46 protein-coding genes (2 of these 46 only partly in view) are annotated in these 57,671 nt (G+C 59.8%); 28 read left to right on the top strand and 18 right to left on the bottom strand.

The genetic code is table 11. The features are described from left to right. The 3 genes from Thiofri_RS23385 to Thiofri_RS23375 form a co-directional block, all read right to left on the bottom strand. Positions 1-2,080, bottom strand: the 5' portion of a protein-coding gene (locus Thiofri_RS23385) for a PAS domain-containing hybrid sensor histidine kinase/response regulator (protein ID WP_323705737.1). 1,682 nt of this gene lie to the left of the window's left edge; only the first 2,080 of its 3,762 coding nucleotides appear in the window; the start codon lies at positions 2,078-2,080; the stop codon falls past the left edge of the window. Then, complete coding sequence (locus tag Thiofri_RS23380) at positions 2,061-5,321, bottom strand: chemotaxis protein CheB (protein ID WP_323705736.1); 3,261 nt, start codon at positions 5,319-5,321, stop codon at positions 2,061-2,063. Before Thiofri_RS23380 ends, Thiofri_RS23385 begins: the two co-directional genes overlap by 20 nt. 65 nt (positions 5,322-5,386) lie before the next feature. After that, a complete protein-coding gene (locus tag Thiofri_RS23375; protein ID WP_255324721.1) occupies positions 5,387-6,013 on the bottom strand; it encodes a response regulator in 627 nt (208 codons plus the stop codon). Between the two features lie 701 nt (positions 6,014-6,714). On the opposite strand from Thiofri_RS23375, the gene Thiofri_RS23370 reads away from it, so the two are divergent. Both Thiofri_RS23370 and Thiofri_RS23365 read left to right on the top strand, forming a co-directional pair. Continuing rightward, on the top strand, positions 6,715-7,206 hold the full coding sequence (locus Thiofri_RS23370) for an STAS domain-containing protein (protein ID WP_009148963.1): 492 nt from the start codon (positions 6,715-6,717) through the stop codon (positions 7,204-7,206). 50 nt (positions 7,207-7,256) lie between these two features. Beyond that, entirely contained in the window at positions 7,257-8,324 is a 1,068-nt protein-coding gene (locus tag Thiofri_RS23365; protein ID WP_009148961.1) for a diguanylate cyclase domain-containing protein, read from the top strand. 71 nt (positions 8,325-8,395) lie between these two features. Here the strand turns inward: Thiofri_RS23365 and Thiofri_RS23360 are convergent, their stop codons facing one another. The 3 genes from Thiofri_RS23360 to Thiofri_RS23350 are packed head-to-tail and all read right to left on the bottom strand — an operon-like array spanning position 8,396 to position 11,302. Further along, on the bottom strand, positions 8,396-9,115 hold the full coding sequence (locus tag Thiofri_RS23360; protein WP_009148960.1) for a LutC/YkgG family protein: 720 nt from the start codon (positions 9,113-9,115) through the stop codon (positions 8,396-8,398). After that, positions 9,108-10,502: a lactate utilization protein B gene (locus tag Thiofri_RS23355; RefSeq protein WP_009148959.1), complete on the bottom strand. Its 1,395-nt coding sequence runs from the start codon at positions 10,500-10,502 to the stop codon at positions 9,108-9,110. Before Thiofri_RS23355 ends, Thiofri_RS23360 begins: the two co-directional genes overlap by 8 nt. Further along, on the bottom strand, positions 10,499-11,302 hold the full coding sequence (locus Thiofri_RS23350) for a (Fe-S)-binding protein (RefSeq protein WP_009148958.1): 804 nt from the start codon (positions 11,300-11,302) through the stop codon (positions 10,499-10,501). Before Thiofri_RS23350 ends, Thiofri_RS23355 begins: the two co-directional genes overlap by 4 nt. A 160-nt stretch (positions 11,303-11,462) precedes the next feature. On the opposite strand from Thiofri_RS23350, the gene hslV reads away from it, so the two are divergent. Together hslV and hslU are read left to right on the top strand one after the other, a co-directional pair. Beyond that, on the top strand, positions 11,463-12,017 hold the full coding sequence (gene hslV / locus Thiofri_RS23345; protein ID WP_009148957.1) for an ATP-dependent protease subunit HslV: 555 nt from the start codon (positions 11,463-11,465) through the stop codon (positions 12,015-12,017). Between the two features lie 21 nt (positions 12,018-12,038). After that, entirely contained in the window at positions 12,039-13,370 is a 1,332-nt protein-coding gene (gene hslU / locus Thiofri_RS23340; protein ID WP_009148956.1) for an ATP-dependent protease ATPase subunit HslU, read from the top strand. A 162-nt stretch (positions 13,371-13,532) separates the two neighbouring features. On the opposite strand, the gene ispG is transcribed toward hslU, so the two are convergent. From ispG to Thiofri_RS23320, 4 genes are all read right to left on the bottom strand, one after another. Continuing rightward, positions 13,533-14,756: a flavodoxin-dependent (E)-4-hydroxy-3-methylbut-2-enyl-diphosphate synthase gene (gene ispG / locus Thiofri_RS23335; protein ID WP_009148955.1), complete on the bottom strand. Its 1,224-nt coding sequence runs from the start codon at positions 14,754-14,756 to the stop codon at positions 13,533-13,535. A 57-nt stretch (positions 14,757-14,813) separates the two neighbouring features. After that, complete coding sequence (locus tag Thiofri_RS23330) at positions 14,814-15,707, bottom strand: DUF4743 domain-containing protein (protein WP_009148954.1); 894 nt, start codon at positions 15,705-15,707, stop codon at positions 14,814-14,816. Between the two features lie 91 nt (positions 15,708-15,798). Next, the gene (gene mazG / locus Thiofri_RS23325) at positions 15,799-16,638 is read right to left on the bottom strand and encodes a nucleoside triphosphate pyrophosphohydrolase (RefSeq protein ID WP_009148953.1); all 840 of its coding nucleotides are present in this window, start codon (positions 16,636-16,638) and stop codon (positions 15,799-15,801) included. A gap of 68 nt (positions 16,639-16,706) precedes the next feature. Then, positions 16,707-17,063, bottom strand: a complete 357-nt coding sequence (locus Thiofri_RS23320) for a hypothetical protein (protein WP_009148952.1) — start codon at positions 17,061-17,063, stop codon at positions 16,707-16,709. Between the two features lie 57 nt (positions 17,064-17,120). On the opposite strand from Thiofri_RS23320, the gene Thiofri_RS23315 reads away from it, so the two are divergent. The 5 genes from Thiofri_RS23315 to Thiofri_RS23295 all read left to right on the top strand — a co-directional run bounded on the left by Thiofri_RS23315 (position 17,121) and on the right by Thiofri_RS23295 (position 21,957). Further along, positions 17,121-18,338, top strand: coding sequence for an endonuclease/exonuclease/phosphatase family protein (locus Thiofri_RS23315; protein ID WP_009148950.1), 1,218 nt, complete (start codon positions 17,121-17,123; stop codon positions 18,336-18,338). A 93-nt stretch (positions 18,339-18,431) separates the two neighbouring features. Beyond that, positions 18,432-19,949, top strand: coding sequence for a circularly permuted type 2 ATP-grasp protein (locus tag Thiofri_RS23310; protein ID WP_009148949.1), 1,518 nt, complete (start codon positions 18,432-18,434; stop codon positions 19,947-19,949). A 125-nt stretch (positions 19,950-20,074) separates the two neighbouring features. Continuing rightward, positions 20,075-21,028, top strand: a complete 954-nt coding sequence (locus Thiofri_RS23305; protein ID WP_009148947.1) for an alpha-E domain-containing protein — start codon at positions 20,075-20,077, stop codon at positions 21,026-21,028. Positions 21,029-21,037: 9 nt separating this feature from the next. Beyond that, entirely contained in the window at positions 21,038-21,268 is a 231-nt protein-coding gene (locus Thiofri_RS23300; protein ID WP_009148946.1) for a DUF350 domain-containing protein, read from the top strand. Next, on the top strand, positions 21,268-21,957 hold the full coding sequence (locus Thiofri_RS23295; RefSeq protein ID WP_009148944.1) for a transglycosylase SLT domain-containing protein: 690 nt from the start codon (positions 21,268-21,270) through the stop codon (positions 21,955-21,957). The genes Thiofri_RS23300 and Thiofri_RS23295 overlap by 1 nt, the downstream gene beginning before the upstream one ends. On the opposite strand, the gene argA is transcribed toward Thiofri_RS23295, so the two are convergent. The 3 genes from argA to Thiofri_RS23280 all read right to left on the bottom strand — a co-directional run bounded on the left by argA (position 21,938) and on the right by Thiofri_RS23280 (position 26,439). Continuing rightward, positions 21,938-23,320: an amino-acid N-acetyltransferase gene (gene argA / locus Thiofri_RS23290; protein WP_009148943.1), complete on the bottom strand. Its 1,383-nt coding sequence runs from the start codon at positions 23,318-23,320 to the stop codon at positions 21,938-21,940. The two genes, Thiofri_RS23295 and argA, sit on opposite strands and share 20 nt — an antisense overlap. 39 nt (positions 23,321-23,359) lie before the next feature. Next, positions 23,360-24,775 carry a sigma-54-dependent transcriptional regulator gene (locus tag Thiofri_RS23285; RefSeq protein WP_009148941.1) on the bottom strand — a complete coding sequence of 472 codons (1,416 nt, stop codon included), beginning with the start codon at positions 24,773-24,775 and terminating at the stop codon, positions 23,360-23,362. A gap of 62 nt (positions 24,776-24,837) precedes the next feature. Beyond that, a complete protein-coding gene (locus Thiofri_RS23280) occupies positions 24,838-26,439 on the bottom strand; it encodes a sensor histidine kinase (RefSeq protein ID WP_009148940.1) in 1,602 nt (533 codons plus the stop codon). 118 nt (positions 26,440-26,557) lie between these two features. Between Thiofri_RS23280 and sucC the strand changes: the two genes are divergently transcribed. From sucC to glnB, 3 genes are all read left to right on the top strand, one after another. Beyond that, complete coding sequence (gene sucC / locus Thiofri_RS23275) at positions 26,558-27,739, top strand: ADP-forming succinate--CoA ligase subunit beta (protein WP_009148939.1); 1,182 nt, start codon at positions 26,558-26,560, stop codon at positions 27,737-27,739. A 9-nt stretch (positions 27,740-27,748) separates the two neighbouring features. Continuing rightward, positions 27,749-28,642, top strand: coding sequence for a succinate--CoA ligase subunit alpha (gene sucD, locus Thiofri_RS23270; protein ID WP_009148937.1), 894 nt, complete (start codon positions 27,749-27,751; stop codon positions 28,640-28,642). A 144-nt stretch (positions 28,643-28,786) separates the two neighbouring features. Further along, a complete protein-coding gene (gene glnB / locus Thiofri_RS23265) occupies positions 28,787-29,125 on the top strand; it encodes a nitrogen regulatory protein P-II (protein WP_009148935.1) in 339 nt (112 codons plus the stop codon). Between the two features lie 184 nt (positions 29,126-29,309). Here glnB and Thiofri_RS23260 read toward each other — a convergent pair whose 3' ends face one another. From Thiofri_RS23260 to Thiofri_RS23250, 3 genes are all read right to left on the bottom strand, one after another. Then, positions 29,310-30,143, bottom strand: a complete 834-nt coding sequence (locus Thiofri_RS23260; RefSeq protein WP_009148934.1) for an outer membrane protein assembly factor BamD — start codon at positions 30,141-30,143, stop codon at positions 29,310-29,312. A 145-nt stretch (positions 30,144-30,288) separates the two neighbouring features. Further along, a complete protein-coding gene (locus Thiofri_RS23255) occupies positions 30,289-31,407 on the bottom strand; it encodes a WD40 repeat domain-containing protein (RefSeq protein WP_009148932.1) in 1,119 nt (372 codons plus the stop codon). 55 nt (positions 31,408-31,462) lie between these two features. Further along, positions 31,463-33,265, bottom strand: a complete 1,803-nt coding sequence (locus tag Thiofri_RS23250) for an ABC transporter transmembrane domain-containing protein (protein WP_009148931.1) — start codon at positions 33,263-33,265, stop codon at positions 31,463-31,465. 170 nt (positions 33,266-33,435) lie between these two features. On the opposite strand from Thiofri_RS23250, the gene Thiofri_RS23245 reads away from it, so the two are divergent. The 6 genes from Thiofri_RS23245 (at position 33,436) to Thiofri_RS23220 (ending at position 40,590) form a co-directional block, all read left to right on the top strand. Beyond that, complete coding sequence (locus Thiofri_RS23245; RefSeq protein WP_009148929.1) at positions 33,436-34,998, top strand: bifunctional GNAT family N-acetyltransferase/carbon-nitrogen hydrolase family protein; 1,563 nt, start codon at positions 33,436-33,438, stop codon at positions 34,996-34,998. 54 nt (positions 34,999-35,052) lie between these two features. Then, a complete protein-coding gene (fcl, locus tag Thiofri_RS23240) occupies positions 35,053-36,009 on the top strand; it encodes a GDP-L-fucose synthase (RefSeq protein WP_009148928.1) in 957 nt (318 codons plus the stop codon). Between the two features lie 211 nt (positions 36,010-36,220). Further along, positions 36,221-36,928, top strand: coding sequence for a GntR family transcriptional regulator (locus Thiofri_RS23235; protein ID WP_009148926.1), 708 nt, complete (start codon positions 36,221-36,223; stop codon positions 36,926-36,928). Then, complete coding sequence (gene prpB / locus Thiofri_RS23230) at positions 36,925-37,866, top strand: methylisocitrate lyase (RefSeq protein ID WP_009148924.1); 942 nt, start codon at positions 36,925-36,927, stop codon at positions 37,864-37,866. The genes Thiofri_RS23235 and prpB overlap by 4 nt, the downstream gene beginning before the upstream one ends. Positions 37,867-37,941: 75 nt before the next feature. Then, positions 37,942-39,108, top strand: a complete 1,167-nt coding sequence (gene prpC, locus Thiofri_RS23225) for a bifunctional 2-methylcitrate synthase/citrate synthase (protein ID WP_009148923.1) — start codon at positions 37,942-37,944, stop codon at positions 39,106-39,108. 33 nt (positions 39,109-39,141) lie between these two features. After that, positions 39,142-40,590 carry a bifunctional 2-methylcitrate dehydratase/aconitate hydratase gene (locus Thiofri_RS23220; protein ID WP_009148921.1) on the top strand — a complete coding sequence of 483 codons (1,449 nt, stop codon included), beginning with the start codon at positions 39,142-39,144 and terminating at the stop codon, positions 40,588-40,590. 571 nt (positions 40,591-41,161) lie between these two features. On the opposite strand, the gene Thiofri_RS23215 is transcribed toward Thiofri_RS23220, so the two are convergent. Continuing rightward, entirely contained in the window at positions 41,162-41,350 is a 189-nt protein-coding gene (locus tag Thiofri_RS23215; protein WP_040855843.1) for a hypothetical protein, read from the bottom strand. A 539-nt stretch (positions 41,351-41,889) separates the two neighbouring features. Here Thiofri_RS23215 and Thiofri_RS23210 point away from each other — a divergent pair. The 7 genes from Thiofri_RS23210 to Thiofri_RS23180 all read left to right on the top strand — a co-directional run bounded on the left by Thiofri_RS23210 (position 41,890) and on the right by Thiofri_RS23180 (position 51,300). Next, positions 41,890-43,404 carry an ISKra4-like element ISThio1 family transposase gene (locus Thiofri_RS23210; RefSeq protein WP_009146704.1) on the top strand — a complete coding sequence of 505 codons (1,515 nt, stop codon included), beginning with the start codon at positions 41,890-41,892 and terminating at the stop codon, positions 43,402-43,404. Positions 43,405-43,904: 500 nt separating this feature from the next. Further along, positions 43,905-44,438, top strand: a complete 534-nt coding sequence (locus tag Thiofri_RS23205; protein WP_009148919.1) for a hypothetical protein — start codon at positions 43,905-43,907, stop codon at positions 44,436-44,438. 60 nt (positions 44,439-44,498) lie between these two features. Continuing rightward, a complete protein-coding gene (locus tag Thiofri_RS23200) occupies positions 44,499-45,458 on the top strand; it encodes a sulfotransferase family protein (RefSeq protein WP_009148917.1) in 960 nt (319 codons plus the stop codon). 30 nt (positions 45,459-45,488) lie between these two features. Further along, the gene (locus tag Thiofri_RS23195; RefSeq protein WP_009148915.1) at positions 45,489-46,784 is read left to right on the top strand and encodes a hypothetical protein; all 1,296 of its coding nucleotides are present in this window, start codon (positions 45,489-45,491) and stop codon (positions 46,782-46,784) included. Positions 46,785-46,850: 66 nt separating this feature from the next. Beyond that, positions 46,851-47,813, top strand: coding sequence for a BPSS1187 family protein (locus tag Thiofri_RS23190; RefSeq protein WP_009148914.1), 963 nt, complete (start codon positions 46,851-46,853; stop codon positions 47,811-47,813). Continuing rightward, positions 47,806-48,774: a sulfotransferase family protein gene (locus Thiofri_RS23185; RefSeq protein WP_143741887.1), complete on the top strand. Its 969-nt coding sequence runs from the start codon at positions 47,806-47,808 to the stop codon at positions 48,772-48,774. Before Thiofri_RS23190 ends, Thiofri_RS23185 begins: the two co-directional genes overlap by 8 nt. Before the next feature lie 48 nt (positions 48,775-48,822). Then, the gene (locus tag Thiofri_RS23180) at positions 48,823-51,300 is read left to right on the top strand and encodes an HlyD family secretion protein (protein WP_009148910.1); all 2,478 of its coding nucleotides are present in this window, start codon (positions 48,823-48,825) and stop codon (positions 51,298-51,300) included. A 35-nt stretch (positions 51,301-51,335) separates the two neighbouring features. Here Thiofri_RS23180 and Thiofri_RS23175 read toward each other — a convergent pair whose 3' ends face one another. Then, positions 51,336-52,259 (bottom strand): sulfotransferase, encoded by a 924-nt coding sequence (locus Thiofri_RS23175; protein WP_009148908.1) that lies wholly within the window; start codon positions 52,257-52,259, stop codon positions 51,336-51,338. 314 nt (positions 52,260-52,573) lie between these two features. On the opposite strand from Thiofri_RS23175, the gene Thiofri_RS23170 reads away from it, so the two are divergent. From Thiofri_RS23170 to Thiofri_RS23160, 3 genes are all read left to right on the top strand, one after another. Next, positions 52,574-53,917 (top strand): sulfotransferase family protein, encoded by a 1,344-nt coding sequence (locus tag Thiofri_RS23170; RefSeq protein ID WP_083848467.1) that lies wholly within the window; start codon positions 52,574-52,576, stop codon positions 53,915-53,917. Between the two features lie 16 nt (positions 53,918-53,933). Further along, positions 53,934-55,469 carry a hypothetical protein gene (locus tag Thiofri_RS23165; protein ID WP_009148904.1) on the top strand — a complete coding sequence of 512 codons (1,536 nt, stop codon included), beginning with the start codon at positions 53,934-53,936 and terminating at the stop codon, positions 55,467-55,469. Between the two features lie 285 nt (positions 55,470-55,754). Next, positions 55,755-57,671: the start of a type I polyketide synthase gene (locus tag Thiofri_RS23160; protein ID WP_051023857.1), read on the top strand. It continues 6,402 nt past the right edge of the window; 1,917 of the gene's 8,319 nt are visible here — the first part of the coding sequence; its start codon is at positions 55,755-55,757; the stop codon falls past the right edge of the window.

The following is a 57,671-nucleotide window of genomic DNA, read 5'->3' as shown; positions in this document are numbered from 1 at the left end:
CCTGGCGCACCAAGTGGAGTTGCTCGGAATCGAGATGGGTTCGTTCCAGGACTTCTGTCATGCCCAGCGCCGCGTTCAGCGGTGTACGGATCTCATGGCTCATGTGCGAGAGGAAGTTCGACTTGGCGCGCGCGGCCTGCTGGGCGGCTTCGCGGGCTTGGGACAGTTCGGTAATGTCGTAGAGGGTGTGGATTCGTTGATTGTCGCCAAGTGCTGTGATCCGAATGACCACCGTGGCCTCGCGGCCATCCTGGCAGCGAACTGTGATTTCGAAGGGGCTGCAGGGTTTGCCCGACTGCGCGCTGGTTGCTGTGCGTTTGCGAAGCTTGGCCAGAATTCGCGCGCGTTTGGCCGGTTCGGGGGCAGCCCGATTCCACCAGTGGCTCCAGGTGGGAATTTCGTCAAGGGCGTAGCCGAAGGTCGCGACGAACGCGGGATTGAGGTGATCGACGCAGCCGCTCTTTTGGGTGATGGCCAGCGGTACAGGTGATGCGTTAATGACCGCGCGCGCTTTTGCTTCGCTCGCGCGCAAGGCGGCGGTGTTGCGCTGCTCTGCAGTGACATCCCAGATGGCGCCGAGCAATAATCGCTCACCTGCGGTTGCCAGCGGCATAAGGCGGCCGCGAGCCGCGAGATAACGCTCCTGGCCGTCGTCGGCGTGAATGCGGAACACCTCAGCCAAGAGCGGAAGTTTGCCGTTCAGTACCCGGCGGACCTTTACCCTGATGCGTGGGATATCTTCCGCTCGCATCCTGCGCTTCCAGTCCTCAACCGAGAGCGCCGCGCCTTGGCTGTTGTGCCCGTAGAGTTTGCAAACCTGGGCGTCCCAGGTGATGGCGTTGGTGTCCGGATTCCAAGTCCAGATACCGACGCCGCCAGCCTCGGTGGCCAGGGTCAGGCGCTCGGTTTGCATGCGCAGCTCGGCGGTACGGGCGTTAACCTGTGCTTCCAGATCCGCTCGTTCGGCCTCCAGGGTAGCCTGGATATCGTGCATCTCGGTGATGTCGACATGCGTGCCAACGACCCGGATTGGTGTTCCATCGGAGGCGCGCTCCATGACCTTCCCGCGGCCCAGAATCCAGCGATAATCTCCAGTCTTGGTGCGTAATTGGTGCTCCAGCGTGATAGTCCCGCTGGGCGACAGGCACTGGCGCTGGGCGTATGCCTCCATCGACTCACGCTGTTCCGGCGGCAGGAGGTTCAGCCAAGTGCTTTTGTTTGGCGGTAGCTCACCGGGCTGATAGCCGAGCATCCGCGCATAGCCGGGGCTGAAGTACACCTCATCTGTGGTTAGTTGCCAGTCAAACAGGCCGTCACGCGAGGCCTCCATGGCGTAACGGAAACGCTCCTCTGCTTGGTGCAGATGGAAGGTTGTTTTCTCTAGCTCTGCGGTGCGGGTTTGCACGTGCTCGTTGAGCTCGGCGTTGCGGCGCAGCATGTCCTCTTCGATTTGGCTGCGCAGGGCATCCAGCTGTCTATGAACGTCGATATCGTTCAGGACGACCAGGCAGTGCGCTTCGCTCTCACGCTCCGGTTGCAGCGACAGCGCCAGTGCCGCCCACAGGCTGGAGCCGTCGGGACGCTGAAGGCGCAGTTCGCATTGCTGCTGGGGCGCCTTGGCGTTGAGTTGTCGACGGCAGAGATAGAAGATGTCCTGGTCGTCCGGTTTGATCCAGTTCGACAGGCGGCGGTTGATCAGCGCCTGGCGGGGTAGGTCGAGGAGCCGGGCGGCGGCGAGGTTGGCTTCAGTGATGAGGCCGCCATCATTTAAGGCGACATAGCCGACGGGGGCGAGGTCGTAAAGCTCAAAATAACGAGCGCGAGAGGCTTCTAGCTCCGTCTGGGAGCGGCGCAGTTCCTCGTTTTGAATTTCCAGCTCGATCTGATGGACGCTGAGTTCGTGGATGAGCTGCTGGCTGGTTTCGCGTGTCAGGGGCTCGGAGGGCAGCTTGCCCCGCGCGACCAGGCGGGCCTCGGCGCGCGCGCGCAGGTCGAGGCTGGATGCGGGCGCGTTGGCGCTGGCGGGTGTCGGCGCCAGCGGTGTTTCCGGGTGCTGGGCGTCATTTGTTGTTCGGCTCAAGCGGGCCTCCCGCCGTTGGCGCGGTGTCGGGTTTCCCTAGGGTATTTTGGGGGGTAATTTGGGGGGTATCTTGGTGGGCGCTTTGGGAGCCAGTTTGGCTTGCCTGGCTCCCGGCGTTCAGATCCTCGAACGCGAGCAGGATGTGCCCTTTCTGGTCGTTCATGGCCGACAGGCGGCGGGCGTTGATCTGCATGACGCGGTGGCCGAGCCGGGGGAAATCATGCGCAATGCGATAGTCGTCAAGGCTTGCACCAGAAGCTTGAATCTTCTCGATCAGCTCGCGCAGGGCGGGGATGTCCCATTGGCCATTGCCGAGCTCAAACAGGGGGTGGCCCAAGGTTTCGGACTCGGTGAGCTGAAAATGCCGATAAAACGCCCGGTTGGCCGAGATCAGCAGGGTGTCGCCGTCAAGAATCACCAGGGGCTCGCGCACGGCATCGACGATGCCCTCGGCGAAGGTGCGCGCGTTGTGCAGATCATCTTCCATGCGCTTGCGGCTGGTGATGTCGACAAAGGTCATGACCGCGCCCTCAATGACATTGGTCAGGGTGCGGTAGGGGCCAATCCGCATCAGATACCAGGTGTTATCCAGGGCCTGCACGGATTTCTCGATGGGCACCAGGGTTTGCAACACTGAATCAATGTCTTCCTCAAGGCTGCTGTAGCCGATCAGGTTCGAGACGATATCGCCCACCGGGCGGCCGGTATCGCCAGGGATAAGCTTGATGATTTTCGTCATCGCTGGTGTAAAGCGGCTGATGCACCGGCGATCATCGACAAAGAGCGTGGCCACCCCGGTGCCCGCGAGCAGGTTGTTCATGTCGTCATTGGCGCGCGAGAGATCGGCCACCTTGTTTTGGAGTTCAGTGTTGACTGTGGCCAGTTCTTCGTTGACCGACTGTAGCTCTTCTTTAGAGGTTTCCAGCTCCTCGTTGGTGGACTGAAGTTCCTCGTTGACCGATTGCATCTCCTCGTTGGTGGATTTCAGCTCTTCGTTCGAGGTCTCCATTTCCTCGCGGGTTGTTTGCAGGTAGTCCTCGTTGGCCCGTAGCTCGTCCTCCAACTCGGCAATGCGGCGGATTGCCTGCTCATAAGAGGGCGGCGGTTGCGGGTCTTCACTGTCGGTGCTGGATTTTGTCTTTGGGGTTGCGCCCGTTGCGCCATCGGGAGCTGGTTTCGCGCCCGCAATATCGGTGCTTGCATTTGGTGCCGGCTCAAAGACGACCAAGTAGTAGCTGCCTGGGTCGTCCCCTGATCCGCCGCGCGCAACGGGTTTGATCGGTCGGATGGCGAGATTGACGCGCGCAAAGTCCCCGTTGGTCTTGACCCGGATATCCGGTGCCTGTATGACTTCCTGGCGCGAGATGGCGCGTTGCAGCGCTGCCGTCAGCGGTCGCCGCAGTCCGTCGCGCGCCATCTGGAAGATGTCCATGTTGGCGCTGCCGACCGCCGGCTCCAGATATCGCCCGGTGCGGCCGTGAATATAGCAAACCGTGCCTTTCGCGTTGATGAGAACACCAACGGCATTGAAATGCTCTAGCAGAGTGCGCACGGTCAGGGCGTGCAGGTCCGAGGCCGCTGCTAGGGTTCCTTGCGCGCCCGACGTCAGAGTCTCCATTTTCGGTTCCTCATACCGCTTGAGTGTGAGTTCCCCAATCGTTGGTGCAGGCATGCCACCGATGGGATCGAGCCGGGCGAAGATCTTCCATTTGCGATCCAGCGCGGTGAACATCATCATGTTGTCGCCGATGGTTTCCGAACTGCCAAGAAAGAGCACCCCGTTTGGACTCAAGGCGTAATGAAACAGCGGGATGATCCGGCGTTGCAGGTTTCCATCCAGATAAATCAGTAGATTGCGACAGCTAATGAGATCGATGCGAGAGAATGGGGGGTCGCGAATGAGATCCTGCTCAGAAAACACGAGTAGATCTCGAATCACTTTTTGAATACGGTAGAGGCGGTTTTCCTGGTCGAGTGTGAAAAATCGCTTTAGCCGTTCGGGCGAGATGTCGACCGCGATATTGGTCGGGAAGCTGCCCGCGCGCGCCTGGGCGATGGCGCGTGCATCCACATCGGTGGCGAAGATTTGCACCTCGTGTTTCAGGTTCATGGCTTCCATGTGCTCATACGCAAGGATGGCAATGGAATAGGCCTCCTCGCCTGAGGAGCAGCCGCACACCCAGATGCGCACTGTGCTGTCTTGGGCTTTGCGCGCGAACAGCTTGGGGATGACTTCGGTCTCCAGCACCGCGAAGGCCTCTGGATCACGAAAGAAGTTGGTGACGCCGATCAGCAAGTCGTGGAAAAGCGCCAGAATCTCCCTAGGCTCGTGTTGCAAGTGGCGGACATAATCCGACTGCCGCTCGATCTGTTGCAGGGCCATGCGCCGTTCGATGCGGCGCACCAGGGTGCTTCGCTTGTATTGGGAGAAGTCGTGACGGGTAGCATCGCGCAGCAGCAGGCAGATCTTGGTCAGCGCATCCTCAGACCTGATGGCCGAGGTTTTCCTGTCCGGTGGCTGATCGAAGGCCTGCGCGAGGTAGGTCATCAAGCGTTCAGGCATTTTCGCCGGTGACAGCACCAGATCCGCCAGACTGTTGGCGATGATGCTGCGCGGCATGCCGTCATAGGCGGCCGTGTCGGGGCTCTGGGCGATCACCAGACCGCCAGCGCCTTTGATGGCGCGTGCCCCCAGGGTGCCGTCACTGCCGGTGCCGGACAGCACCACGCAAATCGCGTGCTCATGCTGGTCGTCGGCCAGGGAGCGGAAGAAGAAATCAATCGGTAGGCGCAGTCCGCGCGGGGTGGATGGCTCCAGCAGGTGCAGCTTGCCCTTGAACAGCGCCATGTCGAGTTTGGGCGGGATGATATAGGCGCAGTCGGGCTCGACGCTCATGCCGTCGGTGACTTCCTGCACCTGCATGCGGGTATAGCGTTTGACCAGATCGGTCAGAATGCTTTTGTGATCGGGCGCGAGATGCTGCACCAGCACAAAGGCCATGCCAGTCGCGGTCTCGCGCGGGATGGCCGAGAAGAACGCCTCGAAGGCGGCCAGGCCACCGGCCGATGCGCCGATGCCGACGATGGGGAAGGGCGCTGGCTTGCTTGCGGGCGGCGGGGATGCGTCTTCGGGTGCCGGGGACGGGGCCTCAGTGGCTGAAGTGGCGCCGGCGGCAGACAAGAGGGGCGTCGGTGAGGCGTCGGTCGGAGTGTCTTTGGGGCTGTTGGGAGCAGAATGCATTTTGGAATCGACCTGAAATAACCGGGGTGTCTCAGACCAGTGTACAAGGAAATCCCAGTCAGGTCTCAGTGTTGTTCCAGTACCCACTGCACAGCGTAGCGTGTCAGCTCACCGCTGGTTGCAAGGTTGAGCTTGCGTTTGATCTTCGCGCGATGGGTTTCAATGGTTTTGACGCTCAAATGAAGCTGTTCGCCGATCTTGGAGGCACTCAGGCATTTCCCGATCAGCATGAACACTTGGAGTTCGCGTGGCGTGAGATTCTCGACGGAACCTTTGCTGTCTTTGGCTGGGCGGCCAGATAATTGGTGCAGCAGGGTCTGGGTGACGTTTTCGCTCAAGTAACTGCTGCCAGAGAGGACTTTCCGGATCGCTGTCACCACCAAGGTGGTCGCCTCCGCCTTGTGGATGTAGCCGCTGGCCCCGGCGGCGAGCGCACGCTCGGCGAATAGCGCTTCCTCGTGGATAGAGCAGACCAGCAGGCGCGGGCACCCCGGTAGCTTGGCCAATCGCTTGACCAGGTCCAGCCCAGTGCCGTCGGGAAGCGTCAGGTCCACGATCACAATGTCCGCTTGCGTGTGTCGAACAAGGTCCAGAGCATCGTGGGCGGTGCCCGCCTCTCCACAAACATAAAGATCCGGCTCCTGGTTAATCACCGTCGAGAGACCAGCGCGCACAAGAGGATGATCGTCCACTATCAGAACGCGTCGCGCATTGCTCTTTGCGATCACTGAATGGCTTGGCGAGGCGGCATGGGACGCTAGGGGTGACTTGGCTTGCATGGTGGCTTGTCCCGCGGGTCTTGACCCTTTGGCGATCATCTTTGGCACTTGGCTATCAATGAGCTCAAAGCCATTTTTATGGTTCTTTTAAAAAAGCAATTCCAAGCGCATCAGGCAATGCGTCGTCCCCTGAATTCCACCCTCGGGAAACCCTGATCAGAGGTTTCGTCGAGCACGCTTTATCGATGTCAACCCTTCCATTATAGCTCCTAAACAGAACACGTATTTGCCGCATGCGTCGGCGATGCCTAAGGGAAAGCCTGATTTTTTCATCATCCGAAATTGTGGGGCTGCATAAAATCAGCCGCTTAGGGCTTGGTCTGGTCAGCAATGACCTAGGTGTTGGTCGGGGAAAATGCCTGACTCAAAGGGCAGCGCTTCGCCTATCACCAAAGTGCAGGTTGTCGCCAATACTTTAGCTTGCAGGCACAGAATTCCAAGGACGGCTCGGTCTGTTGGGCGCTCCTGACGCGTGTGGGTGAGTATTCCGGAGTCAAGGATCAGGCGTTCCCCGATCAACATTCGGAGTGCTTGACCGGATAATTACCCCTACTAACGCCAGCGCTCAGAGATGGGGCGCCGGGGGATCTTGTCCATTGATACTGGAGGTAACGATGAAGCTTGAGAATCCTTTGAACAGCGCGTGGTGCCCGGCGGTTGCAGAGGCATCAGGGAGGAGGCCAGGCACCTTTACCCGCGACGACATTCCCGGCCAGCCGCTCAGCCTGAGCGAGCCGCAGTGGTTGCCGAGTCCGGAGCCGCAAGGGGAGCGCCGTCACCATCAAGGTGACATTGTGATGGGCGGGCAGCTGGCATGGAACAGGAAATCAAACACCCTGGTCGTGCGCCTTGGCGAGCAGCTCGATCTCAGGCTCATTGCGCTCTTCCGTCAGGCGATTGAAACACTCCTGAAGGTTAGGCCGCGAACCCTGGTGGTCGATCTGGCCGCGACGGAAAAGGTGTTTGATTCTGGTATGGCGCTGCTCTTGCTGCTCAATCACCATGCCGGGTATCTGCGAGAGCGGATTCTTCTGGCCAATTGCGGGCCCAGGGTTTACTGCCGTCTGGCGCGTGCCGGGATTCTTTACCACTTCCGATGGACTTGAGTATCGACGCACCGTGGAGTCTCGGTGCTTGCCTTTTGGGGAAGGATAAAATGAATCTTGCAACCCAATTTGCGCCGCAGGAAGATTTCGCCCGTTTTGCTGGCGGAGTGACGCGTGAGAGTGTCCGTCCGCGGGTCCTGATTGTCGATGATGAGGCAATCGCGATTCGGGTGCTGCATGCGGCGCTTGAAGGCATTGGGGATTTAAGGTTCGCCACCAGCGGCAAGGAGGCGTTGCAACGCATGGATCGCGACCCCTTCGATCTGGTACTGCTCGATGCGAAGATGCCAGAGATGGATGGCTTTGAAGTCTGCCGGGTCATGCAACGCGAGCATCCGGAAATTCCGGTGATTTTCGTCACCGCCGCAATGGATTGCGACAGCGAGTTGCTGGCCCTGGAAGTTGGCGCCAGCGACTTTCTGAGCAAGCCGATTAATCCTCCGTTAGTGCGCGCGCGGGTTGGTCTGCATCTCAAGCTCAAGGCGCAGAAAGACCGCCTGCTGCGGCTCAGCAACCGAGATCCACTGACCGATCTTGCCAACCGGCGGGCACTGGGTCTGCGTCTTAGCCAGGAATGGCGGCGCGCCGGACGACAGCAGCAGCCGCTAGGGCTTGTGATGGCTGATATTGATTATTTCAAAGCCTACAACGACCACTATGGGCATGTGCGGGGAGATGCCTGTCTGCGTAAGGTTGCCCAGCGGCTTGCCGCAACCGTGACACGCGCGGGCGACATGGTGGCGCGTTATGGGGGAGAGGAATTTGCCATCTTGCTTCCCGGCAGTTCGCTTGCGGATACTGTCGCGCTGGCTGAGAAGAGCGCCGCCGCCGTGCGGGCACTGACTATCCTGCATGAGTACTCGGGAGCGGCGCCTTATATTACCCTGAGCATAGGCGCGACCAGTCTCATCCCAACCGCATCAAAGAGTTCCCTGGTCGCTGCCGAGTCGACTGGTTCGCTGGAATCTGACATTCGTCAGGCGAAGGCGTTGTTCGAGGCAGCGGATCAAGCGCTCTATGCGGCCAAGTTCTCGGGGCGAGACCGGGTGTGCATCTCGGAGGATGCGCAGACCGAGCAGCCTGGTCAGGTCATGGCTGGTGCTGGCGCGGGCACATGACTTTCGAGCGGCTCGAGTCCTCGCGTGGCGTTATAGATCGCTGTGCCAGGTGTCGATTGGATTTTGGAGCCTTAGGAATCCAAGACGAACACCACTAGCCGCTTGGGTCCATGGACGCCGAGCGTCAGGGTCTGTTCAATGTCGGCGGATTTTGACGGGCCTGTCACCAGTAGCAGATTGGTGGGCAGGGGTGCATGATCCGGTTGCTGACAAAAGGCCGTCATCCAGTCTTCCAGCGTCGGCGCGATGCAGGACCGCTCAAGCAGCACGCAATGCACCTCAGGCACTAGCGACAGGGTGCGCGGCTCGCTTGGACCGGGCCAGAGGATCAGGGTGCCCGTCTCGGCAATGGCGCCAAGCGCGCTGGTAAAGCCAGCGCCGTGCTCGGCGAAGAGGGCTTGGCGGCAGGATTCGATGGGGTCGGCAAAGGGGCGCAGCTTGGGGATGGGGCCGCCCGGTCCGTTCCCTGTGTCGCGTGCTGGCCAGCCGCTGCGCAGCTCGGCGCCGAGGGGGCCATCCGCGCCGTACCACAGGTGTTCCACGCCGGCGCTAGCCAGGGTCGCAGCGATTTGAGCCGGCCAGTCGGCGCCGACGCGATGGACTTCGCCATGCACGGCGGTGAGAGCGCGGCAGAAGGTCTCCAGGTCGTTCTGAGTATTCTCTTTGCCGGGAGTGAGTGCAGAAGACTCTTCACTGATTTCTTTTGAGTCACTGCTGCTCGTCGATTTGCTTTTTTGCCCAGCCGGTGCGGCGACCAGCCGACCGAGGATCTGCTCGCGCGCTTCAGTCATCGCGAAAGCCCTCCTGTCGGGCCAGTTCGGCCAGCGTCTGGCGGGCCAGGTTGGGTGGCTCGCGGGTGCGGGTCCAGGGGCTTGGCAACCAGCGCAGTGCGGGATTGATCAGGGGTGACAGCAGGGCTAGGGCGCGGTTGAAGGCTCGGGTGCGCGCCGGATGCGCCTGAATACTTGCCCAGAGTGACCACAGCCGGCCCTGAGCGCGCCCGCTCGAGGCGATTCGTGCGCGATCAAGCCGCACGCGGCGGATGAGTTGTGGCAGCGGAATGCGCACCGGGCAGACCTCGGCGCAGGCGCCGCACAGGCTGGAGGCTTCGGCCAGCTCGCCTTGCAGCGCGAGCCCATGCAGACGCGGTTCCAGTACGGCGCCGAGCGGGCCGGGATAGACAGTGCCGTAGCCGTGCCCGCCCACCCGGGAATAGACCGGGCAGTGATTCATGCAGGCGCCGCAGCGGATGCAGCGCAGGGTGGCACGCAGTTCGGGGTCGGCTTGCAGGCGCGCACGACCGTTGTCGAGCAGAATCAGATGCAGGTCGCGCGGTCCGTCACGCTCGTCGGCTCGGCGCGGACCAGTGATCAGATTCACATAGGTGGTGATCGGCTGCCCGGTGGCGCCGCGCGTCAGCAGCCGCAGCAGCGGTGGGAGCTGATCGAGCCGGGCGATGACCTTCTCTATGCCGGTGATGGCGATATGCACCTCGGGCAGGGTGGTGCAGAGTCGGCCGTTGCCTTCGTTTTCGACAAGACAGAGTGTGCCTGTTTCGGCAACCAGAAAATTGACTCCGCTGATGCCAATGCGCATTTGCGCGAATCGCTCCCGCAGCAGCCGACGTGCAAGGGCGGTCAGATCGGTGATGTCTTCGCCAAAGTCCAGATCGGGAAAATGCGCACGAAAGCGGGCGGCCACCTCGCGGCGGTCGAGATGCACCGCCGGGGCGACGATATGGGATGGTGCCTCGCCTGCCAGCTGGATGATCCACTCGCCGAGATCAGTCTCCAGCGCCTCGATGCCGGCCTCGGCCAGGGCGGCGTTCAGGCCGATTTCCTCGCTCACCATGGACTTGCCCTTGAGTACGGCATCGGCGCCAGTGGCGCGGACAATCTCAAGCACCTGGGCATTGGCCTCCTCAGCCGCGCGCGCCCAATGCACGCGGATGCCATTGGCGGTGCACTTTGCCTCGAGCTCTTGCAGCAGATCGGGCAAATTGTCCAGCGCCTGGTCGCGAATGGCCTGGCCCTGGTCGCGCAGCGCCTCCAGCGCAGCGGGGTCGGGAAAGGCGGCGCGACGTTTTGCCACCAGTCCGCTCATGGCGCGGGCGATGTTTCCTCGCGCCGGCTCGCGCGCAAGCGCCTGGCGGAAACGCTGTCGCAGCGGACTACTCATGCTGCTCTCCCCTTGGCCCGAGCATCAGGCTCTGGCGTCGCCAGTTCGGGCGGCGTGACCCGCTGCCACAGAAGCTCGGCGATGTGCTGGACCTTGATCTCCGCGCCCAGTCGGCGCAGATAGCCATCGAGACTGGTCAGGCAGCCGAGATCCTGGCTGATCAGTACCGAAGCGCCGGTCGCCAGCAGCGCCTCGGCTTTGTCGGCGGTCATGGCCGCCGAAATCTCTGGCTGCTTGACCGCGAAGCTGCCGCCAAAGCCACAGCAGTCGGTCGCGCGCTCGGGTTCGACCACCTCGACCCCGGCCAGCCGCGCAAGCAGCGCGCGGGCCTGCTCCGCCACGCCAAGTGCGCGCCGTGCCGAGCAGGACTGATGCAAGACGACGCGGATGGGCGCTCCATGATCCGTAAAGCGAAGGTCTGGTAACCGTGCCAGCCAGTCGCAGAGCTCGAACACCCGCGCGGCCAGTTTTTCGGCACGCGCCTGGTCTTGCGCCTGGCCTGGGGTGTCGGCGAACAGGCGCGGATAGTCGTGCCGAAACATGGCCGCGCAGGAGGCTGAGGGCACAATGATCGGCTCAGTGCCATCTAGGGCATCAAGCTGCGCGCGCGCCACCAGACGCGCCTGCTGATCAAAACCCGCGTTATAAGCCGGCTGCCCGCAGCAGCTTTGGCTGCGCGGATAGCGCACCCGCGCACCGGTGAGTTCCAGCAGGCGCATGGCTGCCAGTCCCGCCTGCGGCGCCAGGCTGTTGACTAGGCAGGTGCCGAAAAAAATGACCGTCAAAGGCTTCTTAAGCATTCAATGATTTCTCGCGGTAACCTTCGCAATCACAGCGGCAAGCTGTCGCCGAGACAGGTAGAATGCCGGTTTCGGTCGGTCTTTGGCCAGCCAGATTTTCCCGCCGCTGCCGGCTCCTGACGATGCCCGGCAGCGCCAGAAGAACGCGGACGTTATTTTCATGCAGCAGCTCCAAGGAACAACGATTTTATCGGTCCGCCGCAACGGGCAGGTGGTCATCGGCGGCGATGGCCAGGTCTCGCTCGGGCAGATGGTGATGAAGGGCAATGCGCGCAAAGTACGCAGGCTCTACAAAGAAAATGTGCTGGCCGGTTTTGCTGGCGCCACAGCCGATGCCTTCACCCTGTTTGAGCGTTTCGAGGGCAAGCTTGAGAAACATCAGGGGCACTTGGTGCGCTCGGCGGTGGAGCTGGCGAAAGACTGGCGCACCGACCGCATGCTGCGCCGCCTTGAGGCCATGCTGTGCGTGGCGGATACCAAGTCATCCTTGATTATTTCTGGCACCGGCGATGTGATCGAGCCTGAGCAGGACCTGATGGCGATTGGCTCTGGCGGTGCCTTCGCCCAGTCAGCCGCGCGCGCGCTGCTTGAGCATACCGAACTCAGCGCGCGCGAAATTGTCGAGCGTGCCTTGTCCATCGCGGCCGATATCTGCATCTATACCAATCATAACCTGGTACTGGAAGAACTCAGCGCCGACACACCTGACCCCTAAACCCGCACAGCTGACTACCAAATGTCCGACATTACCCCCCAACGCATTGTTGAAGAGCTTGATAAACACATCATCGGCCAGCACCAGGCCAAGCGCGCGGTCGCCATTGCGCTGCGCAACCGCTGGCGTCGCGCGCAGATCGAAGAGCCCATGCGCTCGGAGATCACGCCCAAAAATATTCTGATGATCGGCCCGACTGGCGTGGGCAAAACCGAGATTGCACGCCGTCTGGCCAGGCTCGCCAATGCGCCCTTCCTCAAGGTGGAAGCGACCAAGTTCACCGAGGTGGGCTATGTTGGGCGGGATGTTGAATCAATCGTGCGGGATCTTGCCGACATCTCGGTCAAGATGGAGCGCGAGCAGGAAATGGAGCGCAACCGCGAGCGCGCCGAGGCCGCCGCCGAGGAGCGGATCCTTGATGCCCTGCTGCCACCGCCCTCCAACTTTGACCAGGAAAGCCAGTCCGGCGCCACCAGCTCTGCTACGCGCGAGAAGTTTCGCACCAAATTACGCGCTGGCGAACTCGACGAGCGCGAGATTGAAATTCAGGTCAATCTCTCGCCCATGGGGGTGGAAATTGTCGCGCCGCCCGGCATGGAGGAAATGACCAACCAGCTTCAGGGGTTGTTCCAGAACCTCGGCTCAGAGCGCACCAAAAGGCGCAAAATGCGCATTTGTGACGCACGCAAGGTGCTGGGCGACGAGGAAGCCGCCAAGCTGGTGAACGAAGAAGAAATGAAGCTGCGCGCGCTAGAGAATGTCGAGCAGAACGGCATTGTGTTTCTTGATGAAATCGACAAGGTCACCAAGCGCTCTGAGACCATGGGCGCCGATGTCTCACGCGAAGGGGTGCAGCGCGACCTGCTGCCGCTGGTTGAAGGCTGTGCCGTTTCGACCAAATACGGCATGGTGAAGACCGATCACGTTCTCTTTATCGCCTCGGGCGCCTTTCATCTCGCGCGCCCCTCGGATCTCATCCCCGAGCTTCAGGGCCGCCTGCCGATCCGGGTGGAACTCCAGGCGCTGACCACCGAGGATTTTATCCGCATCCTGACCGAGCCGAACGAATCCCTGACTGAGCAATATCGCGCGCTGCTCGGCACCGAGGGCGTGACACTCGACTTCACCGAGGACGGCATCAGCCGCATCGCCGAGATTGCCTGGCAGGTGAACGAACGCTCAGAGAACATCGGTGCGCGGCGCCTGGCAACCGTGATGGAGCGACTGCTTGAGGATGTGTCCTACAACGCCTCCGAGCTGGACCGCGTCACCATCGATGTAAACGCCGCCTATGTGGAGCAGAACCTGGGCGAATTGGCGGCGGACGAGGATCTCTCACAGTACATTCTGTGATCGCAGGCGCTACCCTGACTCCCAAAGGATGAACCCTTTGGGATGGCTGGGTCTATAAGCGCAACCTGCATTCCAAGGACTGAGCCTTTGGGATGGCCGGGATCTTATCAGCGCAACCTAGTTCCAAGGACTGAGCCTTTGGGATGGCAGGACCCATCAGCGCTAAGCATTCCGGCCGTAGTGGCCGATGACGTAGTCATCCACCATGTGCTTGAACTGCGCGGCAATATCGGCGCCTTTGAGCGTCGTTGCTTTCTCCCCGTCGATAAACACCGGCGCTGAGGGCTGCTCGCCAGTTCCGGGCAAGCTGATGCCGATGTTGGCATGTTTGCTCTCCCCTGGGCCATTGACCACGCAGCCCATTACGGCCACCTGCATCTGCTCCACACCCGGGTAGCGCTCACGCCAGCTGGGCATTTGCTCGCGCAAGTATGCCTGGATGTCGCGCGCGAGTTCCTGGAACACCGTGCTGGTGGTGCGCCCGCAGCCGGGGCAGGCGGCCACCATGGGCACGAAGGGGCGCAGGCCCATGGTTTGCAGAATCTCCTGCGCGACGATGATCTCGCGCGAACGCGACTCGCCAGGCTCGGGTGTCAGCGATACGCGAATGGTGTCGCCAATGCCTTCTTGCAGCAGCACCGAGAGCGCGGCGGTGGAGGCGACGATGCCTTTGGAGCCCATGCCGGCCTCGGTTAGCCCCAGATGCAGGGCATGATCCGAGCGCGGCGCCAAGGCGCGATAGACGCGGATGAGATCCTGCACGCCGCTCATTTTGCAGGAGAGAATAATATGATCGCGCGCCAGGCCCAGTTCCTCGGCGCGCCGCGCGCTGCCGAGGGCGGATTCGACCATGGCCTCGATCATCATCTCCTCGGCCGGCTTGGGTGCGGCGGATTTGGCATTCTCGTCCATCATGCGCGCGACCAGCTCGGGGTCGAGGCTGCCCCAGTTCACCCCGATGCGCACCGGGCGATCATAGCGGCAGGCGATTTCGACCATGGTGGCGAACTGGCTGTCTTTTTTCTCGCCACGACCGACATTGCCGGGGTTGATGCGGTACTTGGCCAGCGCCTCGGCGCAGGCGGGATAGTCGCTGAGTAGCCGGTGGCCGTTGAAGTGGAAATCCCCGATTAGAGGGACTTCCACGCCCTTGGCGGCCAGGGCGTCGCGGATTGTTGGCACCGCAGCAGCGGCCGATTCGTTGTTGACGGTTAGGCGCACCAGCTCGGAGCCGGCGCGGGCCAGCTCGGCCACCTGGGTGACTGTGCTGTCAATATCAGCCGTGTCGGTATTGGTCATTGACTGGACGCGCACGGGCGCATCGCCGCCAACGACGATGTTGCCAATGCGCACGGGAAGACTGTGGCGGCGTTGGATCTGGTTCATGGGCAGTGGCTAGTCGTGAGTGGCTGGTAGTTGGTGTTCAGGGGGCGTGGGCTGGCGTTACGGCAAGGGCGAGCGCAAGCGTCGCACCAGCTCGAAGTAGTCGGGGTCATCTGGCGTTATGTAGCCATGACGAATCAGGAAATCGATGATGACCAGGTTGCAGTTCAGCTTGAATTCATCGGTCTCGCGCACGGTGTTCATCACCCGTTCGACCGGCCAGCGTTCGAAAGCGGCGACTTCGCCATCGGTGCAGACGGGGGTTAACTCTGCCGGCAGCTCAAGATCATAGCAGTACATGATGTCCGGCTTGAGCCCGGCGCGGGTCGCGCGACAATAGCTGATGGCGCCGACGGGTACGGCACTGTCGGCAATCTCGGCACTCAGGCCGGCTTCCTCGAAGCATTCCTTGCGCAGATTCTCGCGCAAATCCGCCTCATGGGGCAGGCCACCGGCAACCATGTTATCGAGCCGATTGGGGTAGTTTCGACGATCCGCCGCGCGTCTTGCTACCCATAGCTCAAGGCCGTTGCGGCCGCGCACGTAGCCATTGAGGTGCTGGCCGAAGGCGCGGGTGCCAAAGTAGGGCGCATAGGCGCGGTCGATGCTGCATCTGGCTTGATCACGCCGCCCGGGTGTGACTGGATAGCGCTCTCCCTGCGGTGCGGGCAGGATGTTCTGTTCGTGCAGTTGCTGGCAGATGTGCGCGAGTTGGTCGTCGCGCGCGCTTGGGTCGAGATCCGTGACGCGCCAGGACAGAACCTCTAATCCTGGCCCGAAGTGTTCCAGTGCGAAGCCGGAGCGACTTTGGGACTTAAGCGCCGTGCTAGCGGCGACTATTTGTTCGGCAAAGGGCGGTCGCACCCAGCCGAGGATCTCTCCCGCCATTCCCCAGGGCAGAAAGTCGGGCCGAGTCCAGCGATTGCAGGCGTCGATGTGGTCTAGAAAGCGCATCGCGGCCGCCTCATGCCCTCGCGCACGCGCGTTGCCATCATTGCCCCAGTTGTGCCCGTTGTGCCTATTGTAAAAGTGATGATCCGGCGCATCAGCGTTCCTCGCTTTTGACTGTCTCCCACAAGCGCTCCATGCGCTCGCGTTGCTCGGGTGCGGGTTCCACTCCAGCGGCACGCAGACAGACCTCGACGCGATGAAAGCGCCGCTCGAAACGATGATTGGCCGCGCGTAGTGCTTGCTCGGCATCTACGCCGAGATGCCGAGCCAAATTGACGCAGGAAAACAGCAGATCGCCCACCTCATGGACTCGGGCGTTAAAGCTATCGCCTTCGGCAACGGCTTCCTCGCATTCCTGCAGTTCTTCGCGCACTTTATCGACCACGCCGTCAAGCTCGTCCCAGTCGAAGCCGACATGGGCTGCGCGTTTTTGCAGTTTCTCAGCCCGTACCAGGGCCGGCAGTGCCTGGGCAACGCCCTCGAGCACGCTGATATGCTCGCGCTCGCCCTTGGCGCGGCGCTCGGCGGCCTTGATTGCCTCCCAGCTCGCGCGGGCTTCCTCCTCGGAGGAAAAGTCCTTATCGCCAAAAACATGCGGATGGCGGCGAAGCATTTTCTCGGCGATTGCTTCGACCACATCGGCGAACTCAAAGTAGCCTTTCTCCTCGGCCATGCGCGCATAGATGGCCACCTGAAACAGCAGGTCGCCCAGTTCCTCGCGCAGTTCGTTCATGTCATCGAGTTCGATGGATTCCGCAACCTCGTAAGCCTCTTCTAGCGTGTAGGGCAGGATGGAGGCGAAGGTCTGCTTCAGATCCCAGGGGCAGCCGTGCTCGGGGTCGCGCAGGCGCGCGACAATGGCAAGCAGAGCATCGATCTGGCGGCGGTCGGCAAGGCGGGAGTCGATGGCGTTGAGCTTGGCGGTATCTGTCATGCGATCGCGGGCCGTCGTTGATGGGTTAACTGAATCGAATCAGCGGATAGAATATTTAGGGGGTTAATCTAAGGTCGCAGCAGGACTTCTGCCAGCGCACCCAGCAGCACGGAGGCGAGGCCACCCCAGGCCCAGTAAGCTTTGGGGATGCCGGCGATCTCGTCCGGGCGGGCCGAGTGCGGATAATAAAGCACCATCCACAAATGCGGCCCCGACAGAAACCAGGGGATAAAGCCGAAGACAACCGGCACCGCAATCCATAAAGGCGTCGGTTGGCTGACGTAGAGCAAAAAGGCCGCCGCTGGCCAGAATCCGAAATAGGCTGCTGTTGCCTTGGCTTCAGCGCTCTTGCGGGCGGTTAGCGCGAAAGCAAGCAGCGCACCCAGGCCCCAGAGCGTAGCGATGAGGATTAAAATAAAGCGCATCGGAGTCAGGGAGCGTCGTGATCCACCAGCAATGGGCGTGCAGGAGCATAGGACTGCATGGCATCATGCACCGTCTTTACCGTGAAACAACGGGCTTTATCCGCCGGGGTGGCCGTGACCATGAGCGTTAGGATAGCCCGGGGCACGCCCGGGCAAATGGGGTCGCTACTGCAACCCGCTGATCCGGAATCTGCTTTGAACAACCAAGAATACCCCAAATCACCAGCTCGCGTCGCGAGCGCATGGGGCGCCTGGTCAGTGCGCGCCGCTCATGGGCGAGACTGGCTTGCTATGGTGTTGTTGGCGGCGCTCGCCACGGGCGGCTGTGCGAAACCGGCGGATGCCAGTCGCGATCTGGTGCTCGCAACCTGGAACCTTGAGCACTTGGCGGCCGACGATGGCGCTGGCTGTCGGCCGCGCAAACCGGCGGAGTATCGCGCTTTGCGTGCCCAGGCCGAGCGGTTGGATGCGACCCTGATTGCGGTGCAGGAGGTCGAGAATGTCGTCGCTCTGGCGCGGGTGTTTGACCCGTCGCAATACGATCTGGTCATCTCCCGCCGGCATGAGGAGCGCGCGCACAAGTGTCGCGGGCAAAGCGGGCAGAGGCTGACCGCGCAGCGCACCGGCTTCGCCATCCATCGCGAGCGCCTGGCTGCGCTGGGTTTGGAGTACGAGCGCCAGCCGGATTTTAGCGCCCTGGGTGTCGCCGGGCGCCGCTATGGCACCTGGATTACGCTGACGCGCGCCGACGGCGGAAAGCCAGTGCTGCAAGTGCTCTCGGTGCATCTCAAGTCTGGCTGCGCCTGGGGCGCGCTCGAGGATCGCCAACCTATCCGCCGCAGCCAGTGCCTGACCCTGCGCCGCCAGCGTGGCATTCTGGAAGAATGGATGGACGCCAGGATCGCGCGCGGCGAGGCGTTTGCCGTGCTGGGGGATTTCAATCGCCAACTCGACCAGCCCAACGATCACTTCTGGAATGACATCGCCGATGGCGAGATCTGCCGTTGGGAGCCGGACGAGGACTACGGGCGGCGCTGTATTCGTGGCTCGACCAAAGCTGCCCCGGACGCGCGCCTAGTGCTGGCGAATGCCGGTCAGCCTTTTCCGTTTCCCTACAACAAGAAATTCCCTTACGCCATCGACCACCTGGTGTTTGATGCAACCGCTGGTGCCTGGGTGCGGCGTGGCAGCTACCAGGCCCTCGACTACCCCGCGGCTGCGCTCTCGGATCATCATCCGCTGCGCCTGCAATTGCGCCTGCCCAAAGCGTCCTGAGAGGTCATCGTCAGCGAAAGCCATTTGAACTTTTGCGCTCGCTCACGTAAAACAATAGTCACGGTTCTAACTGCAACAACATAACCTTGACACATGAGCCATGAGATCGATTGGACAGAGTACGCCAGCGACGGCTTCTATGATGAGCTGGTCGCGGCACCCGGAGAGCCGCGCGAGATTGCCCGCACCCTGTTAGCGGACATTGGGGCTCTGGGCGGCGAGGAACTTGCCGCGCGCCAAGAGGCCGCTGATGTGTCCATCAAGGAGATGGGCATCAGCTTCACCGTGTATTCCGAGGAAGGCGGCGCCATCGACCGCGCCTGGCCCTTTGATGTGGTGCCCCGCGTGATCCCGCTGCGGGAATGGCAGCGGGTCGAGGCTGGCCTCAAGCAGCGGGTGCTGGCGCTCAATCTCTTTATCGACGACCTTTACCACGAACAGAAAATCATCACAGACGGCGTTTTCCCGCGCGAGGTTTTGGCCAAATCGGTCAATTTCCGCGAGCAATGCATGGGGGTCAATCCACCGCTTGGCATCTGGGCTCATGTCTGCGGCTCCGACCTAGTGCGCGATGCCGATGGCACTATCTATGTGCTCGAGGACAATTTGCGCGTGCCCTCAGGCGTGTCCTACATGCTTGAGAATCGGATGGTCACTAAGCGCGTGCTACCGGAGATTTTCGAGCACTATGCCCCGCTGCCGGTCGACGACTATCCCTCCCAGCTTTTCGATACCCTGGCGGCGCTTTCTCCGCGTCCGGCGGATTACCCCGAGGTCGTGGTGCTCTCGCCCGGCATCTACAATTCTGCCTACTTCGAGCATTCTTACCTCGCCCAACAAATGGGCGCCGAGTTGGTCGAGGGACGGGATTTGTTTGTCGACGATGACGACTGCTGCTACATGCGCACCATCGACGGCCCCGCGCGGGTTGATGTGATCTACCGCCGTGTTGATGATCTCTTTCTCGACCCCGAGGCCTTCCGGCCTGATTCCGCCCTGGGCGTGCCGGGGCTGATGCGCGCATGGAAGGCCGGCAATGTTGCCCTGGCCAATGCGCCCGGTGCTGGCGTGGCCGATGACAAGGTCGTTTATGCCTTTGTGCCCGAGATCATCCGCTATTATCTCGACCAAGACCCCATTATCCCGAACGTCCCGACCTATCGCTGCATGGAGCCCGATGCTCTCAAATACGTGCTCGCCCATCTCCACGAATTGGTGGTCAAGCCGGCGAACGAATCTGGCGGCTACGGCATGCTGGTCGGACCAGCCTCCACCGCGGCGGAACGCGAGGTCTTTGCCGAGGCCATCAAAAAAGACCCGCGCAACTACATCGCGCAGCCAACGCTCAAGCTTTCTACAGTCCCCACTGTGGTCAAGAAAGGCATTGAGCCGCGCCATGTCGACCTGCGGCCTTTCATTCTGTCTGCGGATCGCCAGCAGGTGACCACCGGCGGACTCACCCGGGTAGCGCTGCGCAAGGGCTCGCTGGTGGTGAACTCCTCCCAGGGTGGCGGCAGCAAGGACACTTGGGTTGTCTCCGAGGACGTACCCGGCGAACCCATGGCCTCAAGCCGGGATGCCGCCGAGCGGCAGTCGCAGACTCAAGACTAACTGCGGCCTGAATCTGGTCTGTGCCAGAACGGAACCGGATCTGAACCGGATCTGAACTGGCTCTGAACTGGCTCTGAACTGGGCCGCTTTAATGGGGCCTCAAACTGGCCCGAAGGATTGCACCTATGTTATCGCGCGTCGCCGAGAACATTTACTGGCTGGCCCGCTATATCGAGCGCGTCGAAGATACGGCGCGCCTGGTCAGCGTTAATGCCAATCTGCTGCTCGATCTGCCGCGCGGCATTGCCCCCGGCTGGAAGCCACTGATCGACATCTCCGGCGCCAACGAGCTATTTGAGGAGCACAACAAGGACTACGGTGAGCGCCAAGTGGTGCGTTTTTTGTTGGGTGATCGCCGCCACGGCGGTTCCATCATCTCGGCGCTGACGGCCGCGCGTGAGAACTGCCGCACCATCCGCGACATCGTGCCACGAGAAGCATGGGAGCAACTCAACGGCCTCTATCTGTTCGCCAGCGATCACCTTCAGGAGGGGTCGACCAAAAGCGGCCGCCATCGCTACCTGCGCGAGCTGATCGCCTCGGTGCAGGGCTTGAACGGCCTGCTTGACGGCACCATGCTGCACGACCAGGGCTATGAGTTCTTGCTGCTGGGTCGCTACCTTGAGCGCGCCGACATGACCTCGCGCATTGCCGACGTGCGTTCCGGCACTTTGCTGCCCGAGGCCGATGAACTGCGTCCCTTCGACACCATTCAGTGGGTGAGCGTGCTCAAATCCCTGACCGCCTATCAGATGTATCGGCGTAGCGAGCAGATCCGGGTGCAACGCGGCCCGGTGCTCCGTTTCATTTTTCACAGCGACAGCTTCCCGCGTGCGGTGCGCTACTGTATGGAAACCGTGCGCACTGGGCTTGAGCGCTTGCCGCAGAGCGACCCAGCCCTGCGCACCCTCGGGCGCTTGGCGCGCAGCCTCGATGCCGTGCAACTGGAGTCACTCAGTCATATCGAGTTGCACGACTTTGTCGATGAACTCCAGGACGGTATCGCCCAACTGCATCAGGAAATCGCCACTATATGGTTCCTGCCGCTGCCGGAGCCCCCGGCTGCCGAAGACAGTTAGGAGAGCTCCATGACCGATTCGCTCGACCCGGCTGTTTTGAACTTTGCCTACGCCTTTATTGGCGGGGTGATGACGCTGGTATTCATGTGGCTGGGCTTTAAGCTTTTTGCCAGTTCCTTGGGTTGCAACGTCAAGGCCGAACTCGCGCGCGGCAATCAGGCGGTGGGGCTGGCGATCATGGGCATTTTCATCGGCGTCGGGCTTACCCTGGGGCTGGTGATCGGCATGGCGCTGAACTGATGTCCGGTCGCGGTTTTGGTTTTTGGGCTCGGAGTCTGGCTCCGGCATTGGCGCTGGTGTTGGTGCCAACTCTGGCGTTTGCAGCTGCGGGTTTGGGTCATGTCGGCCATGCGCGTTGGACCGACAACTACGATGCCGATTTTCGCAAGTATTCCAAGCGCTACTTTGGGCCTGGTTTTGACTGGCGCTGGTTTAAAGCGCAGGCCATTGCTGAGTCCAGGCTGCGCCCGGGTGCCTATAACCCAAGCGGCGCGACCGGCTTGATGCAGATTCTGCCAAGCACCTTCAAAGAGATTCAAGGCGATAACCCCGCCTTTACCAACCTTCACGACCCGCGCTGGAACATCGCCGCTGGCATCTTCTACAACCGCTATCTCTTTGAGCGCTGGCGCAAGCGTATTGGTCATGGCGATGAGCATTTGCTCTATACCTTCGCCAGTTATAACGCCGGCTTTGGTCGGGTTAGCAAGGCCTATCGCCGGGCTGGGGGCAAGGCTGGGAAAGTCCTGCCCTGGCGACAGCTTGCGCCCTATGTGCCGGAGGAAACACGCGAGTATGTCAAGAAAATTCAGCGCCTGATGCACCCGGCCTTTGACCTCCAGGCCAACCTGGATCAGCGTGGACTGATACAAAAAGACGCTGGTCGGCTTTCTTTACCCGCAGGTCGTGCTAATCCTCGAAGTTCTTGAGGTAGATCTGCGAATTGCGCTCGGGTTTGTAGTTCGCGCGCTTGGCCTGGGGCAGCACCTCCAGTCCGGCAGGTTCGAAACCGCGTTCGCGAAACCAATGTGCGGTCTGGGTGGTGAGCACGAAGATGCCCTTGAGTCCTCGCTGGCGCGCGAGCTGTTCCATGTGCGCGAGCATGCGATCGCCGCGCCCGGAGCCACGATACTCGCCATGCACTGCCACGCAGGCCAGTTCGCCGAGTCCCGCTTCCAAGTAGGGAAAGAGCGCGGCGCAGGACAAAATGGTGCCGTCTTGCTCGGTGATCTGAAACTGCCCGATGTCGCTTTCCAGTCGCTCGCGCGAGCGACTGACCAGCAGGCCTTTGCGTTCAAGCGGGGCGAGCAGTTCCTGGATGCCGGCCACGTCGTCCAGGCGCGCTGGGCGCGGTTCCTCGAAAGATTCGCTGGAAATCAAGGTGCCGCTGCCATCGCGGGTGAAGAGTTCGCGCAGCAGGGCGCCGTCGCGCGCGCGCTCAATCAAATGCACCCGGCGGATGCCGCGGCGGCAGGCCTCGCGGCTGGCGCGCAGCACGGCGGCGGTTTCTTCCGGTAGGTCTTGGTTGTTGGTGAGCAGTTGATCGACCTCGGTCAGTGGCAGTTGGGCGCCGAGAACCGGATTCAGCCAGCCGGGTTCGAGCAGAAAAATCAGCTTATCAGCGCTTAAGCCCACGGCGGTGGAGCAAGCGACATCGGCCGCGCTCAGGTTGAAGACCTCGCCGGTCGGCGAGTAGCCCAGCGGTGGAATCAGAGCCACCGCTTTGGCCTCTAGGCGCTGGCGCAGGGCGGCACGGTCGATGCGCCGCACCGCGCCTGTGTGCTGGTAGTCGACCCCATTGAGTACGCCAAGCGGGCGGGCGGTGACAAAGTTGCCGGAGGCGACCGGGATGCGCACTCCAGCCATGGGCGAATTGGCCAGACCGAGCGACAGTAGTGCCTCGATCTCCACCCGCGCGACCCCGGCGGCCTCCTTAACGCAAGCGAGCGCGGGCTCGTCGGTGACCCTTAGCCCCTTTAGGTAGCGCATCTGCGCACCTTGGCGCGCCAAGCGCTGTTCGATTTGCGGGCGCGCGCCATGCACCAGCACCAGGCGAATGCCAAGACCGTGCAGCAGGGCAAAATCGTGTACAAGGTTGGGAAAGCCGGGGTCGGCGATGGCCTCGCCGCCAAAGCAGATGACGAAGGTGCGGTCGCGATGGGCGTGGACGTAGGGCGTGCACTGGCGGAACCAGGCGACGAAGGGGTCGCCTGGGTTGCTGATGCCAGGATCGCTGCTGGTCTCAACGGCGTTGGCAAACTGGGCTTCGGGGCCTAAGTGGGGATTGGTCATCTCGGATTGGGCTGAAGTTGTGGCAGAGGTTCAAGTGCCTTAAGTTGCATCGTCGGGCGCCAGCCCCAGTCGGGCGCGGCGCAATCGCAAGGAGCGCGGCGACAGGCCGAGTCGCGCGGCGGCAAGTTCGGGATTCTGATCACTTTGTTGCAGGGCGTCGAGCAGGAGCGGCTTTTCGATGGCATCGAGGCGTTCGGCAAGCGGACGCTGGGCCGTTGGCGGCGCACTGGCCAGTGGCGCGGCGGCGGAGGGATGGCTGCTCATGGCCGCAGGCGTCTGCTGGAGGTCGGGCAGGCGCAGATCAGCGGCGGTCAAGACGCTTGATTCGCACAAGGCGCTCGCGCGCTCAAGGATGTTTTCAAGTTCGCGCACATTGCCGGGAAAGGCGTAGTTGCAGAGCGCGGCCATGGCGTCGTCGGCAAGTGATTCGGCCGGGCTACCAGATTCTGCGGCAATGCGCGGCAGCAGATGCGCGACCAGCATCGGGATGTCGCCAGTGCGTTCGCGCAGGGGTGGCAAATGCAGGTCGATGACGTTGATGCGGTAGAAGAGATCTTGGCGAAAGGCGCCGCGCGCGACGGCATCGGCCAGATTCAGATGGCTGGCGCTGATGATGCGCACATCCACCGGTACCTCCTTGGCGGCGCCGACCGGGCGCACGCTTTTCTCCTGGATGGCGCGCAGCAGTTTCACCTGCATGGGCAGCGGCAGGTCGGCGATTTCATCGAGCAGCAGGGTGCCGCCCTGAGCGGCCTGGAACAGCCCCGGTTTGTCGCTGGTTGCGCCGGTGAAGCTGCCCTTGCGATGGCCGAAGAGCTCGCTTTCGACCAGGTCGGCCGGAATGGCGCCGCAGTTGACCGGCACAAAGGGCTGGTCGGCGCGCGGGCCGAGCTGATGAATCAGGCTGGCAGCCAGCTCTTTGCCGGTGCCGCTCTCGCCGCTGATGAACACCGGCGCCTGGTTGCGTGCGAGCTTGGCGATGAGTGTGCGCAGCTCAAGAATTTGCGGTGATTCGCCAATGAGTTTGGTCTGAGGGCCGTCGCTGGTGTTTAGGCTGTCGGTTGCGCGACCGCGCGCGCGCAGGGCGGCGGCGGCCAGCTCGCGCAGCACTCGCAGGTCGAGGGGTTTGGAGACGAAGTCAAAAGCGCCGGCTTTCATCGCGGCGACCGCCGATTCCATGTTGCCATAGGCCGTGACCATGGCCACCGGCATCTCGGGACAGCTCGCGCTGGCATGGCGTACCAGATCGGTGCCATCGCCATCGGGCAGGCGCATGTCGGTCAGGCAGAAGTCGAAGCGGTCCGCGGCCAGCGCCTGGCGCGCGGCTTTCAGGGTGCCAACGCACTGGGCCTCGAGCCCCATGCGCGCGAGGGTGATGCGCACCAGGTCGAGAATATCGGGTTCGTCATCGACAACCAGCGCGCGGGCTTTTGACTTGGCAGCGGCCTTGGGCATCGGACGGTTTCTGGACGTGGGTTCTTGGGAAGAAATTCTGGGACCGGATGCGGCGGATGGAGTCAGATCGGCAAAATCACGCGGAAATGGGCGCCCGGCGGAGGCTGATCACTATACTCCAAACGCAGGCCATTGGCTTCGCATAGCTCGCGGGCGGTGTAGAGCCCAAGCCCGGTGCCGGTGCTGGCGGTGGTGAAGAAGGGGTCGAACAGATGCGACACATGCTGAATCAGTACCCCGGGGCCATTATCGACCACTGCTAAATGCAGGGTGTTGCTGTCTGGCACGCGCGTCAGGCGGATATCGACACGAGTCGGCTCGCTTTCGGCATGGCCGTGGAGGAAGGCGTTCTCGCACAGGTTGCGCAACACCTGGCCGAAATGACGCGGGTCCAGGCTGACGCTGATGGGCTCTTCTGGCAGGTGCAGGCGCAGTGCATCGGGGTCGATGCGGTTGCCAGCTGTGTATTCATCGCGGAATTCGCGCAGCCAGGCGCCGAGGTCGAGCCGCTGCGGCTGCGGCTGGTCGCGCCGCGATAGCTCGAGAATGCTGGTGACGGTTTCATCGATGCGCAGCGCATTGCGGCGCACGATATTGAGCAAATGCTGCTCCTCCGGTCCGTTGTTCTGGGCCTCGGTCAGCAACTGCCCGGCATGGGTGATGGACGAGAGCGGATTGCGGATATTGTGCGCGATACTGGCTGTGAGCCGCCCGAGGGAGGCGAGCTTGATCTCCTGTGCCTCGCGCATCAGCTGGCGGTTATCGTCAAGAAAGATCAGTGCGCCGCCGGCGCGGAAATCATCCAGCCGTTGCAAGCGCGGCCTGACTTCATACTCGCCGAGGGAGAGCACCTCGTCATTTGGTCCGGCGCTGGCGAGGGCCTGGCCGACCCAGCGATTGAGTGCCGGGGACAGGCGCTCGAGCTGCTCTTTGTCGCGCGTCTCGCCGACACCGAGCAGGCGTTTGGCGGCATTGTTCAGCACCAGCAGGCTGCGGTCGCCGGTCACCGCCAGCACCCCGGTGGACATACTCTGGATGATGAACTCATTGAGCTTGGACAGATCGGCCAGATCGACCTGGCGCCGCGCGGCCAGATGCTCAGTCTCATGCAGCCGACGCGAGAGCACATGAGCGAGCAGCGCCACAGCGAAATAGGTCACCCCCAGCAGGCCGGCCTGGGTATAGTTGCCAGTCGGTGCGCTGGCGTAGAGTTCGGCATAAAATTGCTGGAAAATCACCGCCAGGGTCGCGAGCGCCGCGAATAGCAGCGACAGTCGGCCCTCGAGGGTGGTGGCGCCCGCGGCGACCACAATGGCCAGAATCAGCCCAAGCCCGGTGCTAATGCCGCCGCTCACATGCATGAGCAAGGTGTAGAAGACCAGGTCGAGAAAAATCGCGAGTTCAATCTGCCGTGCCGGTTTGGGGCGCCCGAGCAGCATCATTGCGCCGCCAATCAGCACCGACAGGGTTTGCAACTTGAGCAGCAGCCGTGCCATGCTCAGATCCCCATGGGCGCTGAGCCAGGTCGGCGTCTGTGGATAGAAGAAAATCACAATCAGTGCCAGCGCCAGGCTAAGGCGATAGAACAACAACCAGCCAAGCGCCTGCGGGGAATGCAGGGGCTGCGCTTTTGATGGTGGTGCTGAATCAGTTGACTCTTGCATTGGCTTTTAACATTACTGTGAATCACACGGGTTCATGACCCTGGGTGGTCGGGACTATGAACGTTAGAAACGCGATGAAAACGCTATTTTGCACCACGCCCCTTGGGTTCGCGAAACCATGAATCTGCACGAGTACCAGGCCAAAGCCCTGTTCCGCGACTATGGCATTCCAGTGCCGGAGAGCCGCGTGGCCGATAGCGTCGATTCTGCCGTGGCCGCTGCTGCGGCCGTGGGCGGCACGCAATGGATGATCAAGGCGCAGGTGCATGCCGGCGGTCGCGGCAAGGCCGGTGGTGTGATTCATTGCACCACGCTCGATGAGGTGCGCAATGCTGCCGGTCAACTGCTCGGGCGACCGCTAGTGACCGCCCAGAGCGGCGGACGCGCGCTGCCGGTGGAGCGGGTGCTGATCGAGGCGCCGGCTAGCGCAACCCAGGAGTTCTATCTGGCCATGCTAGTTGATCGCGCTGCCGAACGGGTGATGCTGATCGCCTCGCGTGCGGGCGGCGGCGACGTCGAAGCCGCTGCTGCGGCCAAGCCGGCCGCCTTCGAACGCGTCTGGGTGCATCCGGCCACTGGCCTGCGCGCCTGGCAGAGCCGCCATCTCGGCTACCGGTTGGGTTTGCCCGCCGCCACGCTAAAGCCCCTGCATCAAATTACCCAGGCGCTCTACCGATTGTTCATCGATAAGGACGCCAGTCTGCTCGAAATCAATCCGCTGGCACTCGGTGCCGGCGACCAACTGCTGGCGCTTGACGCCAAAGTGGTGCTGGATGCCAATGCGCTCTACCGCCATCCGGATCTGCAAGCCTTGCGTGATCGCAGCCAGGAAGACGAGCGCGAAGCGCGGGCCGACAAGCAGGGCCTGAGTTATGTGAGCCTCGACGGCAACATCGGCTGCATGGTCAATGGCGCGGGGCTGGCGATGGCGACCATGGATCTGGTGCAGCGCCATGGTGGCAAGCCGGCCAATTTTCTCGATGTCGGTGGCAATACCACCGCCGAGCGAGTGGCCGAGGCCTTCCAATTGATTCTGTCCGATGCCAAAGTCGGCGCTATTCTGGTCAACATCTTTGGTGGCATTGTGCGTTGCGATTTGATCGCCGAGGGCATCATCCAGGCCGTGGCGCGCACCGCGCTGCGGGTGCCGCTGGTGGTGCGCCTGGCCGGCACCAATGCCGAGCAGGGCCTGGCCATGCTGGCACAAAGCGGCTTGGCGCTTGAGACTGCGAGCGATCTCGCCGAGGCCGCTGACCGCGTGGTGGCCGCCGCCACGCGCCCGATAAACTTGGATACCTGAAGCCGAACAATGAGCATTCTGGTCGACGCCAACACCCGCCTGATCTGCCAGGGTTTCACCGGCAAGCAGGGGACTTTTCACAGTGAACAGGCGCTGGCCTATGGCACCCGCTTAGTCGGTGGCGTCACGCCCGGCAAGGGCGGTCAGCAGCATCTTGGCCTGCCGGTGTTCGACACTGTCGCCGATGCCGTGGCCGAGACCGGCGCTAACGCCAGCATGATCTACGTCCCGGCCGCCTTCGCCCCCGATGCCATTCTCGAGGCTGCCGATGCCGGTATCGAGGTCATCGTCTGCATCACTGAAGGCATTCCGGTGCTCGACATGCTCGCGGTCAAGGCTGCGTTGGCGTCTACTGGTGTGGCGCTGATTGGCCCGAATTGCCCGGGCGTGATTACGCCCGGCGCCTGCAAAATCGGCATCATGCCCGGTTCTATTCACCAATCGGGCTGCATTGGCATTGTCTCGCGCTCCGGCACCCTGACCTATGAGGCAGTGTTTCAGACCAGCCGCGCCGGACTGGGGCAGAGCACCTGTGTCGGCATCGGCGGCGATCCCATCCAGGGCCTGGATTTTATCGACTGCCTGCGGCAGTTTGAGGATGATCCCCAAACCGAGGCGGTGCTGATGGTCGGGGAGATCGGCGGTCAGGCCGAGGAGGAAGCGGCGCACTTTATTCGCGCCTCCATGTCCAAGCCCGTGGGTGCCTATATCGCCGGCCTGACTGCGCCGCCGGGCAAGCGCATGGGCCATGCAGGTGCCATTATCCAGGGCGGCGCACAGGGCGGCACGGGCACGGCGGAGGCCAAGTATCGCGCACTCGAACAGGCCGGCGTGGCGACATTTCGGTCCCCGGCCGAACTCGGCGAAGGCATGCTGAAGTTACTCGGTCACCCGCCCGCCTAGCCCCGGTGGCGCGCGCGGGCGTAGCCAAGCCGGCGGCGGGCTTTTATACTCACCCGGTCAACTTAAAGAAAAGCGACCAGATAAGCTTGCAGCCAAGCTGCCAGACAACCTGGCAGCGCTATCAACGGAATCACGGAGACCCTGATGAAGAAGGTCGAAGCCATCATCAAACCCTTCAAACTCGACGACGTACGCGAGGCCCTGTCCGCCGCCGGCATTACCGGCATGACGGCGATTGAGGTTAAGGGTTTCGGACGCCAGAAAGGCCATACCGAACTCTACCGCGGTGCCGAATACGTGGTGGATTTTCTGCCCAAGGTGAAGATTGAGCTGGTCGTGGCAAACGACCAGCTCGACTCCTGCGTCGAGGCCATCACCCGAGCCGCGCGCACCGGCAAGATAGGCGATGGCAAGATTTTCGTCATTGATGTGTCGCGCGTGGTGCGCATTCGCACGGGCGAAGAAGACGAAGCTGCGATCTGAGGCGGCGGCGTAGCGGCGAATTGATTCGCCGCGTCAAAGTAGGACGGCGAATTGATTCGCCGCGTCAAAGTAGGACGGCGAATTGATTCGCCGCGTCAAAGTAGGACGGCGAATTGATTCGCCGCGTCAAAGCAGGACGGCGAATTGATTCGCCGCATCAGAGCCTCAGCTCTGTTCTGGCCACTCAGTTCTGGTCAAGCCCAAGATAATCCCACACCTTGCGCCCAAGGCTGATGTCTTCTGGTTGCGGCTCGTCGCTGATAAAGCGCCCGGCTTCGCGGTTCATGACCAGCACCCGCTCGGCATCGGCCGCGAGCTGTTTTTCGCCCAGCGCGCGATAGGCCTGAACAAGCACCTCGAGTGCACTCTCCACTGCCGAGGTCCGCTGATAGCGTTCAACCACATATTGAGCCCGATTCGCCGCTGCCACGTAAGCTCCACGCTTCATGTAGTATCGCGCGACATTGACCTCATTCTTGGCCAGATTATTGCGCAAATAGAGCATGCGTTGGCGGGCATCGACTGCATACTTGCTGTTGGGAAATAGACGCACCAGCTCGCTGAAGTCCTGAAAGGCATCAAGCGCTGAGCCTGGATCACGCTGGGATGCATCGGTCGGGATGAAACGGTCGATAAAGCCAACGCTGCGGTTGTAGTTGACGATGCCTTTCAGATAATAGGCATAATCGACAAAAGGATTTTGCGGGTACAGCTTAATAAAGCGATCCGCTGCCGCAATGGCCGCCTCCGGTTGCTCGTCCCTGTAATAGGCATAGGCGACGTCAAGCTGCCCTTGCATTGCATAGCGGCCAAAGGGATAGCGCGCCTCAAGTTTCTCGAAGTAGTCGATGGCGCGCTGATAGTTGGCCGCATCAAGCTGCTGAGCCCCCTCGGTGTAGAGTTTCGATGCGCTCCAGCCCTCGGTCTGATCGAATTCTTTGTTCAGAATGCCGCAGCTCGCAACCAGCACAGGCAGCAGGCAGGCAAGCAGGAGTGACGCAAGAAATTTTGACCGCATGGCCTGTCGATCCGGGGTTTGTCTTTAAGGAAATGGCGCGCAGTATAGCAAACAACAGCGCGGACTTTTCGTTGCGTCCTGCTAGAACTGGCTGGGGCTGGCAGGGCGGGAGCGAGGGCCGCAACCGGGTGTTCGGGCTGGCCCGTTAGCCGGACTGCGGCCCAAGTACATAGACCAGGCCATTGCTGCCGACGGCGAAATAATCGCCGTTGCGCGCGTAGGCCAGGGCAATCAGCTTGACGGCCGAGGGGCTGATCCAGCTCCGGCGCCCCAGAATCCAGCTTCCAAGCGGTTGGCCGTTGCCGAGCGACCAGCGCTTGACATTGCCAGTGACGCTGCCGGTCAGGAGTTCATCCTCGCGCGGTGAGAAGACCGCGCTGCTGTAGGAGATGCCGCGCCCCACCCATTTCTGGAAAGGATTGAGCTCAAACAGCAAGGCCCCGCTGCGGGTGTCCCAGACCGCCGCGCGTGCGCTTTGCCCGGCAGCGAAGGCGTAGCGCCCACTCGGCGACAGAGCGGCGGTCATGCCATTGTTGTTGAGTTCCCAGCGGTGCAGTTCCTTGGCCTGTTGCAGATCCCACAGGCGCGCATAGTCATCGTCCGCGACAGTGAGCCCCAGCTTACCGTCGGCTGAGATGGCCACGTCATTGACTTCTTCCTCATGCGATAGGCGATGCTCAATGCCGCCACGACGCAGATCGAATACCAGCGCCTCGTTGTTTGCGGTGCCGATCAGCAGTCGCCGGCCGGCATCGGCTAACGCCATTGAAGTCACCTCTAGCGGCAGCATCCAGCTGCGCAGCGCCTGGCCGGTTTTCGCATCCCACAGAACCATGATAGGCGCCTGGTCGACGGTGACCGCATAGCTGGTATCGCCGGCCAGCGCCACCGCGACAAGCGCCGTTGGTTTCTCGCCATGGTGGTTCCAGTTGAAGCTGCGGGTGCTGTTGGCCAGATCCCAGAAGCTGCCGCCCTGAGTGACCGAGGCGATCACCAGTGAGCCAGCATCGCTGCTCAAGCTTGCGTCATATAGGCCCTGCTCCGCCACCCCGAAACTGTGCTTCTCGCCCGGGTCGAAGCAGCCGCTGAGCAAGAGCGCTGCGGTCAGCATTAATGCGCAGGGCAGCCAGCGGTCACGTAGCACCCAGGTCCCCGATGACGTCTGTAAAACACTAGCCGGGCGTTTCGCCGGTCGATGCGAATCGATCTGTTGAGTCTGAATGGGCACGCTGGCACGGGATTTCCCAGAAATTTCCTGAAACATGTTGGTCACTCCTTCTGTTCTGGACATGTCAGCAAAGCACATCAAGCGCCGGATTTCATACGCCACTGACCACTGCATCCTGAAACTGCAAGGACGCCAAGCGCGCATAGAGACCATCCTCGCGCATCAGGCTGGCGTGGGTGCCGCTCGCAACAATGCGCCCCTGGTCTAATACTAGAATACGATTCGCATTGCGCACGGTCGCCAGGCGATGGGCGATCACCATGCTGGTTCGGCCTTGCATCAGGTGTTCGAGCGCGTCCTGCACGAGGCGCTCGCTTTCGGCGTCGAGCGCGCTGGTGGCTTCATCGAGCAGCAGTAGCGCCGGGTTGCGCAAAATGGTGCGGGCGATGGCGATGCGCTGGCGCTCGCCGCCAGACAGGCGCACGCCGCGCTCGCCAAGGTAAGTATCGAAGCCCTGCGGCAATCGCTCAAGAAAGACATCGGCATGAGCGGCGGCGGCAGCGCGGCGGACATCTTCATTGCTGGCGGAGTCAAGGCCATAACGGATATTCTCCCAGGCACTGGCGCCGAAAATCACCGGGTCCTGCGGCACCAGTGCAATCTGGCCGCGCAGGTCGCGCAGATCGAGGTGTCGAAGATCCACGCCGTCGAAACGAATGGCGCCCTGTTGCGGATCATAAAAGCGCAACAGCAGTGCGAACAGGGTCGATTTACCAGCGCCCGAGGGACCGACCAGCGCCACTCGCTCGCCGGGCTGAATCTCCAAGCTGAGCCCATCGGCGGCCGGTGTTTCCGGGCGACTCGGGTAGCAGAAGCGCACCTGCTCGAAGCGCACGGCGCCGCGCGCCGGCTCTGGCAGCGACTCGGGCTTGGCCGGACTGGTCACCGCGGGCTCCAGGCTGAGCAGTTCCATCAGTCGCTCGCTGGCGCCGGCACCGCGCAGCAGTTGCCCGAGCAGATCGCTCAGTGAGCCAACCGAGCCAGCCACCAGCACGGCATAGAACAGGAAGGCCGAGAGGTCGCCGCCGCTCAGGGTTCCAGCCAGCACCTGGCGGCCACCGACCCAGAGCACAGCGCCAATGGCGCCAAAGGTGAGCAGGGTGGCGATGCCGGAGAGCAGCGCGCTGCTGACTGAGCGCTGCATAGCCACGCGAAAAGCACGTTCGACTTGGTCGGCATAGCGGCGGTTGTCGATCGGCTGGTGATTAAACGCCTGCACGGTGCGAATGCCATGCACGGCTTCGTCGATATAGGCGCCGATGTCGGCGACGCGATCTTGACTGGCGCGCGAGAGTTTGCGCACTCGTGATCCGAGCAGCCAGCTGGGGCCAACCACCAGGGGCACGCCGAGCAGCACCAGGGCGGTTAGCGCCGGGCTGGTGATGGCGAGCATCAGCACCCCACCGATGACCAGAAGCGAAGTGCGCAGCACCATGGCAAGCGTCGAGCCGACCACCACTTGCAACAGCGCTGTGTCGCTGGTCAGCCGGCTGATGACTTCTCCGGCGCGCACGCTCTCGAAATAGCCGATATCCAGATGCAGCACACGCTCGAACACCGCCTGGCGAATATCCGCCACCACCCGCTCGCCGATCCAGTTAAGCAAGTAGCTGCGCGCGACAATGGCTGCTGCCGTGAGCACTACCACCGCGAGAAAAAACACCAGAGCCTGATTGAGTGCAGTGAGCGAGCCAGTGCTGAGCCCCGAGTCCACGACGGTGCGGATCACCTGCCCGAAGGTCAGCACCGATCCGGCCGCCACCAGCAGTGCCAGCAGGGCACCAAAGAGATGCAGGCGATAGGGTTTGGCGAAGCGCAGTAGCCGCAGCAGCGCGCGCGGATTGCGGGTGGCGGGGCGGTCAGGCGGGGCACTGGTCGACGATTGATGATGCATGCAGGAAAGGTCCGTGAAAAACTGTCAAGATAAGACTTTTATACCGAGCCGACATGGGTTTTCGGCCCAAAACAGAAAACGCATTTTCTACAGCGATACAGCCGAGCGGGCGATGATTTTTGTGCCAATCGCCATCAGCCGCGTCCACCTCCACCCAATTCCGGAGAACCATGACCCAAGCGCCAGACACCGCTGCACAGGTTGTTGTGCATAACCCCACGCCGGCGGATATCCCCAATATTCGCAAGCTGTTCGCTCGCGCCTATGCCGGCAGTGGCGTGAGCAGCTATACCGCCAGCATGCTGCGCGGGCAAATTAACAAGTTTCCGGAAGGGCAGTTTATCGCTGAATATGAGGGCGATCTGATCGGTTTCTGCTCGAGTTTTCTCATCAGCGGCGAAATCGCGCTCAAGCCCCACACCTGGAACTGGATCACCGGCAGCGGTTATGCCAGTCGCCACGATCCCAATGGCGACTACCTCTACGGCGTGGAGGTGTGTGTCGATCCGGACTTTCGCGGCTTGCGCATCGGCCAGCGCCTGTATGACGAGCGCAAGAAGCTGGTGCAGGCATGGGCGCTGCGCGGCATTATCTACGGCGGGCGCCTGCCCACCCTGGCCGCCGCCATGGAGCATTTCGCCAAGCCTGAGGACTATATCGAGGCTATTCGCCAGGGCCGCGAGAAAGACCCGGTGCTCACCTTTCAGTTGCGTAACGATTTTGACGTGATCGGCCTGCTGCCGGATTATTGGAACGAGGATCGCCAGTCGCTTGGCTATGGTGTGCATCTGCTGTGGCGCAACCCTCAGGCCCCGGACGAGAAGGAAGAAGCGCGCGCCAAGCCCTTCGGCGGGCGCCTGACCGACACCGTGCGGGTGGCGACCGTGCAGTATCAGCAGCGGCGGGTGAAATCCTTTGAGGAATTCGTCGAAATGCTGCGCTACTTTGTCGATGTCACCGCCGATTACCGCTCCGACTTCTGCGTCTTCCCAGAATTATTCTCGCTACAGCTCTTGTCGATGGAGGACTCTGAGCTGTCCCCGTCGGAAGCCATCGAGGCCCTGACGCGCTGGACCGATCCTATAAAGACTGCGCTGCGTGACATGGCGGTGCGCTACAACATTAATATTATCGGCGGCTCGCACCCGACGAAAATGCCCAACGGGCGGGTCGAGAACATCTGCTACGTGTGTCTGCGCGGCGGCGAGGTGCATGAGCAGGCCAAGATCCATCCGACACCGAACGAGGTCTACTGGTGGAATATCGAAGGCGGCCATGAGCTGTCCACCATCAACACCGATTGCGGCCCCATCGGAGTGCTCATCTGCTATGACGCCGAGTTCCCCGAGCTCTCGCGCCATCTCGCCGACCAGGGCGCCAACATCATTTTTGTGCCCTTCTGCACCGATGAGCGCCAGTCCTACTTGCGTGTGCGTTACTGCTGCCAGGCGCGCGCGGTGGAGAACCAGTGCTATGTGGTCATGTCCGGCAACTGCGGCAATCTGCCCAATGTCGCCAACATGGATATTCAATACGCCCAAAGCTGCATCCTAACCCCTTGCGATTTTCCCTTCGCGCGCGACGGCATCGCCGCCGACACCACGCCCAATGTCGAGACCGTCGCTTTTGCCGACCTGCGCCTCGCCGACCTGCGCGAGGCGCGCTATTCCGGCACGGTGCAGAATCTGAAAGATCGGCGGCATGATCTTTATCATCTGGTATGGCGGGAGTAAGCGGTTGATCAGTAATGGCGACAAACTGAAAGAGCAACTGGGTAAGGAGCGCAGATGAAGATTTTCATCGCTGGACACCGTGGCATGGTGGGTTCCGCCATCTTGCGACAACTCGCCACGCAGCAAGGCATCGAGCCGGTCACGCGCACCCGCGTCGAACTCGATCTGCTAGACGCCCATGCCGTTGAGAATTTCTTTGCCGAACAGCGTCCGCAGCAGGTTTATCTCGCGGCGGCCAAGGTCGGCGGCATCTGGGCCAATGAGCACCTGCCAGCCGAATTTATCTATCAAAACCTCATGGTTCAGGCTCATGTGATCCATGCCGCCTGGCGCCATGGCGTGGAGCGACTGTTGTTTCTCGGCAGCTCCTGCATCTACCCGCGCCTGGCCCCCCAACCAATGCCAGAAAATGCCTTGCTGACTGGCCCCCTGGAACCCACCAACGAGCCCTATGCGGTCGCCAAAATCGCCGGCATCAAGCTGTGCGAATCTTACAATCGTCAGTACGGCACGGATTTTCGCAGCGCCATGCCGACGAATCTCTACGGCCCCGGAGATAACTTTAATCTGCGCGAAAGCCACGTCATCCCGGCGCTGCTGCGCAAATTCCACCAGGCCAAGCTGGAACAGGCGCCCGAGGTTGAGGTCTGGGGTAGCGGCCAAGCGCAGCGCGAGTTTTTGCATGTCGATGACATGGCTGATGCCTGCGTGCATCTGATGAATCTGCCCCCGGAGCAATACGCCAGCCTGACCGATCCCATGTGCTCCCATGTTAACGTCGGCAGCGGCAGCGACCTGCCCATCCGCGAACTGGCCGAAACCATCGGTAAGGTCACCGGTTACCAGGGCCAGATTCGCTTCGACGAAAGCCAACCGGACGGCCCGCCACGCAAGCTGCTCGATGTCAGCCGCCTGCAAAGCCTGGGCTGGCAGGCGCGCATCGGACTCGAGGAGGGGCTAGCGCAGACCTACCAGTGGTTTCTGGATCATCAGCATCAGCTCAGAGCCTGAGCCCCCTGAAGTGAATCCCGCCCGGGTCTGTCCACTCACGAAGTTATTCCGGCAGATTCCTTGTAACTATTTTGGGTGACCATTTTGGCGCAGTGCCAAATGGCGTGCCGGAGCCTCGGGCCAAACGCAGATTGTCGACATATTGGCTTGACGAATTAGCGAAGCAGGGTTTATCCTCGCTAAATCCTGTGAAGTGTCGACAATCTAGACAATGCTGGCTGCCATCACCTCAACCACCGACAGCGATACCCTGGCCGACCGGGTCTTCGCGCAAATCCGCTGCGCCATTGTCGAGGGAGAGATTGCGCCTGGTAGCAAGCTGAGCGAGCCAGTGCTGGCGGATCGCTTCGCGATCAGCCGCGGGCCGCTGCGCGAGGCCATGCGGCGGCTGGAGGCGACCCATCTGGTCGAGCGCCGGGCCAATGTGGGCGCGCGCGTGGTGTCGCTCAGCGCCGGGCAGTTGGTAGAGCTTTACCAAGTGCGCGAGACGCTCGAGGGACTGGCTGCGCGCTTGGCGGCGGAGACCATGACGGATGCCGAGATCGCCGAGCTGCAACGCCTGCTCGACGCCCATCGCGCCAGCGTTGCGCGCGACCACTGGCAGGCCTATTTTCAGAGCGAGGGCGACTGGGATTTTCACTATCGTATCGTGCATGGCAGCGGCAACCGGCGCCTGATCGCCATTCTGTGCGATGATCTCTATTACCTCGCACGCATGTACCGCTGCCAGTTCGGCATGAAAAGCGAGCGCGCTACCGCAGCACTCAAAGAGCACGGCCTGATCGTCGATGCCATCGGCGAGCGCGACGGCGAGCTGGCCGAATGGCTGATGCGCCGGCATATCCGCGCCTCGCGCCGTCATGCCGAGCAGTGCATCGCGAGCCACCCGCACCAACCAACCATGAGGCCCGTCGCATGAGCCAGTCCACCCCGGCTACCGATTCAAGTCCCAATCCCGGCACCCATCTCGATCTTACCCCGGGCGCCCGCCTGCGTGCTGCACTTGCAGAAGAACAACCGCTACAGGTTGTCGGCGCTGTCAACGCCTATCACGCCATCATGGCCGAGCAGCTCGGCTTTCGCGCGCTTTATCTGTCCGGCGGCGGCGTGGCCGCGGCCTCCTACGGGTTGCCAGATCTTGGCATCACCAGTCTGGATAATGTGCTCGAGGACGTGCGCCGCATCACTTATGCCAGCGACAGGCCGCTGCTGGTCGACGCTGATACCGGTTTTGGCGGGGCGCTCAACATTCAGCGCACCATCCGCGAGCTAATGCGTGCTGGCGCCGCTGGTTGCCACATTGAGGACCAGGTCGCGGCCAAGCGCTGTGGTCACCGGCCCGGAAAGGCCATTGTCTCGCTCGCGGAGATGGTTGATCGCGTCAAGGCGGCGGTGGATGCGCGCAGTCAAGACTTCGTCATCATGGCGCGTACCGATGCCCTGGCCGTTGAAGGGCTGGACGCTGCCATTGAGCGCGCTCAGGCCTGCGCGGAAGCCGGCGCGGACATGATCTTTCCAGAAGCCGTTACTGCCCTGGATCAGTATCAGCGTTTTGTCGATGCGACTGGGGTGCCGGTGCTCGCCAATATTACCGAGTTTGGCAGCACGCCGCTCTTTACCACCCAGGAACTCGCCTCGGCCGGCGTTGGGCTTGCGCTCTATCCATTGTCCGCTTTCCGCGCGATGAACCTGGCCGCGCTCAAGGTCTACAACGCCATCCGTCAGGAAGGCAGCCAGGCTGGGGTTGTCGACATCATGCAAACACGCATGGCGCTCTATGAGTTCCTCGACTACCACGCCTTTGAAGAACATCTTGACCGACTTTTTGCCGAACAGCGGCAAAACACCGCGAACTGACTGACGCCTCGCCGGTGATGCGGATTTCTTTCCTGTCCACACTGATTCCTTCTGGTTTACCCGGAGCAGCCCATCATGACTGACAGCCCAGCGACCACCACGCCCCCGATTTCCCCCAAGCCAAAAAAATCCGTCGCCCTGTCCGGCACTGTCGCCGGCAACACCGCCATCTGCACCGTCGGGCGCACGGGCAACGACCTGCACTACCGCGGCTTCGACATTCTCGACTTTGCCGACAAGGCCGAGTTCGAGGAGATTGCTCATCTGCTGATCCACGGTCGTCTGCCGACGGCCGCTGAGTTGTCGGCCTACAAGCGCAAACTGAAAAGCCTGCGCGGACTGCCGGCGGCGCTCAAGACCGCGCTCGAGCAGCTGCCCCCATCTGCGCACCCAATGGACGTGCTGCGCACCGGCTGCTCCATCCTCGGCACGCTTGAGCCAGAGAAGGACAGCATGCCGGCCGCTGCCACGCGCGACATCGGCGACCGGCTGCTGGCCAGCTTTGGTTCCATGCTGCTCTATTGGTACCACTTCGCGCACAATGGCAAGCGCATTGAGGTCGAGACCGACGATGATTCCATCGGCGGCCACCTGCTGCATCTGCTCCACGGCGAGCGTCCCTCGCCAACCTGGGTCAGCTCCATGCACTGCTCGCTGATTCTCTATGCCGAGCATGAGCTCAACGCCTCCACCTTCGCTGCCCGTGTCATTGCAGGCACCAACGCCGATGTCTATTCCGCTATCAGCGGCGCCATTGGCGCCCTGCGCGGCCCCAAGCACGGCGGCGCCAATGAGGCCGCCTGCGAAATCCAGAGCCGCTATGTCAGCGCCGATGAGGCCGAAGCGGACATCCTTGAGCGCATCGGGCGCAAGGAGATCATCATCGGCTTCGGCCATCCGGTCTACACCACCGGTGACCCGCGCAATCAGATCATCAAGGCCGTCGCCCGGCGCTTGAGCGAGGACAACGGCGCCATGCGCATGTTCGAGGTCGCCGAGCGGCTGGAGTCAGTCATGTGGGACGCGAAAAAGATGTTCCCCAATCTCGACTGGTTCTCGGCTGTCTCCTACCACCAGATGGGCGTGCCCACGGCGCTGTTCACGCCGATTTTCGTCATCTCCCGCACCACCGGCTGGATCGCCCATGTGATCGAGCAACGCGAAGATGCCAAGATCATTCGCCCGAGCGCCAATTACGTCGGCCCGGAGAACCGCTCCTGGGTGCCGATGGATCAGCGCTAAACCTGTTAACTACCAACCGCTAATCACTTCCCTATGAGCTCTCACACCGCCGACACCAACCTGCGCCCTGATCCCGACGCGGAGCTGGTCGCCATCGCTGACTACCTCTGTGACACCGGTATTCACTCCGTCGAGGCCCAGACCACCGCGCGCCATTGCCTGATGGACTCCCTAGGCTGCGCCATGCTAGCGCTGCAATACCCGGAGTGCACCAAGCATCTGGGCCCTTTCGTGCCCGGTACCTTGGTGCCGAATGGCTCGCGGGTGCCGGGCACGCCACATTGCCTCGACCCGGTCAAAGCCGCCTTCGACATCGGCGCCATGGTGCGCTGGCTCGACTTCAACGACACCTGGCTGGCGGCCGAATGGGGCCATCCGTCCGATAATCTCGGCGCCATCCTCGCGCTGGCGGATTTCCTGTCACGCCAAGCCCTGGCGCGCGGTGAAGCACCGCTGATGGTCGCCGACATCCTCGATGCCATGATCCGCGCGCACGAAATCCAAGGCGTACTGGCGCTGGAGAACAGCTTCAACCGCGTCGGACTCGATCACGTCCTGCTGGTCAAGGTCGCCTCCGCTGGCGTGGCCGCGCGCATGCTGGGCCTCGACAAGGACCAGATCATCGATGTACTCAGCCACGCCTGGATCGACGGCCAGTCCCTGCGCACCTACCGCCACGCGCCCAACACCGGCTCGCGCAAGTCCTGGGCCGCTGGCGATGCCAGTTCGCGCGGGCTGCGCCTGGCCATGATGGTCGCCAAGGGCGAGATGGGTCTGCCCTCGGCACTCACCGCCAAAGGCTGGGGTTTCCAGGACGTGCTGTTCAAAGGGGAGCCACTGCGCCGCTCGCGTGACTATGGCAGCTATGTAATGGAACATGTGCTCTTTAAGCTCAGCTTCCCCGCCGAATTCCATGCCCAAACGGCGGTGGAATGCGCCATGGAACTGCACAGCCAGGTGCGTGATCGTATCGATCAGATCGAGCGCATCGAGCTGACCACGCAGGAAAGCGCCATTCGCATCATCAGCAAGGACGGCCCACTGCATAATCCAGCAGACCGCGATCACTGCCTGCAATACATGGTGGCAGTGCCCCTGCTGTTCGGTCGCCTGACAGCGGAAGATTACGAAGACGCCGTCGCGCTCGACCCGCGCATTGATGAGCTTCGCGGAAAAATGCAGGTGCGCGAAGATCCACGCTACACCGCCGAATATCTCGACGCGGACAAGCGTTCCATTGCCAACGCCGTGCAGGTCTTCTTCAGCGACGGCAGCTCGACCGAGAAGGTAGAGGTGGAATATCCAATCGGCCACCGTCGCCGGCGCGCCGAAGGGATTCCGGTGCTCGAGAAGAAATTCTCAGCCGCCCTGCGCACCCGCTTTCCGCGCCGGCAAGCCGAGCGCATCGCAGCGCTGTGCCAGGATGAGGCGGCACTGCTGGCGACGCCTGTGCCGCAGTTTGTGGAGTTGCTGTTGCCCTAGCGAATAAAGATGGCAACCTCGGTACGATGGCGCTATCATTAAGGGGCTTTTGCGACACCGGACCCACCGTCAAGATAATCCCATTTTGCGAATTTTTATCAATTCGCAAGTCTCCCTTAACGTTCAGCCGTTCTTCGTAGCGTTTGGTCTTCAACATTGCAGGGGAAAAGATAATGCAGCTAACTCAAGCAACTAGTCGATCAGTCAAATCAGTGGCACTCGGAACGCTCGCTGGCGCCTTGCTGGCAGGCTCAATAGCCGTAATGCCTGGGTCTGCCGAGGCCGCGCAGGTGCGCATTCACAACACCACTGACCTGAATGTGCGCAGCTGCCCTTCAACCGATTGTCGGGTCCTTGGTGTGCTTCGAGCCGGCACTTGTGGAGTCGCTCGTGGCTGGGCCGCAGGGCGCAGTTGGGTAGAGATTACCTACCGAGGGCAGCGCGGCTTCGTGTCGGCTGCCTATGTACGCCGCGGTTGCTAAGCAACAATTCGAAAAATAGTAACTGCTCAGAGGTCTTGTCAAACTGCGCGTTCTTGGCTTGTCCTCAAATCATCCTTGATGTCAGGGTCTCAGTAGGCGATTACGCCTAACTGACAATGCCTCTTGGGCTGATTGCCGAGCTTAGCGCAGTCAACAACCGACAGGCTATCCCGATCCGGAAGCGGCAAGCGCAGCTCAGGCGGCAAGCGCAGCTCAGGCGGCAAGCGCAGCTCAGACGGCAAGCGCAGCTCAGACGGCAAGCGCAGCTCAGACGGCAAGCGCAGCTCAGAAAGCGCCGCCGCAAATCAAGCAAGCCGCCACCCTCCGGTTGATGCAACAAGCCACTGCCGAAGTTGCCTCGGCGAGAGAGCCGCAGTTTGGGGGCATGCTCATTCTGGCGTGTTCCCGGTAAAGGAGAAAGGGCGGTGCCCATCTGGCCCGAGCCAGATGGGCATCGCAATCTATCTCCTGCCACCAAACCGCGCCAAAAGATCCCGGGCCTTTCGGTTCCGAGATCGGTTCGCAGCGTTTCGTCACCCTGTGCTCTTTCCCGATCAACACTCCTAGAACTCCCCAATTGGAACCTTTCAAACCCGCGTTGGGTCTATTGGCGGTGGCAAGACACCGACGACGCAGGCGGGGTAGTTGAACAGTTACCAAAACAAATTGGGTGCGGCTCCTTTAGAACGACGCTCAGCGACTAGAAAACAACAGCTTAACCAGCTAGAAACCTGAGGACAGGGAAGACAGGGCCTCCACTCGGGTGCGAAACTGAAGGGACGAAACTTTTGTCACGGACCCTGAGGAGACCCTGTCGATGCCATGCTACACGATTTCTTTGCCAAGCCTCGATTGCTACGAGGGGGCGATCGCGCAGTTCGTCCAACTGCTTGAGACGCTGAGCGGGGAGCAAGCCCAACATGCCACGCACGGGGAAATCGAAGCGCTGGTGCAACAGGGCGGCATGAAGCTGCTGTGTGAGATGGTCCAGTCGCACCTGGAACAAAGAGCGCGAGAGGAACCGCGGTATGCGTCCGTGATTGGCGCCGATGGTTATCCCCGGACCCATCATCGCGCCGGCTGTACCCGACTTCTGGAGACCCGCTTTGGGGAAGTGACCGTCACGCGCCGGGGCTACGGTGCGCGGGGACTCCAGAGCGTCTTCCCCTTGGATGCTGAGCTGAATCTGCCCCCGGGCAGGTATTCCCATGGCCTGTGCGAGGTGCTGGCCGGTGAGGTCGTGAACAACTCCTTCGACGCCGCGCTTGCGGCACTCGAACAAGCCGGCGGCGGGACGCTGGCCAAGCGCCAAGCCGAGGAGGTGGCCGTGCATCTGAGCCAGGACTTCGACGCCTTCTACGCCCAACCCTTTGTCCCCCAGGAGCCGAATGAAGCGAGCGAACGCCTCCTGATCATCAGTGCTGACGGCAAGGGCATCGTGATGCGCCCCAGCGATTTGCGCGAGGCCACCCGCAAGGCGCGCGAGCGCCAAGCGCACAAGCAACAGACCCGGCTGAGTCCTGGGGAGAAAAAGCAGCGCAAACGCATGGCCACCGTCGCCTCGGTCTATGAGGTCGAGCCCTACCCACGCACCCCAGAGCAGATCCTTGATCCCAAACAAGCCCCCGCGGGCAAACGTCCCGAAGTCCAGAACAAACGCACCTGGGCACGCGTGGAGGCCGATCAGCGCACCGTCATCGAGCAGGCGTTTGAGGAGGCCATGCGCCGCGACCCGGATCAGCACCGCCGCTGGGTGGTGCTCTGTGACGGTCAGGAAGATCTGCTGCGCCAAGTCACAGCCGCGGCCGAGCGCTACAAGGTCGAGGTGGTGGTGATCCAGGACTTCATCCATGTGCTGGAATATCTGTGGAAAGCCGCGCATGCGCTCTTTCCCGAGACCCCCGCGGAGCGCGAGCAGTGGGTGATGGAGCGCGCCATGGCCATCCTCGAAGGTCGCGCCCACGACGTGGCCGTGGGACTGCGCCGCGCGGCAACGCGCAAGCAACTCGGCGAGACGGCGCGCAAACCCATCGATAAGGCGGCCGACTATATCGACAACAACCGCGAGCGCCTCGAATACGACCAAGCGCTTGCGCTGGGGCTGCCAATCGCCACTGGTGTGATCGAAGGCGCCTGTCGCCATCTCGTCAAAGATCGCATGGATCTCACCGGGGCGCGTTGGGGGCTGGCCCGCGCCGAGGCGATCCTGAAACTGCGCTCACTAAAGATCAGTGGGGACTTGCCGGCCTATCTTGCGTTTCACTTCGACGCTGAGCACCGACGCCACTATCCAGGACCACCGATCCCGCTGGACTTGCCCGTGGCGGCATGATGTCTCACTTGCGCCATCACCATCGACCGGAAACGTCGCCCGCAACCGCTGGATTCTGCGGCGCTTGGCGTCGTTCCAAAAGAGCCGCACCCAAACAAATTCCCACGTGTTGACAAGAATTGTTAGCTTACGCTTCGCTAACCCGGCTATCACTTGTTTGGGTTGTTCTAGAGGCGTTACTAGCTGTTCGGAATAATGATTTGACAAGGAAGACCTAATAGAAGAGTCTGTCTTCGCGCCGTCGAAAACCACCGGAGTGTGAGCAACCTCGGATTACGCCGAGATGCGGAGTCAAGGGTTGCTGAAACCTTTGGCCGGTGCAATCCCAAGGCAGCGCATGTGGCGAGTAGGGCTGGGCCCGGCATCAGAGCGAGCTCCCCATCCATGAGCCCTTTGGTCTTGGTGCACTTACTTTGCTTAAGCCTCAGGCCCTTGCCTGCAGCGTGTGTGCCTATCGCGTAACAAAAATACTCAACAAGCACCAACTCTTCAATACTCGAATGACAACCCCGCAAAACGAAAAACAGGTACGCAACCAAGAAATTCTTAATCGCCTGAGTGTCGCTTTTGGCGAAGAGCGCGTTGGTGAATTATCCGACATTGATGGGCTCGCTATGTTGTCGATCTTCTTGCGCACTGCTCCAGCGCATGCAGAGGCCGATCAAGATCAAACTGACAATACAACCCACAGAATCACACGGGAAGATTGGGTCAAGCTCCGCCATGCAATGCGCGACCCGGCTCATATTCAGAACGAAACACAACATTTCGCGGGCCTAATCGACGATAGCCCGCATTTACCTGGCTACGCTTCTCTTGTCGAAGAAATCCCACGAATGCGCCAGCATATTGGCGAGTGGCTGGCAAGCGTGGATGCTGAGTATCATCCTAGCTCCACGTCGCTCGATGACCTTAGAGCGCTTAAACTGAAGACTGAGCAACGGCTGCGCCTCCTCAATACGCTTTCTGCTGAAACTCAGCGCGAACTCGATCAACTGATCATTGCAATCCGCGCGCATGAGACAATTCAGTAAAACAATTTACTCAATAGCAAACCACACCTAAAGCAAGATTCACTTCAGCAAAAACCTCAAATGGCCCCCGACCCACTTATTATTTTGTCGCCGCCGCGCTCATTTTCTTCCGTCGTCTCGACAATGATCGGCGAGCATCCGGACCTTTATTGCTTTCCAGAATTGCATCTCTTCGTCGCTCAAACAGTTGCCGAAGTCATTGAGCGAGAGAGCAAAAATGGGCACTATAGTGGCCCGCAAGGTCTCCTGCGAGCAATCGCAGAACTGCGAGAAGGGCGCCAGACTACTAGTGGTATTATCCGCGCCGGTCTGTGGTTGAATGCCAGACGCGATTGGACAGTCAAGCAACTCTTCGATGAGCTTCTAGCTGCCGTAGAGCCGGCTATCGGTATAGAAAAAAGCCCGGTGACCAGCATGCGCGTGGCGTTTCTCAATAATGTACGACACTGCTATCCGAAGGCCAAATATTTGCATCTGACCCGCCATCCGGTTTCAACGCGCTTGTCAATGCAGGAGTTTTTTTCTGAACGCAAGACGCTTCGAAGGCTCACCGAGCGCACGCGATCACTTGAAATGGATCACATGCTGATCTGGTATCATATGCATCGAAATATCCTGGAGTTTTCCAGCAATCTTCCCGATGGGCAGGTTTTTCGGATAAAGGGCGAGGATCTGCTTTCGAGCCCTGATCTTTACCTACCGCAAATCGCCGACTGGCTTGGCGTGCGCACGGATCGCGAAGCAATCGAGCAGATGAAGCATCCTGAGAATTCACCCTATGCCCGAATCGGTCCGATGCACGCGCGTGGCGGCAATGACGGGAAATTTATGAGTAGCCCCAATCTGAGGCAAACCCAAGTCCCCGAGCCGAGTCTAGACGCATTTTTCGAGGCTGAACCGACCCAATGGATTTCTGCACAGGGTGAAGCCCTTCTTGGCGATCTTGGCTTAGAGTTTGTCAATCAGCCTTTTATTAAGAATGAAATGCGCGGACTCTCCCAACGTCTCGGCTACCATTAAGCCAATTCACCCCGCCTATAAAAGCCACCAATGATCGAAACCCCAATCTGCCGAGATATCACTCCAAGCGACACCCTAGGGTGCCTGTTTCCAAACCAACCTGATCGGCCAGTCGCTCATGCAATCGATACCCTGGGTTTCGAGCACTGGTTCTATCTTGCGCAAGTTGCCCACGATTTTGACGATCAACAGAATCGGATTAAGATTCAAGCTTGTGAGCTTAAGACCGGTATTTGGCATACGCTGCTTGATAGCAGCCTTAACCAGGAACCATTGCAGACCCAAGAACCAGTACAGATCTCCGGCCAAGAGCTTGTAGAAACGACATGCGACATCGCAATCCTCGACGCAGGTGACAGCAGAAAGAGCCGCCTTTGCCTCAAGGTAATCACACCAAACCTCGAGACATATTTTTTAAGCATAGATAATCTTCCCGTTGGCCAATTTTCAGAGATTAACGTCAAGGATCACGCTGAATGTGCTTCCGCGTTCTATTATGCATCCTGCCTTCATTGCAGAGACAGGACGCTACTGGTGGGGCGCGAACAAAGGTCCGTTGGCCATATCAACCGACTCATTGATGTTACGGCGCAGTTGTCACCGCTGGACGGCGAAATCGTTCTTGATACTGATCCCTTAAACTTGCTTGACTTGCTGGAACAATCAAAAAATCACGCAGTGAACCATGTCGTGAGCTTCAGCGGGGCGCTTTACGTCAGTATCGAAGACATCCAGCTGGGTTGCAGTATCTGGAGCACCTCGCCCGCTGCAGAGCCCATTCGCTGGAGACCCATTTTCGAGCAAGGCGCGGAACGCTATGCACAGAATATGCAAGTATTCAGCTGTGTCGTGCATCGGGGGAGCCTGTTCCTAGTTGCGGGAACCAGCATTGATGCTCGTTATCCGGTATCAGGTTTTTTCGACTACCAGGGTTTTGAGCTTTTGCGCATTGATCCCGACGATCACTGGGAGCTGCTATTTGGTGTGCCACGCTTTTCAGTCAGTGGACTCAAGCTCCCGTTGTCGGCCCTAGGACCAAGCCTAGGTGATCGCAAAGCACGCGAATGGCTATTCCTGCATAGCCAAAACGATCATCTTTTGATGGGTACGAGCGATAATGAGGGTCTTCAGTTATCTTTCTCTCGCAACGGTATCGACTGGCAGCACATGACACGAGATGGATTTGAGCGACTCGATCAAGTGAAAACATGCAAAGCGATTGCGTGCGGAGATGACGATATCGTTCTGCTGGCCGAAAACGTCGACTTTAACCTAACTGAAAGCATCCGGTTTGTACATATTTCGAATACTGCTTTTTCCATCTGAAGTGCCATTCTATCGCGTTGACTGTTCGAGTTTAATCATTCCCTGTAATCACTGAGCCTCAAGTGCATGCGCCCCGTCTCTTCAAACTCGCCTTTTCGACTCAGGAGATTGCAAGATCAAAGTCCACTTCACCCGAACTTCGCGGGTAGCGATATTTCGATAGCAGCAATTGCCCCGGACCGATGTGATTCAGCTGTTACGCAATGGTGTGACGACCATCTGGTGATGCGCAACCCAATGGTTTCTGCGCGCAATCAATTGTTTTTATTTTTATGTGGATCATACGGAACGCCAACGCATCAAAAACGCATCACGTCGTTAGCTGCCAACATGGGCTATCATGCCATCAATCTGAGTTATCCAAACTCCTGGACAGTCGGGGGGCTATGCCGAGACGCCACCGATACCAATTGCCATGGCAAATTACGCCTTGATATTCTCGATGGTGGCAATCGTTCTGGGCTAATTGATATTGGTAGGAAAAACAGTATCGAGGCCCGTCTTTATGCATTGCTCAATCTCCTCTCATCCAGCCGCACGGATCAAGGGTGGGAACAGTTTTGCTGCGGGTCACATTGTATCGATTGGTCGAAAGTTGTTGTGGCGGGTCACTCCCAGGGCGGTGGTCAAGCCGCTATCATCGGGAAAACCTATCAGGTCTTGCGCGTTGTAATGCTGGCGGCGCCGGTTGATTTCGTTCGTACTATCAACCAACATGCCGATTGGATCAGCGCTGAAGGTGTTACGCCGACAGAGCGGTATTTCGGTTTCGTGCATAGCGACGACGAAGGTTTTGACAGAATTCTTGAATGTTGGAAGTTGATGCGATTGGATGACAGCGCTATTGCCGTTGTCGACCAAAGCGACTCTGCTTTCAAGCAATCGCGGCGTTTGGTGACTCGTATTAAGAATGTTCGACGGGGAAAGTACCATGCCTGCGTCGCACAAGACAATCTCACTCCTATTGGAACTCAAGGCCAGCCGGTCTTTGAACCAGTCTGGCACTATTTGCTGAACGCGCATGCCTGAAACGACGTTGCTATCAACTCCCTTCGCTCAATCGGACAGACTGCTAGTTTTGCTGTCCCCGCCACGATCCTTCTCCTCGGTCATCTCGACCATGATTGGGCAACATCCGCAGATTTATGGTTTTCCGGAACTCCATCTGTTCATCGGCGACACGTTAGAGGAAGTCCTTGATAAGGAATATCGGGCCGGCAATTTTTTTGGGCCTCATGGTCTCTCCCGCGCCATTGCGCAAATTGAGTTTGGCTATCAAACACAAGGCACAGTTGCGCGGGCAATAGGCTGGCTATACGAGAGGCGGCATTGGACTACCAAAGCGCTGATGGACCATATGCTCGCTCGGGTAGCTCCGAGGCTCGGCATGGAGAAGAGTCCCGTTACATCCGTCCAGCGACTGAATATAGAGCGAGCATGGACCTATTATCCTAAGAGCTTCTTTCTTCATGTGACCCGCCACCCGGTTTCTTCCCGTAGTTCGATGATAGAATGGCTGAAGGAGAATCGTCCTAGGGATACGACTGACCGTGTAGACACGCTGCTATCCTGGTATCGCATTCATCATAATATTCTCGAATTCACCCGCACCCTCCCGCCTGGTCAATCGTTGATGGTGAAAGGCGAGGAACTCCTGTCTTCGCCAGATCGTTACCTGTTCCAGATAGCAGAGTGGCTTGGGTTGCGGACAGACGCGGATGCGATCACTGCGATGAAGCACCCTGAGCACTCACCTTATGCTTATATCGGACCTGCTTTGGCGGAAGGCGGAAACGACAACAAGTTCCTCAGAAACCCTGCCCTACAGCATCGCCAGTTCCTTGAACCATCGCTGGCGGAGTTTCTTTCGGAAGAGAGGATCGACTGGGGGTCGCAATCCCGGCAACTAGGTGGCGAGGACAAGAAGATAGCGAAAGAACGACTGATTGAAGAAATCAGCTCTCTTACACATCGTCTAGGGTACTGCTAGGCCCAAAGCCATCAAGATCGCCGATCTCCTAGTCTCAATGCGAAAGCAATGAGCCCTTACCCACAATTCCGACCGGACTTGCTGATTCAGAGCGATACGATTGCCTCACGCTCCGATAAGCAGGTCTTTAGGGTCGTTGACCCCATTAATGCCGCGCACTATGAGTTTGACGCGCAGACGCTAGCCCTGTTTCAGTCTTTTGATGGCCAAAGCAACTGTGACTCGATCACGTCCGCGTTCAATGTACGTCATCGGACAACATTGACTCCGCAGGATGTTGAGGGCTTCCTACAGCAGGCGCTCTCCAACGATCTGATCCGTCCGGGAACGCGGCCACTCGCCGCTGATGATCACGCGTTGCCAGCTGAGGACGCCACGCCCCCCGTCGGCATGTCTGTGACTTCCGAAGAAACCAAGGCGCTACCCTCTGCTGGTGAAGGTTGGGTTTTTGCGGATCCAAATAGCTTTTTTGTGGGTTTAGCCAAGGTGGTGCGGCCACTTCGCCCGTTTTTTTTGCTGTTAGTCCTGAGCCTAACGGTCCTGGTGCCAGTTGCAGTTTATACGCTGTTTCAGAACCAACCCGCAATGCAGCAGGACCTTGCCTATATTGACCAGTCGAGCTCCTATCTCTGGCGCTTTCTGTTCAGCTTGCTTCTGATCAGTCTGCTACGTTGTCTAGTCCAGGGCACGCTGATCGGCTACTACGGGGGGCAGGTGCAATCGTTCGGCTTGCGCCTCGTATTTGGCATTCTGCCGCGTTTTCACATCGACAATAGCGCTATTAGCAATTTTAATCGTTCGGCGCGACTCTGGACCTGGGGCTCAAATCTCCTTTTTCGTTTTGTCCTTCTGGTGCTCGGATCTCTCGGTTGGTTCATTCTGAGGGGCAGTGGTAGTCAACTCGCGCTCAACGCACTTGTGATCAGCCATACAGCGCTCCTCACTATCCTCCTGGTCAGTCTGCCATGGCGGCCATCAGATGGGTATCGCTGGCTGATGACTGTTCTGAAGCTACCACTCAGCACGTTGAAAACGGCTCTGTACGTCACCCGTGCACGCTTGACCGGCAAACCGTTGCCGACCGGGATTGATCCAGCACGCGCGCGGCGCTTGCTGTTTTATGGCATTGCGCTCACAGCCATTTGGGCTTGGGCCTTTGTACGAATTACCGACCATCTTGTCAGCGCGCTAATTGAGGCTTTTCCGCAAATCTTCGGTCAGGCAACTCACGTTATCATTCTCGCGGGAGTGTTGATGCTGATCTTGCGCTGGATTATGCGCCGACTTTTTCGTCAGGAAGGCGTCACTCCAAGCCGAACGGACTCGGCGTACCACGAAATGATCCAGAGTGATCCCGAAAAGAAAAAGTCACCGGTGAGCCGGTATTCTACGACGCTACTTGTATTGATCCTGCTGGGATTAATGCTGATGCTGCCCTTACCATATCGGCCCGGCGGGAAGGTCGTGCTACTTCCACCGGAACAACAGGCGATACAGGCTCCCATTGCTGGCCGCTTGATCGATGTTCGTTATCGTGGCGGAGATGGAGCTCTCATTCAAGGGGCTGACACCATCGCTGTAATACAAGCGATTGAGCTTGAGAGCGAAATCGCCGCGATGCGCGAGCAAATCGCTGAACAACAAGCACAGCTGGCGCAGCGGCAGAATCGCCTTCAACAGCTTCTTGGTGGAGAAAGAACGGAAACGATCGCCGCAGCTCGCGCGCGCGTAGAAGGCGCCGAGCTAGCCGCCCAGTTAGCCCGAAAACAGCTCGAAACGGCGCAGGTCGCGTCTGAGTACAGTGATCGTGAAGTTGATCGTATCAATGAGCTTCCCCCAGGCTTGATCTCTGAGCTGGAGCTGTCTCGCAGCGAGAAACAGGCAGCCATCGACCGCCAGCGTATCGGGGAACTCATTGTTTCCGTAGCGGCCAAAGGAAAAGAGCTGACAGAAGCGAAAGCGCAGTTGGAGCTGCTCGAGAACGGTCCAACACCAGAAGAAATTGAGATCGCGCGTCAGCAGGTCGTTGAAGCAGAGGCGGCATTGCGTCGCTTGCGTCAGTTGCTCGCTGACTCACAAGAGCAGATGAGCGGAGCTCAGTTGCGAATGCCTTTCACCGGCTATTTAGTAGACCCGCATCTGAAACAGAAAGTCGGTATGTTTCTAGACCAAGGGGCCACTTTTGCAATGGCGCAGGCGAAAATCAAGCCGATTGTTGAGATGATCATACCGGAAGCCGAGGTCGCAGACGTCGAAATCGAAGCATCAGCGGAAATACGCCTCATGTCTTATCCGCTGCATCCTTTCCACGGTAGGGTCGTTGCGATTGAACCAACGGGTTCAGAATCGGACTTCGGACAAACTTTCTCATTGCTGATCGAGTTCAGCAACACCGCAACCACACCACTCAAGCCAGGTATGTCAGGCTACGGAAAAATTAACAGCGGAACCAAACCGCTTTATATCCAACTCAGTCAACCGTTGACAAGATTTGCCGCGATTGAAGTTTGGTCATGGATTCCCTGATAGTGGCTATGACAAAAATAGCTGGTATCGATTTCTTACTCATACCCAAACAGGCCCGCAAGGTCTATTGTTTCAGTACGCAGTCGACTCCCGTCGGGTCGCCAAGGGAGTCTCTGCTCCAAAGAGGGAGCAGCCGGAAATAGGTTGGTAAGATTCTCAGGAACAAAAGCGGGCTGGGCGATAAACTCGGCCTCTGCCCCTCCCTCTGCGCCGAACGGGCCGGGGCAGGCAAAGACCGAATTGTCCGGATGAAGCATAGATTCGAATTGCTGTTCATTCCACGCGATGCCAAGCCAGGCACTAAGCCGTGCCAAGGACGTCCTCGCGTCAGATCCAAGGTCCTCAATCCGAAGGTGGTGCCGATTTTTCTTCGGTATCCTACCCAGAAAGTCTAGAATAGAGCGATTTCTCCGATACCAGTCGATCTGCGGATCGGGTATCGGAGTGGTCGCTTGGTCATCCAGTGACCGAAGCTGATGAAGGCGAGCGAGTGCGTCTGAATCGCGGAGCCAAGCGCTTCCTTGGCTAACCGGATGGCACGTCAGATGCAGGTAACGGGCATCGGGAAAGGCAGAATAGATTCGTTCAAGGCTAGTGACTAAGTCAGTATCCGAATACAAGGAGCTAAATTCCACGAGGACACGTGGCGCGACGCGATTCATGATTTCTCGAAGCACTTCTGCAGTCTTGTGGTGAGCGCGTCGATATAGCCATCGTTTGGCCATGTCGATCGTTTCCAACGTCTGCTCGCCTGCGTAGAGTTGCGCGACCGTTCGCAGCAGTCCATGCAGCCCGCCGGATGGCAACGTATCCAAGAGATCGACGAGCCGCTCCGTTGCCATCAGGTTCAGCGAAAGTGGCCCGTAACAGTCCGTATGCTGCCCCAACATTGCGACAAAACGTGAGCCGCCAGAATTTGGAGATGACAACACAAATGTTCCAGGCGAAGACAATGGCATGATAATTCTCAAAAAAAGAAATATGCGATTTGTGCATACTTTGGGAAAACAAAGAATTCTGCTAGTATAGACAATTCTGCTACTATAGTTCCGAAAATCAAGTTGGTATTCGAACCTGCACTTTGCGAGGGCCTAAGCGTGCGCAAGCTGAAAAAATCAAATTGCTCCCCAATTTTACTTGCGAGACTTTAAGGCATAACAGTTTCCCTATACGCTTCAGCGAGCAGGAAACCAGCCTTTTTAATCATCAATACGGGGTCGCTTGCTGACTGCATCAGCGGACCCAGTTCACCGGCTTAATTGGCAAAATTAAAATGCGTACTATGGGTGGTGTTGGAAATCAATTCAGCCGAGAGGAACTTAGATCAATTATTTTGCCGTTGTTGGCCAGTTTAGCACCGGATTGGGAGTTTGACGAATGGGAGGATCGAGTCGACGACAGCCACCTCTTGATCGCAGATCTCGGCCTGACATCAGTTGAATTCATCGATCTTTTCGTCGGCATCGAAAGCGCCTGTGCGCGCAATATCGGTTTTCATGATCTCCTCATGGTTGATGGCCGTTACATCAGCGACCTGTCGCTGGGAGCACTGATCGACTATGTTGTTGAGCGTATTCAGGCCGGGGATCAAGGGAAAGTCAAAGCTACAGCCAGGGTTCAAAATCAGCCACTCGAATCGACTTCGAGCGATCCGTCAGCCCAATTAGACTCAACGCATATCGCCCGCTTCAAAGGGATTATTCCGCCGCCTGGGCCACTCCCTGCGACAGGCTCGAAATTAGCGAAAGCAGTATTCGTTTTTTCTGCACCGCGGTCCGGCTCCACTCTTCTTCAGGCGATACTCGCTGGTCATCCTGAACTTTTTGCGCCTCCCGAGTTGCATCTGCTCTGGTATTCGGATCTCGCGGAAAGGCGGCAAGTATTTCATTTGAAAGACAATCGGCACCTGACCAGTGGCGCAATTCGCGCGCTGATGGCACTGGAAGGGCTAGATGCTGAAGCAGCCACGATACGCATGGATGAACTGGAAGCGGCAAAGACACCAGTTCGTGAATTCTACGCGCTTTTGCAGTCACGCCTGGGAACTCGGTTGCTCGTTGACAAAACGCCTTCGAGCGCGCTCTTAATCGACGTACTTGAACGCGCCGAAGCACTGTTCGAAGAAGCGATTTATATCCATCTGGTCCGTCACCCAGGCGGAATGATTCAGTCCTTCATTGATGCAAAACTCGAACGCGCGGTGCCATTCATGCAACGTCATTGCGCTGAATTTTCCCGTGAGCAGTTCGCTGAGCTAACTTGGCTTGCATGCAACGAGAATATCACTGCGTTCCTTGAAAAGATTCCGAAACAGCGGAAACACCGAATTCTTTACGAAAATATGGTCCAGGATCCCGAAATAACTCTGCGTGATCTTTGTCGTGCTCTTTCGATCCCTTTTCAGCCGCAAATGCTGGACCCATACCACGACAAGAATCAGCGTATGACCGATGGACTTTACCGAGTCGGAGAAATGAGCGGTGATCTGAAATTTCATCTTCATGATCGGATCAATCCCGATGCTGCATACCGATGGAGAAGCTACGCAAACTTAGATGCGATTTCTGATCGCACTTGGTCGTTAGCAGCTTCATACGGATACCAATGTGGTGACTAACGTCCGGAATTCGGCGATGGGCTTTCGAACTGATTCAACGGATCGTTCATATCCTCAACCAGGTTTGCGTGAGCGGGATTTCCGCCGCACCTGCGCGAACGGTTTCGGTGATCCTTTCAATAGTTACGCTTACTCAGCCGCTTGGCATGCGAATCATCTTTACATTGGCACCGGCCGAGCGAATCTATGCCTTCTGAAGTTTGCGATGCCTTATGTGCGCATCGACACTTGGCCAATTGAATGCCCGCACCAAAACTACACGCCTGAGTTCGAGCAAGGCGCGGCACGCGGAGAAATTTGGCGTTACAGCCCGGAGATCGACCACTGGGATCGTTGTTACAGATCGCCGATGGTGAGAGATCCGACGGACGCATGTCTTTACAGCCGCGATCTTGGCTATCGCGGGATGGTCTCGTTCAAGGGGGATTCTGATTCGGAGCGTGCGTTATACGTGGCTAGCTGGGCGCGTTCACGTGGGAAGGGGCCGGAAATCCTCCGGTGTCAGAACGGCCTAGACTTTGAAACGCTGCCCAATCCGCGGTTTTCAAGCAAAAATGAAGACTTGGTCGTCACTGCAATTCGCACCATGGTTCCCTTCAAGGGCCGGTTATTTACGGCACCAACTGGAGCAAGCAAGGGGCATGTGAATACCGCCTGGAATTCGCTGATATTCGAAACACGGGACCCGGCCTCGGGATACTGGCGCTCGGTTAATGATCCTGGTTTCGGCACTCCCCCAGAGGTATTTGTGGTGTTTGACATGGCCGTTCATCAAGGGTGGCTCTATGCCGGCACCGGCGGCATTAACGGCTTTCAACTCTGGCGCACGCAAGCGGAAGGAGAACCCCCTTATCATTGGGAGCAGGTGCTAACCGGCGGTGCTGGCCGAGGCGCTCTAAACCAGGGAACGGCAAGTCTGATTTCTTTTGGTGATCATTTATTCATCGGGACTGGCATCCAGAATGGTGGCTATGATCATCGCTTTAACATCGGCCCGGCACCAGCGGAAGTGTTACGTGTTCACGAGAACGGTGACTGGGATATCGTGGTTGGTAACGCGCGTGACGGCAAAGAGCCGATCAGCGCATTAGGGGCTGGCTTTAACAATTTCTTTTGCGGCTATATCTGGCGTTTCGGCGTTCACGAGAATTGGCTATACGCCGGCACGATGGATTGGACGGTTATTTTGCGCTATCTGGATCTGACCGCAAGACCATGGCGCTCTGCCCGTATGCTTGTCTCGTCCGGAGTTGAAGAGTTTGTCGCTGCGCAGGGTGGTTTTGAACTCTGGCGTACCTGCGATGGCGAGAATTGGGTCGCCGTCACGCGTACCGGGTTTGATAACGCCTTCAACTACGGATGCCGCAACCTCGTTTCAACACCACATGGACTTTTTGTCGGGACGGCCAACCCCTTTGCTCCTAAGGTCGCAGAGCAAGTCCATGGTGAATGGCAATATCGCGACAATCCCGCCGGCGGGCTCGAAGTCCTGCTTGGCCACCGGGCTTCAGGGAACCCAAGCAGGCTCGCCGTCTCTAAGGTAAACCTGTGAATTTTGCGCCAAAGGCGCACCCGCAACAGTCCTCTATCTGAAAATACCTTCATGGCGCCGACGAACGATTTTTCTTGCCTTACGCTCTGCCCAAGTGATCTTGCTCATTCGGGCATTGCCATTGCGACGGCCCGCGCAGGCGGTGTTGGGATACTCGATCATCAGTGGTGCCAGAGCGGCCGCCTCAGCTTTGCGGCTAACAATCTTGCAACCCTGCTTCGCTTTACCCGTAAAAATCAGCGGATTGGTGTTCGTCTAGCCGCTGGGCAGATAACGCAGCCGACTTTGTCTGCTCTGCTTGAGCCACTGACCGAGCGTGAGCATTGGCTTATATTGTGTGAATGGTCGCAAAAGGATCTGCATCACTTGCTCGATGCCTTGCCCGCCCGCCAGTTGCGTCATCTACTGCTCGAGATCACGGATGCATCACAACTGTGTGCCCTCGAACAGTTTTCTGAATTATTTGAAGGTCTGGTTGCCAAGGGTCATGAAAGCGGGGGCTTGGTCGGAGACGATAGCGTCTTTGTCCTAAGCCAGAAAATTCTGGCCCATTCTAGCTTGCCTTTGTATGCACAGGGTGCAATCGGCTTGCACAGCGCAGCTGCCTGCTGGGCAGCGGGCTGTGCCGGTGTGGTGCTCGACGATAGCCTCTGGCAGATGCCAGAGTCCGCGTTGCCCGATAATTGGCAGACCATGGTCAGCAAGAGCGATGGGCAGGACACTCGCTGTATCGGTGCTCTGCGGATACTAAAGCGGCGCAATGTTATAGGACTGGAGCGACTAGAATCGCTGAACTGGCAGCGTCCAGACGACGAGGTGGATGATGTCAGGATCGCAGCGAATCAAGATATTGTGCACTCACTGGTTGGCTGGGGCGACCCGCGCGAGTGGCTCTGGCCCATGGGGCAAGGGCTTGCAGAATCAGCTCGCATTCGTGCCCGGTATAAGACAACGGGCCGTTATGTGCGCGCACTGCTCGAGCAAAGCGCGCTGGACGTCAACCGCAGCCAAACACAGCCCCGACTGGTTGCCGATGGCCCGCTGGCCGTTTCTCATGCTACCCGCTACCCGATCGTTCAGGGTCCAATGACGCGGGTCAGCGATGTCCCTGGCTTTGCCGCCTCAGTGGCTGAAGCAGGAGCATTGCCGATGCTGGCACTTGCCCTCCTGCGCGCGGACAGCGTTGAAAAGCTTCTTGCAGATACTCAAGCGCTGCTCGGCGAACGGCCATGGGGCGTAGGTCTACTCGGTTTCGCGCCAGCCGAGTTGCGCGTGGCTCAACTCGAGATCGTTCGGCGCATCCGCCCTGGATTTGCGTTGATCGCCGGCGGGCGCCCCGATCAAGCGATGGACCTCGAAAAGGCCGGGATTGCGACCTATCTCCACGCGCCTACACCTGCCTTGGCGCGGCTTTATGTCGAGCAGGGCGCGCGGCGTCTGGTGTTTGAGGGGCGCGAGTGCGGCGGGCATGTCGGGCCGCTCGGAAGCTTTGCGCTCTGGGATGGCGTGGTAAGTACCCTGCTCGAGTGCGTATCCGATGCACTAGCACCTGAGATGCACCTCCTGTTCGCTGGGGGCATCCATGACAGGCGCTCGGCAGCCATGGTAGAAGCGCTTGCCGCCCCACTCTCCGCGCGTGGCATGAAGATCGGCGTACTGATCGGTACCGCTTACTTATTCACGCGCGAGGCAGTCGCCCACGGCGCTATTTTGCCCGGCTTCCAGCAACAGGCACTGGAATGTGTGCGCACGGTCAACCTGGAGACCGGCCCCGGCCATGCGTCGCGCTGCGCGGTCACGCCTTTTGCTGACACCTTTGAGCAGACACGTCAATCCTTGCGCGAACAGGGTCTCCCTGCAGATGAGATCAGTCAGGAGTTGGATCGCCTTTGTCTCGGGCGGCTTCGGGTTGCAGCAAAAGGGATCCTGCGCGACGGACAACGGCTGACTGACGTCGATAGCGCCACGCAAGCGCGTGATGGCATGTATATGATCGGCCAAGTGGCCACTTTGCGGGACCAAGTGATCGGTATCGCCGAGCTTCATCGCGATCTGTGCACGCCTGGCCCCGCAACCTTACCAGCAACGGCTGAGATTCAGGTAGACAAGGAGCCAAGCCCAAGCGATATCGCTATTGTTGGCATTGGCAGCATCCTACCCGGCGCCGATTCGACGCAAGGCTTCTGGTCTAACATTCTCGAG

Source organism: Thiorhodovibrio frisius, assembly GCF_033954835.1.
Lineage (GTDB): Bacteria > Pseudomonadota > Gammaproteobacteria > Chromatiales > Chromatiaceae > Thiorhodovibrio > Thiorhodovibrio frisius.
Note: the sequence above shows the minus strand (reverse complement) of the source record. Positions and strands in the feature narration are given on the sequence as shown.

Bases quoted from the DNA above. Each gene is read 5' to 3' on its own strand.
- Thiofri_RS23280 (WP_009148940.1), bottom strand. From the start codon at position 26,439: ATGCAAGAGTCAACTGATTCAGCACCACCATCAAAAGCGCAGCCCCTG.
- Thiofri_RS23365 (WP_009148961.1), top strand. From the start codon at position 7,257: ATGAATCTTGCAACCCAATTTGCGCCGCAGGAAGATTTCGCCCGTTTT.
- Thiofri_RS23190 (WP_009148914.1), top strand. From the start codon at position 46,851: ATGCGCCCCGTCTCTTCAAACTCGCCTTTTCGACTCAGGAGATTGCAA.
- Thiofri_RS23255 (WP_009148932.1), bottom strand. From the start codon at position 31,407: ATGTTTCAGGAAATTTCTGGGAAATCCCGTGCCAGCGTGCCCATTCAG.
- Thiofri_RS23360 (WP_009148960.1), bottom strand. From the start codon at position 9,115: ATGACTGAAGCGCGCGAGCAGATCCTCGGTCGGCTGGTCGCCGCACCG.
- Thiofri_RS23235 (WP_009148926.1), top strand. From the start codon at position 36,221: ATGCTGGCTGCCATCACCTCAACCACCGACAGCGATACCCTGGCCGAC.
- Thiofri_RS23295 (WP_009148944.1), top strand. From the start codon at position 21,268: ATGTCCGGTCGCGGTTTTGGTTTTTGGGCTCGGAGTCTGGCTCCGGCA.
- prpB (WP_009148924.1), top strand. From the start codon at position 36,925: ATGAGCCAGTCCACCCCGGCTACCGATTCAAGTCCCAATCCCGGCACC.
- Thiofri_RS23310 (WP_009148949.1), top strand. From the start codon at position 18,432: ATGAGCCATGAGATCGATTGGACAGAGTACGCCAGCGACGGCTTCTAT.
- Thiofri_RS23370 (WP_009148963.1), top strand. From the start codon at position 6,715: ATGAAGCTTGAGAATCCTTTGAACAGCGCGTGGTGCCCGGCGGTTGCA.
- hslV (WP_009148957.1), top strand. From the start codon at position 11,463: ATGCAGCAGCTCCAAGGAACAACGATTTTATCGGTCCGCCGCAACGGG.
- hslU (WP_009148956.1), top strand. From the start codon at position 12,039: ATGTCCGACATTACCCCCCAACGCATTGTTGAAGAGCTTGATAAACAC.
- Thiofri_RS23205 (WP_009148919.1), top strand. From the start codon at position 43,905: ATGACAACCCCGCAAAACGAAAAACAGGTACGCAACCAAGAAATTCTT.
- ispG (WP_009148955.1), bottom strand. From the start codon at position 14,756: ATGAACCAGATCCAACGCCGCCACAGTCTTCCCGTGCGCATTGGCAAC.
- Thiofri_RS23380 (WP_323705736.1), bottom strand. From the start codon at position 5,321: ATGCATTCTGCTCCCAACAGCCCCAAAGACACTCCGACCGACGCCTCA.
- Thiofri_RS23245 (WP_009148929.1), top strand. From the start codon at position 33,436: ATGACCCAAGCGCCAGACACCGCTGCACAGGTTGTTGTGCATAACCCC.
- Thiofri_RS23300 (WP_009148946.1), top strand. From the start codon at position 21,038: ATGACCGATTCGCTCGACCCGGCTGTTTTGAACTTTGCCTACGCCTTT.
- Thiofri_RS23305 (WP_009148947.1), top strand. From the start codon at position 20,075: ATGTTATCGCGCGTCGCCGAGAACATTTACTGGCTGGCCCGCTATATC.
- Thiofri_RS23330 (WP_009148954.1), bottom strand. From the start codon at position 15,707: ATGCGCTTTCTAGACCACATCGACGCCTGCAATCGCTGGACTCGGCCC.
- fcl (WP_009148928.1), top strand. From the start codon at position 35,053: ATGAAGATTTTCATCGCTGGACACCGTGGCATGGTGGGTTCCGCCATC.
- Thiofri_RS23180 (WP_009148910.1), top strand. From the start codon at position 48,823: ATGAGCCCTTACCCACAATTCCGACCGGACTTGCTGATTCAGAGCGAT.
- argA (WP_009148943.1), bottom strand. From the start codon at position 23,320: ATGACCAATCCCCACTTAGGCCCCGAAGCCCAGTTTGCCAACGCCGTT.
- Thiofri_RS23320 (WP_009148952.1), bottom strand. From the start codon at position 17,063: ATGCGCTTTATTTTAATCCTCATCGCTACGCTCTGGGGCCTGGGTGCG.
- Thiofri_RS23220 (WP_009148921.1), top strand. From the start codon at position 39,142: ATGAGCTCTCACACCGCCGACACCAACCTGCGCCCTGATCCCGACGCG.
- Thiofri_RS23195 (WP_009148915.1), top strand. From the start codon at position 45,489: ATGATCGAAACCCCAATCTGCCGAGATATCACTCCAAGCGACACCCTA.
- mazG (WP_009148953.1), bottom strand. From the start codon at position 16,638: ATGACAGATACCGCCAAGCTCAACGCCATCGACTCCCGCCTTGCCGAC.
- Thiofri_RS23250 (WP_009148931.1), bottom strand. From the start codon at position 33,265: ATGCATCATCAATCGTCGACCAGTGCCCCGCCTGACCGCCCCGCCACC.
- sucD (WP_009148937.1), top strand. From the start codon at position 27,749: ATGAGCATTCTGGTCGACGCCAACACCCGCCTGATCTGCCAGGGTTTC.
- Thiofri_RS23165 (WP_009148904.1), top strand. From the start codon at position 53,934: ATGGGCTTTCGAACTGATTCAACGGATCGTTCATATCCTCAACCAGGT.
- Thiofri_RS23210 (WP_009146704.1), top strand. From the start codon at position 41,890: ATGCCATGCTACACGATTTCTTTGCCAAGCCTCGATTGCTACGAGGGG.
- Thiofri_RS23355 (WP_009148959.1), bottom strand. From the start codon at position 10,502: ATGAGTAGTCCGCTGCGACAGCGTTTCCGCCAGGCGCTTGCGCGCGAG.
- Thiofri_RS23185 (WP_143741887.1), top strand. From the start codon at position 47,806: ATGCCTGAAACGACGTTGCTATCAACTCCCTTCGCTCAATCGGACAGA.
- sucC (WP_009148939.1), top strand. From the start codon at position 26,558: ATGAATCTGCACGAGTACCAGGCCAAAGCCCTGTTCCGCGACTATGGC.
- Thiofri_RS23260 (WP_009148934.1), bottom strand. From the start codon at position 30,143: ATGCGGTCAAAATTTCTTGCGTCACTCCTGCTTGCCTGCCTGCTGCCT.
- glnB (WP_009148935.1), top strand. From the start codon at position 28,787: ATGAAGAAGGTCGAAGCCATCATCAAACCCTTCAAACTCGACGACGTA.
- Thiofri_RS23170 (WP_083848467.1), top strand. From the start codon at position 52,574: ATGCGTACTATGGGTGGTGTTGGAAATCAATTCAGCCGAGAGGAACTT.
- Thiofri_RS23200 (WP_009148917.1), top strand. From the start codon at position 44,499: ATGGCCCCCGACCCACTTATTATTTTGTCGCCGCCGCGCTCATTTTCT.
- Thiofri_RS23350 (WP_009148958.1), bottom strand. From the start codon at position 11,302: ATGCTTAAGAAGCCTTTGACGGTCATTTTTTTCGGCACCTGCCTAGTC.
- Thiofri_RS23285 (WP_009148941.1), bottom strand. From the start codon at position 24,775: ATGCCCAAGGCCGCTGCCAAGTCAAAAGCCCGCGCGCTGGTTGTCGAT.
- Thiofri_RS23315 (WP_009148950.1), top strand. From the start codon at position 17,121: ATGGCATCATGCACCGTCTTTACCGTGAAACAACGGGCTTTATCCGCC.
- prpC (WP_009148923.1), top strand. From the start codon at position 37,942: ATGACTGACAGCCCAGCGACCACCACGCCCCCGATTTCCCCCAAGCCA.
- Thiofri_RS23175 (WP_009148908.1), bottom strand. From the start codon at position 52,259: ATGCCATTGTCTTCGCCTGGAACATTTGTGTTGTCATCTCCAAATTCT.